This is a genomic window from Nocardia coffeae (genome assembly GCF_019890715.1).
Lineage (GTDB): Bacteria > Actinomycetota > Actinomycetes > Mycobacteriales > Mycobacteriaceae > Nocardia > Nocardia jiangxiensis.
On sequence record NZ_JAINZY010000001.1, the window covers coordinates 1955379 to 2011870 of the forward strand.

Annotated in this window: 58 protein-coding genes; 20 read left to right on the forward strand and 38 right to left on the reverse strand. The window is 67.1% G+C overall.

Annotated features, from left to right (window positions below):
- Positions 1 to 11: 11 nt before the first annotated feature.
- A complete protein-coding gene (locus K7711_RS08605) occupies positions 12 to 1244 on the forward strand; it encodes an alpha/beta hydrolase (RefSeq protein ID WP_222966322.1) in 1233 nt (410 codons plus the stop codon).
- A gap of 3 nt (positions 1245 to 1247) precedes the next feature.
- On the opposite strand, the gene K7711_RS08610 is transcribed toward K7711_RS08605, so the two are convergent.
- Positions 1248 to 1598, reverse strand: a complete 351-nt coding sequence (locus tag K7711_RS08610; RefSeq protein WP_222966323.1) for a hypothetical protein — start codon at positions 1596 to 1598, stop codon at positions 1248 to 1250.
- 136 nt (positions 1599 to 1734) lie between these two features.
- Here K7711_RS08610 and K7711_RS08615 point away from each other — a divergent pair, with 136 nt between their 5' ends.
- From K7711_RS08615 to crcB (K7711_RS08625), 3 genes are all read left to right on the forward strand, one after another.
- Positions 1735 to 1944 (forward strand): TOBE domain-containing protein, encoded by a 210-nt coding sequence (locus K7711_RS08615; protein ID WP_222966324.1) that lies wholly within the window; start codon positions 1735 to 1737, stop codon positions 1942 to 1944.
- A 201-nt stretch (positions 1945 to 2145) separates the two neighbouring features.
- Positions 2146 to 2643: a fluoride efflux transporter CrcB gene (gene crcB, locus K7711_RS08620; RefSeq protein WP_308014555.1), complete on the forward strand. Its 498-nt coding sequence runs from the start codon at positions 2146 to 2148 to the stop codon at positions 2641 to 2643.
- A gap of 4 nt (positions 2644 to 2647) precedes the next feature.
- The gene (gene crcB, locus K7711_RS08625) at positions 2648 to 3010 is read left to right on the forward strand and encodes a fluoride efflux transporter CrcB (RefSeq protein ID WP_222966325.1); all 363 of its coding nucleotides are present in this window, start codon (positions 2648 to 2650) and stop codon (positions 3008 to 3010) included.
- Here the strand turns inward: crcB (K7711_RS08625) and K7711_RS08630 are convergent.
- The 4 genes from K7711_RS08630 to K7711_RS08645 form a co-directional block, all read right to left on the reverse strand.
- Positions 2972 to 3154 (reverse strand): hypothetical protein, encoded by a 183-nt coding sequence (locus K7711_RS08630; protein WP_040826555.1) that lies wholly within the window; start codon positions 3152 to 3154, stop codon positions 2972 to 2974. The two genes, crcB (K7711_RS08625) and K7711_RS08630, sit on opposite strands and share 39 nt — an antisense overlap.
- Before the next feature lie 35 nt (positions 3155 to 3189).
- Positions 3190 to 3495, reverse strand: coding sequence for a WXG100 family type VII secretion target (locus K7711_RS08635; RefSeq protein WP_222966326.1), 306 nt, complete (start codon positions 3493 to 3495; stop codon positions 3190 to 3192).
- Positions 3496 to 3505: 10 nt separating this feature from the next.
- The gene (locus K7711_RS08640; RefSeq protein WP_222966327.1) at positions 3506 to 4006 is read right to left on the reverse strand and encodes a YbaB/EbfC family nucleoid-associated protein; all 501 of its coding nucleotides are present in this window, start codon (positions 4004 to 4006) and stop codon (positions 3506 to 3508) included.
- Positions 4007 to 4076: 70 nt separating this feature from the next.
- Positions 4077 to 8108 carry a WXG100-like domain-containing protein gene (locus tag K7711_RS08645; RefSeq protein ID WP_222966328.1) on the reverse strand — a complete coding sequence of 1344 codons (4032 nt, stop codon included), beginning with the start codon at positions 8106 to 8108 and terminating at the stop codon, positions 4077 to 4079.
- 195 nt (positions 8109 to 8303) lie between these two features.
- Here K7711_RS08645 and K7711_RS08650 point away from each other — a divergent pair, with 195 nt between their 5' ends.
- Positions 8304 to 9713 (forward strand): sensor histidine kinase, encoded by a 1410-nt coding sequence (locus K7711_RS08650; RefSeq protein ID WP_308014556.1) that lies wholly within the window; start codon positions 8304 to 8306, stop codon positions 9711 to 9713.
- Here K7711_RS08650 and K7711_RS08655 read toward each other — a convergent pair.
- The 3 genes from K7711_RS08655 to K7711_RS08665 all read right to left on the reverse strand — a co-directional run bounded on the left by K7711_RS08655 (position 9627) and on the right by K7711_RS08665 (position 11177).
- Positions 9627 to 10349: a response regulator transcription factor gene (locus tag K7711_RS08655; protein WP_222966877.1), complete on the reverse strand. Its 723-nt coding sequence runs from the start codon at positions 10347 to 10349 to the stop codon at positions 9627 to 9629. The genes K7711_RS08650 and K7711_RS08655 overlap by 87 nt on opposite strands.
- A 94-nt stretch (positions 10350 to 10443) precedes the next feature.
- Positions 10444 to 10644, reverse strand: coding sequence for a hypothetical protein (locus K7711_RS08660; protein WP_222966329.1), 201 nt, complete (start codon positions 10642 to 10644; stop codon positions 10444 to 10446).
- Between the two features lie 155 nt (positions 10645 to 10799).
- Positions 10800 to 11177, reverse strand: a complete 378-nt coding sequence (locus K7711_RS08665) for a winged helix-turn-helix transcriptional regulator (RefSeq protein WP_308014558.1) — start codon at positions 11175 to 11177, stop codon at positions 10800 to 10802.
- Between the two features lie 94 nt (positions 11178 to 11271).
- On the opposite strand from K7711_RS08665, the gene K7711_RS08670 reads away from it, so the two are divergent.
- Positions 11272 to 12117, forward strand: a complete 846-nt coding sequence (locus K7711_RS08670) for an alpha/beta fold hydrolase (protein WP_222966330.1) — start codon at positions 11272 to 11274, stop codon at positions 12115 to 12117.
- A 48-nt stretch (positions 12118 to 12165) separates the two neighbouring features.
- On the opposite strand, the gene K7711_RS08675 is transcribed toward K7711_RS08670, so the two are convergent.
- The 6 genes from K7711_RS08675 to K7711_RS08700 all read right to left on the reverse strand — a co-directional run bounded on the left by K7711_RS08675 (position 12166) and on the right by K7711_RS08700 (position 19813).
- The gene (locus K7711_RS08675) at positions 12166 to 15492 is read right to left on the reverse strand and encodes a tetratricopeptide repeat protein (protein WP_222966331.1); all 3327 of its coding nucleotides are present in this window, start codon (positions 15490 to 15492) and stop codon (positions 12166 to 12168) included.
- Between the two features lie 184 nt (positions 15493 to 15676).
- Complete coding sequence (locus K7711_RS08680) at positions 15677 to 16675, reverse strand: LLM class flavin-dependent oxidoreductase (RefSeq protein ID WP_222966333.1); 999 nt, start codon at positions 16673 to 16675, stop codon at positions 15677 to 15679.
- 110 nt (positions 16676 to 16785) lie between these two features.
- Complete coding sequence (locus K7711_RS08685; protein WP_222966335.1) at positions 16786 to 17664, reverse strand: SGNH/GDSL hydrolase family protein; 879 nt, start codon at positions 17662 to 17664, stop codon at positions 16786 to 16788.
- A gap of 92 nt (positions 17665 to 17756) precedes the next feature.
- A complete protein-coding gene (locus tag K7711_RS08690) occupies positions 17757 to 19040 on the reverse strand; it encodes a glycosyltransferase 87 family protein (RefSeq protein ID WP_308014559.1) in 1284 nt (427 codons plus the stop codon).
- Between the two features lie 71 nt (positions 19041 to 19111).
- On the reverse strand, positions 19112 to 19399 hold the full coding sequence (locus tag K7711_RS08695; RefSeq protein ID WP_222966337.1) for a hypothetical protein: 288 nt from the start codon (positions 19397 to 19399) through the stop codon (positions 19112 to 19114).
- Positions 19400 to 19435: 36 nt separating this feature from the next.
- Complete coding sequence (locus tag K7711_RS08700) at positions 19436 to 19813, reverse strand: DUF5313 family protein (protein WP_222966339.1); 378 nt, start codon at positions 19811 to 19813, stop codon at positions 19436 to 19438.
- 188 nt (positions 19814 to 20001) lie between these two features.
- On the opposite strand from K7711_RS08700, the gene K7711_RS08705 reads away from it, so the two are divergent.
- Complete coding sequence (locus K7711_RS08705) at positions 20002 to 20457, forward strand: MarR family winged helix-turn-helix transcriptional regulator (protein WP_222966341.1); 456 nt, start codon at positions 20002 to 20004, stop codon at positions 20455 to 20457.
- Positions 20458 to 20612: 155 nt separating this feature from the next.
- Positions 20613 to 20999, forward strand: a complete 387-nt coding sequence (rplL, locus tag K7711_RS08710) for a 50S ribosomal protein L7/L12 (RefSeq protein WP_222966343.1) — start codon at positions 20613 to 20615, stop codon at positions 20997 to 20999.
- Positions 21000 to 21017: 18 nt separating this feature from the next.
- Here rplL and K7711_RS08715 read toward each other — a convergent pair whose 3' ends face one another.
- From K7711_RS08715 to K7711_RS08725, 3 genes are all read right to left on the reverse strand, one after another.
- Complete coding sequence (locus K7711_RS08715; protein WP_222966345.1) at positions 21018 to 21344, reverse strand: hypothetical protein; 327 nt, start codon at positions 21342 to 21344, stop codon at positions 21018 to 21020.
- Positions 21345 to 21425: 81 nt separating this feature from the next.
- Positions 21426 to 21926, reverse strand: coding sequence for a pyridoxamine 5'-phosphate oxidase family protein (locus K7711_RS08720; protein WP_222966347.1), 501 nt, complete (start codon positions 21924 to 21926; stop codon positions 21426 to 21428).
- Between the two features lie 68 nt (positions 21927 to 21994).
- Entirely contained in the window at positions 21995 to 22735 is a 741-nt protein-coding gene (locus K7711_RS08725; RefSeq protein WP_222966349.1) for a TetR/AcrR family transcriptional regulator, read from the reverse strand.
- Between the two features lie 85 nt (positions 22736 to 22820).
- Between K7711_RS08725 and K7711_RS08730 the strand changes: the two genes are divergently transcribed.
- Positions 22821 to 23687, forward strand: coding sequence for an NmrA family NAD(P)-binding protein (locus K7711_RS08730; protein ID WP_222966352.1), 867 nt, complete (start codon positions 22821 to 22823; stop codon positions 23685 to 23687).
- A gap of 121 nt (positions 23688 to 23808) precedes the next feature.
- On the opposite strand, the gene K7711_RS08735 is transcribed toward K7711_RS08730, so the two are convergent.
- Positions 23809 to 24303 (reverse strand): peptidylprolyl isomerase, encoded by a 495-nt coding sequence (locus K7711_RS08735; protein WP_222966354.1) that lies wholly within the window; start codon positions 24301 to 24303, stop codon positions 23809 to 23811.
- A 93-nt stretch (positions 24304 to 24396) separates the two neighbouring features.
- On the opposite strand from K7711_RS08735, the gene dinB reads away from it, so the two are divergent.
- Entirely contained in the window at positions 24397 to 25641 is a 1245-nt protein-coding gene (dinB, locus tag K7711_RS08740) for a DNA polymerase IV (RefSeq protein ID WP_222966356.1), read from the forward strand.
- A gap of 35 nt (positions 25642 to 25676) precedes the next feature.
- Positions 25677 to 26399 carry an MgtC/SapB family protein gene (locus tag K7711_RS08745; RefSeq protein ID WP_222966358.1) on the forward strand — a complete coding sequence of 241 codons (723 nt, stop codon included), beginning with the start codon at positions 25677 to 25679 and terminating at the stop codon, positions 26397 to 26399.
- Between the two features lie 21 nt (positions 26400 to 26420).
- Here the strand turns inward: K7711_RS08745 and K7711_RS08750 are convergent, their stop codons facing one another.
- Together K7711_RS08750 and K7711_RS08755 are read right to left on the reverse strand one after the other, a co-directional pair.
- On the reverse strand, positions 26421 to 27482 hold the full coding sequence (locus K7711_RS08750) for an NAD(P)H-dependent amine dehydrogenase family protein (protein WP_222966360.1): 1062 nt from the start codon (positions 27480 to 27482) through the stop codon (positions 26421 to 26423).
- A gap of 65 nt (positions 27483 to 27547) precedes the next feature.
- The gene (locus tag K7711_RS08755) at positions 27548 to 28594 is read right to left on the reverse strand and encodes an LLM class flavin-dependent oxidoreductase (RefSeq protein WP_222966363.1); all 1047 of its coding nucleotides are present in this window, start codon (positions 28592 to 28594) and stop codon (positions 27548 to 27550) included.
- A gap of 90 nt (positions 28595 to 28684) precedes the next feature.
- Between K7711_RS08755 and K7711_RS08760 the strand changes: the two genes are divergently transcribed.
- The 3 genes from K7711_RS08760 to K7711_RS08770 all read left to right on the forward strand — a co-directional run bounded on the left by K7711_RS08760 (position 28685) and on the right by K7711_RS08770 (position 32027).
- Positions 28685 to 30358, forward strand: a complete 1674-nt coding sequence (locus K7711_RS08760) for a CocE/NonD family hydrolase (protein ID WP_222966365.1) — start codon at positions 28685 to 28687, stop codon at positions 30356 to 30358.
- Entirely contained in the window at positions 30355 to 30813 is a 459-nt protein-coding gene (locus tag K7711_RS08765; protein ID WP_222966367.1) for a DUF3237 domain-containing protein, read from the forward strand. Before K7711_RS08760 ends, K7711_RS08765 begins: the two co-directional genes overlap by 4 nt.
- Positions 30814 to 30941: 128 nt before the next feature.
- Positions 30942 to 32027, forward strand: coding sequence for a YdcF family protein (locus K7711_RS08770; protein ID WP_222966370.1), 1086 nt, complete (start codon positions 30942 to 30944; stop codon positions 32025 to 32027).
- A gap of 14 nt (positions 32028 to 32041) precedes the next feature.
- Here the strand turns inward: K7711_RS08770 and K7711_RS08775 are convergent, their stop codons facing one another.
- Positions 32042 to 32608: a sigma-70 family RNA polymerase sigma factor gene (locus K7711_RS08775; protein ID WP_222966885.1), complete on the reverse strand. Its 567-nt coding sequence runs from the start codon at positions 32606 to 32608 to the stop codon at positions 32042 to 32044.
- A gap of 538 nt (positions 32609 to 33146) precedes the next feature.
- Positions 33147 to 34421: a cytochrome P450 family protein gene (locus tag K7711_RS08780; protein WP_235746611.1), complete on the reverse strand. Its 1275-nt coding sequence runs from the start codon at positions 34419 to 34421 to the stop codon at positions 33147 to 33149.
- A 313-nt stretch (positions 34422 to 34734) separates the two neighbouring features.
- Here K7711_RS08780 and K7711_RS08785 point away from each other — a divergent pair, with 313 nt between their 5' ends.
- On the forward strand, positions 34735 to 35667 hold the full coding sequence (locus K7711_RS08785) for a hydroxyquinol 1,2-dioxygenase (RefSeq protein WP_222966372.1): 933 nt from the start codon (positions 34735 to 34737) through the stop codon (positions 35665 to 35667).
- Between the two features lie 11 nt (positions 35668 to 35678).
- Here K7711_RS08785 and K7711_RS08790 read toward each other — a convergent pair whose 3' ends face one another.
- On the reverse strand, positions 35679 to 36269 hold the full coding sequence (locus K7711_RS08790; RefSeq protein WP_222966374.1) for a hypothetical protein: 591 nt from the start codon (positions 36267 to 36269) through the stop codon (positions 35679 to 35681).
- Between the two features lie 77 nt (positions 36270 to 36346).
- Entirely contained in the window at positions 36347 to 36796 is a 450-nt protein-coding gene (locus tag K7711_RS08795) for a MarR family winged helix-turn-helix transcriptional regulator (protein WP_222966376.1), read from the reverse strand.
- 98 nt (positions 36797 to 36894) lie between these two features.
- On the opposite strand from K7711_RS08795, the gene K7711_RS08800 reads away from it, so the two are divergent.
- Complete coding sequence (locus K7711_RS08800; protein WP_222966378.1) at positions 36895 to 37314, forward strand: GlcG/HbpS family heme-binding protein; 420 nt, start codon at positions 36895 to 36897, stop codon at positions 37312 to 37314.
- A gap of 189 nt (positions 37315 to 37503) precedes the next feature.
- On the opposite strand, the gene K7711_RS08805 is transcribed toward K7711_RS08800, so the two are convergent.
- The 7 genes from K7711_RS08805 to K7711_RS08835 all read right to left on the reverse strand — a co-directional run bounded on the left by K7711_RS08805 (position 37504) and on the right by K7711_RS08835 (position 43655).
- Positions 37504 to 38169 carry a YdcF family protein gene (locus K7711_RS08805; protein WP_222966380.1) on the reverse strand — a complete coding sequence of 222 codons (666 nt, stop codon included), beginning with the start codon at positions 38167 to 38169 and terminating at the stop codon, positions 37504 to 37506.
- A 10-nt stretch (positions 38170 to 38179) separates the two neighbouring features.
- Positions 38180 to 38809, reverse strand: a complete 630-nt coding sequence (locus tag K7711_RS08810; protein WP_222966383.1) for a 2'-5' RNA ligase family protein — start codon at positions 38807 to 38809, stop codon at positions 38180 to 38182.
- 5 nt (positions 38810 to 38814) lie between these two features.
- The gene (locus K7711_RS08815; RefSeq protein ID WP_222966385.1) at positions 38815 to 40095 is read right to left on the reverse strand and encodes a helix-turn-helix domain-containing protein; all 1281 of its coding nucleotides are present in this window, start codon (positions 40093 to 40095) and stop codon (positions 38815 to 38817) included.
- A 1135-nt stretch (positions 40096 to 41230) separates the two neighbouring features.
- A complete protein-coding gene (locus K7711_RS08820; RefSeq protein ID WP_222966386.1) occupies positions 41231 to 41707 on the reverse strand; it encodes an MmyB family transcriptional regulator in 477 nt (158 codons plus the stop codon).
- Positions 41708 to 42321: 614 nt separating this feature from the next.
- Positions 42322 to 42555, reverse strand: coding sequence for a hypothetical protein (locus K7711_RS08825; protein ID WP_222966388.1), 234 nt, complete (start codon positions 42553 to 42555; stop codon positions 42322 to 42324).
- 332 nt (positions 42556 to 42887) lie between these two features.
- The gene (locus K7711_RS08830; protein ID WP_222966390.1) at positions 42888 to 43205 is read right to left on the reverse strand and encodes a hypothetical protein; all 318 of its coding nucleotides are present in this window, start codon (positions 43203 to 43205) and stop codon (positions 42888 to 42890) included.
- A 30-nt stretch (positions 43206 to 43235) separates the two neighbouring features.
- Complete coding sequence (locus K7711_RS08835) at positions 43236 to 43655, reverse strand: Hsp20/alpha crystallin family protein (RefSeq protein WP_222966392.1); 420 nt, start codon at positions 43653 to 43655, stop codon at positions 43236 to 43238.
- A gap of 146 nt (positions 43656 to 43801) precedes the next feature.
- Between K7711_RS08835 and K7711_RS08840 the strand changes: the two genes are divergently transcribed.
- The 3 genes from K7711_RS08840 to K7711_RS08850 all read left to right on the forward strand — a co-directional run bounded on the left by K7711_RS08840 (position 43802) and on the right by K7711_RS08850 (position 45526).
- Positions 43802 to 44191, forward strand: coding sequence for a MerR family transcriptional regulator (locus tag K7711_RS08840; protein ID WP_222966394.1), 390 nt, complete (start codon positions 43802 to 43804; stop codon positions 44189 to 44191).
- Entirely contained in the window at positions 44188 to 44469 is a 282-nt protein-coding gene (locus K7711_RS08845) for a hypothetical protein (protein WP_222966396.1), read from the forward strand. The genes K7711_RS08840 and K7711_RS08845 overlap by 4 nt, the downstream gene beginning before the upstream one ends.
- 499 nt (positions 44470 to 44968) lie before the next feature.
- Positions 44969 to 45526, forward strand: coding sequence for a TetR/AcrR family transcriptional regulator (locus tag K7711_RS08850; protein ID WP_222966398.1), 558 nt, complete (start codon positions 44969 to 44971; stop codon positions 45524 to 45526).
- A 69-nt stretch (positions 45527 to 45595) separates the two neighbouring features.
- Here K7711_RS08850 and K7711_RS08855 read toward each other — a convergent pair whose 3' ends face one another.
- Genes K7711_RS08855 through K7711_RS08880 form a run of 6 tightly spaced genes read right to left on the reverse strand, consistent with a single transcriptional unit; the run spans position 45596 to position 52580 of the window.
- Complete coding sequence (locus K7711_RS08855) at positions 45596 to 46885, reverse strand: MlaD family protein (RefSeq protein ID WP_222966400.1); 1290 nt, start codon at positions 46883 to 46885, stop codon at positions 45596 to 45598.
- A complete protein-coding gene (locus K7711_RS08860) occupies positions 46882 to 48006 on the reverse strand; it encodes an MlaD family protein (protein ID WP_222966402.1) in 1125 nt (374 codons plus the stop codon). The genes K7711_RS08855 and K7711_RS08860 overlap by 4 nt, the downstream gene beginning before the upstream one ends.
- Positions 48007 to 48031: 25 nt before the next feature.
- Positions 48032 to 49147 carry an MCE family protein gene (locus tag K7711_RS08865; RefSeq protein WP_222966404.1) on the reverse strand — a complete coding sequence of 372 codons (1116 nt, stop codon included), beginning with the start codon at positions 49145 to 49147 and terminating at the stop codon, positions 48032 to 48034.
- Positions 49144 to 50196 (reverse strand): MCE family protein, encoded by a 1053-nt coding sequence (locus tag K7711_RS08870; RefSeq protein WP_235746612.1) that lies wholly within the window; start codon positions 50194 to 50196, stop codon positions 49144 to 49146. Before K7711_RS08870 ends, K7711_RS08865 begins: the two co-directional genes overlap by 4 nt.
- A gap of 12 nt (positions 50197 to 50208) precedes the next feature.
- Complete coding sequence (locus K7711_RS08875; RefSeq protein ID WP_222966406.1) at positions 50209 to 51246, reverse strand: MCE family protein; 1038 nt, start codon at positions 51244 to 51246, stop codon at positions 50209 to 50211.
- Positions 51243 to 52580: an MCE family protein gene (locus K7711_RS08880; protein WP_222966408.1), complete on the reverse strand. Its 1338-nt coding sequence runs from the start codon at positions 52578 to 52580 to the stop codon at positions 51243 to 51245. The genes K7711_RS08875 and K7711_RS08880 overlap by 4 nt, the downstream gene beginning before the upstream one ends.
- Positions 52581 to 53572: 992 nt before the next feature.
- Between K7711_RS08880 and K7711_RS08885 the strand changes: the two genes are divergently transcribed.
- On the forward strand, positions 53573 to 54871 hold the full coding sequence (locus K7711_RS08885; RefSeq protein WP_222966410.1) for a cytochrome P450: 1299 nt from the start codon (positions 53573 to 53575) through the stop codon (positions 54869 to 54871).
- Between the two features lie 193 nt (positions 54872 to 55064).
- Here the strand turns inward: K7711_RS08885 and K7711_RS08890 are convergent, their stop codons facing one another.
- A complete protein-coding gene (locus K7711_RS08890; RefSeq protein ID WP_222966412.1) occupies positions 55065 to 56276 on the reverse strand; it encodes a cytochrome P450 in 1212 nt (403 codons plus the stop codon).
- Between the last annotated feature and the right edge of the window lie 216 nt (positions 56277 to 56492).

The following is a 56492-nucleotide window of genomic DNA, read 5'->3' on the forward strand; positions in this document are numbered from 1 at the left end:
TCAACACAGTCATGCCGAACAGCGGTCAGGCTCCTGCAGCCGAAGGACGAGCAGCGCATCGGGCGCGCAGACGCCCGCTCGTGCCGCGCCTCGCCTCGGTCGTGGCCTGGGCGCTGTGCGTCGTGGTGATCGTCTGCGGCGTGATCTTCTTCGCGCCCAGGATTCCGGTCCGGCCGATCCAGGAGGTGGTGGGCGCCGCTGGTTTGGCGCTGTCGATGGGGACGCTGTGGTTCGCGGTGGCCTGCTTCCTGTGCGTGGTGATCGCCATCGTGTCGTGGCACAGCCGCAAACACTGGCGGCTGGCGGCCGGGGTGATCGCGGCGGCGGTGGCGCTCACGGTCGTGCTGGTCCCCTGGCTCACCGCGTGGCGCACCGCGAGCGCGCACGGCTCCTCGGTGTCGTGGTTCTCCTTCTCCGATCAGGGACCACACCGGTCCCCCACGCAGACAACGACTTTCGCCACCATCGACGGACAGCCGCTCCAGCTCGACGCCTACCGCCCGACCCAGCCCGCAGCGGGCGGGCCCGCGATCGTGTTCGTGCACGGCGGCGGATTCATCAACGGAGATCGCGGCGAGAACAACAGCTGGTTCAGCTGGCTGGCGGCCCAGGGGGTCACCGTCTTCTCGGTCGACTACCGGCTCGCGCCACCGGCCCGCTGGCAGCAGGCCACCGGCGACGTCAAATGCGCGCTCGGCTGGGTCCGCCGACATGCCGCGGAATTCGGGGTCGCACGGTCGAACATCTCGGTCGCGGGCGATTCGGCGGGCGGGAATCTCGCGCTCATGGCCGCGTACACGATGGGCGATCCACAGTTCCCGCCGACCTGCGATGTGCCCGAAGTGCCGGTGCGTTCGGTGATCGCGCTCTATCCCCTGACGAATCTTCCTGCGGCACTGGATGATACGCGAATGCCGTACGCGATACGCACCATGCTCGACCGCTACACCGGCGGCAGCGTCGACGAACACCGCGACCGCTATCTCGCCGCCTCGCCGACCGAACACGTCACGCCGGGCCTGCCGCCCACTCTGCTGGTGCACGGCAGCAGCGATCATCTGGTTCCGGCGAACCAGTCCACACATCTGGCCACCGCGCTCGATGCCGCCGGGGATCCGGTGCAGACCCTCGAGCTGCCGTGGGTGGACCACGGGTTCATCAGCCAGTGGGGCGGTTGGGGAGCACAGCTGCTGCGACCGCAGCTGACCGAATTCATCCAGCGGCATCTGATCGCCGCCGGGTGAGAGTCAGGCCGCGGCGGCCCTGGTCAGCTGTCGGCACACCGTCTCGGGATCGGCGACGTCCAGAACCAGCCGGGTGAAATCGTTGCCGGCCAGCTCGATGCGCACCCCGCGCCCGTCGAACAGCGTGTCCCAGAATTCCTTGCGGTGCTTCCCGCGGAAGATCCCGGCCGCGATGACACCGGGGAAGAAGGTGCCCGGAGCACGCACCCACGGCGGCCGCAGATCGACCTCGGCGGGTGCGACCTCGGTGATATTCGACAGATCGAAGGTGACCTGCTCGCGCAGCGACAGGAACCGGTGCGCGCCGCGGACGTGGACCGTCACCGTCGTCCCCGTGACCTCGATTTCGACCATCGCGCACCTCGCCCTCGCCGATTCCCTCTACTCGATCCAGAATGCGTCGCGCGCCTGACCGGAGCCTGTGGCTTTCCTTTGTTTTCTCTCAGATTCGGCACGGCCAGCCGGGTTCGCCGTGCGTATGCTGTGACCCATGCGACTCAGCACACGCAATCAGCTCGACGGAACGGTCGCCTCGATCACGCTGGGCGAGGCGATGGCGGTCGTGAAGATCCGGCTCGGCGGCGGAGACGTCGTCACCTCCTCGATCACTCGTGATGCGGTGGAGGATCTCGGCTTGGCCGAGGGCTCCGTGGTCAAGGTGTTGATCAAATCGACCGAGGTCGCTCTGGGCGTCGACTAGGACAACCCGATAGCCGAAACATAGCCATCTGTTCGCCCGAGTGAAGATCACCACAACGTGTCGGATGGTCCGTCGAGCCCGGTTAGTCTGTACCGACGTGGCGGTGGGGCTCGCCACTTCCGCTAGCGGGAACAACCGCGGTCACGCACCGCCAACAGTCCCTACTTGACCAGAGTTTTCATGTTCGAGTAGGAGTCTGCCGTGAGCGAAGCGCGTCTTTCCGGCGGTGTCGCCGCCGAAACTGGTGCGACCGGCCCGCGACCCAGTTGGTTTCGAGAACACGGGTCGGTGCTGCTCGTCGTGGCCGTGGGTGGCGGGATCGGCGCGGAAGCCCGTTACGGGGTGTCCCGGCTGTTGCCGACCCGCCCCGGCCAATTCCCCTGGGGGACCTTCCTGACGAATGTGGTGGGCTGTTTCGCCATCGGTGTTCTGATGGTGCTGATCACCGAGGTCTGGACCGGGCATCGGCTGGTGCGGCCCTTTCTGGGCGTGGGCTTCCTGGGCGGATTCACCACCTTCTCCACCTATGCCGTGGAAACCCGCAATCTCCTGGAACCCGGGACCGTGTACCTGGCCTTCGGCTATCTGGCCGGAACCCTGATCGCGGCGATGCTCGCGGTTCTCGCGGCCGTCACGCTGACACGAACAATATTGTTGCGCAAGGAGATTCACCCGGACACCGACGAGGAACAGGTCTGAACCCGTGACACCGATCCTGATCTTCCTCGGCGCCCTGTTGGGCGCACCGGCGCGCTACCTCACCGATCGGGCGATCGGCGCACGCCACGACAGCCCGTTTCCGTGGGGCACCCTCACGGTCAATCTGACCGGCTGTCTGGTCCTGGGGGCGCTGACCGGCGCGGCCGCGGACGTTCCGGTGGTGGCCCTGCTCGGCACCGGTTTCTGCGGTGCGCTGACCACGTACAGCACGTTCAGCTTCGAGACGTTGCGGCTGCTCGAACAGCGCGCGTACTTCTACGCGACGGCGAACGTCCTGGTCAGTGTGATTTCCGGGTTGGGCGCGGCGCTACTCGGCTTCACCGTCGCGCACGCCCTGCTCGGTTGAGCGCGGCCGCGCGGGGGCGGACAAGCGCACGACACCGCCGTCCAGGTCCAGCTCGAGACGTGGCCGGTGCGGCTGGCCGTTGCTGTCCTCGCTGCCCTCGTCGGTCAGCTTCCTACCCGGGAACATTTCGCCGATGACACCCATATCCCCACGATAACCTCGCCGGCGGCGCTACACCGTCAGTGGTTCGCGTTCCCGGTATCGGCATTGCTCAGTTCGTCGGCGGCCTCGCGCTGACCGGAGGCGAAGGTGCCGAACGTGGTGGCCAGATCGTTGATGCCGTCGAGCAGGTTCTTGCTGACCGCGACGTACCCCTTCTCCCCGTCGGCGAACTTCTTGCCGAACGAGTCGCTGCCCCAGGGCGCCTGTTTGGCGTCGACGGCGGTCTGCAGAGATTTCATGGCGGTCAGGATGGCGCTGTGGATCCGATCGCAATCCGATGCGGCGGTACGCAGCTGTTCGGGATTGATCTCGACACTGGTCATCGTTCCGTCCTCACTGGTCCGTATCGGTGATCAACGGTCGTCGTTCGTCGCCCTCCTCGACCCTGCCCCGCAGATGTGGCGGCTCCGTCGAAGGGGGTGGCGCGGGCGGCAGGATGTCTTCCAGATCCGGTGCGCCCTCGATGATCTCGGATAATTTCGGCAATCGGGATTTGCGCTCGATCAGCGGTTGCATGAGTTCGCGGCTGCGATTCTGCACACCCTGCATCGCCGCCTGTGCGGCCGCGGTCACATACTCGGCGAGCTCCTCGTAGCTCAGATCCGAGACCTCGCTGCCGAACTTGGTTTCCACCACCATGCCGTCGGCATTGACCGTCACCTGGACGCGGTCCTCCCCGATCGACGCCGTGGCCGTCAGCTCGGAACGTCGCTGCTGCAGGTCGGCGATATCGCGCATCTGGTCCTGCAGTCCCTCGAGCATCGTGGCCACGTTGGCCGCCAACCGCTCGTTGACCATGTCACCTCCACCGTAGGCTCTGCCAACCAAGCTCATCGCACGACGGTGAATACGACATGTCCCGCAAGGAAATCCGATACGACGTCGACACGATCTTCGATCGTCACTAGAGGGTGAAGGACTTGTCCACATTCGACGGGCCGGAGGATCCGCTCCCGCCGGGGTCCGTTCCGAAAGGATTGTTCCCGAACGGGTTGTCACCAAAGGGGTTGTCGCCGAACGGATTGTCACCGAACGGGTTGTCGCCGGAGCCGGACGCACCGGATCCCGTCGCGCCCGAACCGGTGGCGCCCGAACCCGTCGCACCAGCTCCGGTCGCACCCGAACCCGTCGCACCTGGGCCCGACGCGCCGGGACCGGTAGCGCCTCCCGGGCCCGTCGCACCGGAGGGACCACTGGCCCCGTCCAGCCAGTCGTCGGCGCTCGGCGCGGTCGGAGCCTCGTAGGGCCCCGGCAGCTCCCGCCATTCGGGCTCCCGCTTCGGACGAGTCTTGGCCTTCATATCCGTGGCCTTGCCCAGGAAGGAGTCGTCCCGGGGCGGCGCGGCCGGAGGGGGTGGCGCCAGACGTGCCGGATTCTGCGGGGGAACCGGCGGCGGGGGCGGCGGAGCCAGACGCGCCGGATTCCGCGGCGGGACCGGGGGTGCCGGACGATTCGGATTCCGAGGCGGAACCACCGGAGCCGTGTCGTCCCCACCTCTCCTCGGCGGCGGGGCCAGCGAATCCTCGCCGTCACCTCTCCTCGGCGGCGGGTAGAGCGATTCGTCGTCACTCCCGAAGCGACCGCGCATACTTCCCGAGGAGAAGAGCGAGTCCTCCTCGCCCCGGCCGGTCCGGAAATTCGGCCCCCGGAAGAACCCGCCCTCATATCCATCACGCCCGAAGCCGCCGGTCCGGAAGAGGGAACCGCCGCCATCCTCATCGAACCCGAAGCGACCTGGCCGGTAGCCGAGGTCACTGCCGTCGTCGTCGAACCCGGAGCGACCCGGGTGGTAGCCGAGATCGTCCTCGCCTCCACCGAACCGGAAATTGCCGCCCGGACGGGGGTACACCAGGCTGTCGTCGTCACTACTTCCGAAGCTCGGCATCCTGAGCGGCCCGGGACGCGACGGCCTGGGCGGAAGCGCGCTGGTCATGTGGTTCCCGAACTCGTCATCCGAACCACCACCCCGGAACGGCCGCGGTACGCCCTGCTCGTTGCCGCCGCCCAGTCGGCCGGGAGACGACCGGATGCTCAGGTTGTCGCCACCGCCGCCGCGCACCGCACCGCCGGTGCCGAAGGGGTGCGGGATGTCCTCGACGTCGGAGCCGCCTGTGCGGGCCGGCGGCGGGCCGTAGTACATCCGACCGTCGTCCCCCCGGTACAGCCCGAAATCCTCGTAGCCTCGGCCGTTGGGCCGGAGCAATACCTCGTAGTCGGAGATCTGGTCGAAATCGCCGCGCTTGCCGGTGTATCCCGGGAACTCGTCGCCACCGCCACGGGAACCCCGGTAATCCGACAGGTAGTCGTAGAAGTCCGACTCGTCGTCCGAACCGCGGCGGGACAGCGGGCCGCCGCGCAGGTTCGAACCACCTTGCTGGGGACCGCCGCGCAGCGGCGACGAGGGCTTGAATCCGCCGTCCACCGAGGACTCCCACGAGGTCGGCGGCTTCTTCGGCGTCTGCTCCGACTCGTTGCTCGGGCCCGCCCGCGGCGGAACCGGAGTCTGCTGCTCGTTCGGCCGGAATATCTGATCGTCGCCACCACGCAGCGACCCGGGCGCGGACCCGCCGAGGAACCCGCGGCGGAACCCGGTGTCGACCGGGCCGATCACCTCATTGTCGCGGCCACCGCCCAACGAGGCGGGCGCGGATCCGCCGCCGGGGAACAGCGTCTCGTCGAAGTTCGGCCGGAAACCGTAACTCTCGTTGTCCGACCCGATCGACTCGTCGTCACGATTACCGCGGACCGACGGCGTGACCTCATGGCTTCCGCCGGTGCCGGGCTGAATCTGCGATTCGTCACCGGTGCGGAACAGATCACCTTCCGGACCCATCCGGAACATGCCGCCCTCGGAGCTACCCGAGTTGATCGACTCCGAGCGGGGCGGACGGATCAGGTCGTCGTCCGGCACCATGCGCAGGAACTCGTTGAGCGAGGACTGATTGGACCGGGTGTTGCCCGAGCCGTGCTCGCTCTCCTCGAGCGGCCGGATGGTCGGATTGGTCTGGCGGAGCTGCGGAGGTGCGGACAGCGACCGGCCGCCGTTGACCCCGGTTCCGGTCGACCTGCCGCGCATGCCGGTGTTGTTCGCGGACCCGTCCCCGAGCAGGCCCGCGCGCCCGGTCGTCCGGCCGCCGAGCGGATTGGACGACTCACCGAGTCCGGGCCCGGACCTCCCGCCACCGAGTTGCGAGTTCGGACCGGTCTTCCCGCCGACCGGACCGGGGGTCAGCTCGGACTTGCCGGTCCCCAGGCCGGAAGTCGGGTTCGACCTGCCGCCCATCAGCGACGACTCGCCCACCTGCGTCGACGCGGTCGGGCGGATCGTGCCCGAGGTGTAGCGCCCGTCGCCGAGCGGTCCCTGGCCACGGCCGTAGACCACGTTGCTGCGCTGCAGACCGGTGTTCCCGTGCCGGCCCGAACTCCCGCCCAGTTGTGAGCTGTTCGCATTCGGCCGGATCATCGTCGACGTGCCGTCCCGCGGGCCCCCGGTCCCCTGCATACCCGATGACGAAGCGAGTTGTGAATTGCCGGTGCGGCCCGACCTGACGGGCTGCATCCGAATATCCTGCGCACCGCTGCCGGTTCTCGAACTGCTCTGCGGTACAGGACGATTGGTCGTTCTCGTGGCGACGATCTGGTTGGTGTCGCCCGTCGTCGTGCTGGTCTGCGGTCCGGTGTTCCGAGTGGTGTTTGCCGTCGTGGTGTTGGTCTGCGGTCCGGTGTTCCGAGTGGTGTTTGCCGTCGTGGTGTTGGTCTGTGGACCGGTGTTCCGGGTGGTGTTGGTATTGCCGGTGGTGGTCGTATTGCCGGTCGTATCGGTATCGTCCGTCGGACGATCGAACCGCTTGACCTTGTTCGTCGCCTGATTCTTCGCCCACACCGAGTACCGCAGATCATCCGTGGTCGGCACGGTCCGCTTGACGAACGTGCCACGCGCCGCGCCGACGATCGCGCCGCGCGAGATGCCGCCGACCCAGCCCATCGGCGAACCGAACGCGCCCGGTCCGTACGCGGCCGCAGCGACCATATTTCCGAACAGCGTGCTGGTCGCACCCGCGACCGCACCGATGCTCGCCCCGCGCAACACCGAACCCGCCGGATAGGCGATGCCTTTGCCGAGCGGGATGTTCATCTTGCCGAGCGAACTGCCCAGATATTTGTCCATCCCGAAGCCCATGTAGCGCGCGACCTCACGACCGGGGATCGCACCGGCGGCCGAGGCCGCCATCGAGACTCCGAACTCCTTCCAGTCGAAGCTGTGCCGCTTACCCGCAGCCATCTGACCGGCCTGCACCGCGCCGTCCAGCAGCGCCGAGGTCGCCGCCCCCTCGATCAGCTTGACCGAATACACGCCGAATCCCTTGGCGCTCGGCATGATCAGCTTGCCGCCGCTGAGCAGTTCCTTGAAGAAGTACCGCTCCTTGTACGCCGAGGCGCCCAGCCGCTGAGCCAGCCGCTCGATGAAGTTCTGGATGTAGTCCTCGACGATCTTCAGAATCGAACGAGTGGTCGCGATGGCGCCGGCCTCCACGGCCGGGGCGGTCGGCGGGAACATCCACGCCCAGATGATCTCGGCCGCCAGCCAGGCCAGCGACAGGATGATGGTCAACTTGGTCGCCTGCAACTGGGTGCCCATGTCGAAGGTGGAGTCGGACACTTCCTGCAACATCTCGGCGAGCGTCTTGACCGAATGGTCGCCGTTGATCAGGTCGTCGAACTTCGCGCCCATGTTGTCCGCACCCTCACCGGCGGGATAGGCCCGCTCGGTATCGGATTTGGCCGTCTCCACGTCCGGTTCCAACGCGGACAGCGCCTGCGAGGCGGCCTTCCACGCGTCCGAGAGGGCCCACATGGCGTCCTCGTCGCCGTCGGGCCAGGCGGTACCGGCGATCCAGCCGAGCCAACGCAATTCGGGCGGCATCTCGAGCGTCATCGATCCACCTCCCCCACGCTCCCCTCCGCCGCCGAGTTCTACCTATCAGGACATCGGACTTCGGTGAATCCCCGGTGGCGCACAAGGAAACTCGACAAGTCGAACGGTCCTCGCCCGAACCGCCCACGCGACGCGTCCGCAAACCGCCGGTGAACCGTGCGTGCCGGAACCACCGCGATATCGCATGATGGGCAGGTGAATAGGATCCTGCTCTGGCTGCGCCCCTCGCGATGGGGTGTACGGATCCGTTCGGCCGTGACGGCCGCACTGGTGGTCGGCGTGGTGCTGCTGATCGCGGCCGGGGCGATGCTCGGACTGCTGCGCCGATCGCTGACCCACCAGCTGGATGCCGCCGCCGACACCCGGACCACGCAGATCGCCGACGAACTGCGGCACAGCGACGGTCACCGGGTCCCGGAGGGGCTGCTCGCCGTCGAGGGCCAGGTGGTGGCGGTCCAGGTGATCGCCCCCGACGGGCAGATCGCCTGGCGGTCCGCCGGGAAACTCGGTGCGCCCCTGACCGACCCGCGTTCGGTCGGCACCCAGGCCGTCGGCCTGCCCCCGACCGACGGTTACGACGACGACCTGCGCGTCGCGGCACGCACCGCGAACACCTCGCGCGGGGACTACACGATCCTGGTGGCGGCGAACACCGAATCGGTCGAACATGCGATGACCGAGGTCGCGGTACTCCTGGCGATGGGCGGACCGCTGGTCGTCCTCGCCGCAGCGGCGGCGACGTACCTGCTGGTCGGACGCTCACTGCGCTCGGTCGAGGCGATCCGCTCGCAGGTCGCGCGGATCGGGGCCACGGCCCTGTCGCAGCGGGTGCCGGTGCCCGTGGCCCGCGACGAGATCGCCCGTCTGGCCGACACGATGAACGAGATGCTCGCCCGGGTCGAGGCCGGGCATCGAGCCCAGCAGCGCTTCGTCGGCGACGCCTCGCACGAGCTGCGCAGCCCGCTGGCCACCATCACCGCGGCCCTGGAACTGGCCCGGGATCGCCCGCAGGCACTGGACCGCGACCTGATCGAGGGCGCGCTGCTGCCGGAGACCGAGCGGATGCGCCAGCTGGTGGAGAATCTGCTGACCCTGGCCGCCGCCGACGAGCACGGCCTCGAACTACGCACCGGCGAGGTGGATCTGGACGATCTGGCCGCCGCCGAAGCGGCCACGTTGCGGCTGCGCGGCGATGTGTGGGTGCATACCGCGATCGTGCCGGTCCGGGTGATCGGCGACCGGCCGAGGCTGGCTCGGGTGCTGCGCAATATCGCCGACAACGCCGCCGCGCACGCCAGAGCCCGAGTCTCGATCGAGCTGGAGGGGGACGACAGGTGCGCCCGCATCGTCGTCGACGACGACGGCCCCGGCATCGCGCCCGCCGACCGCGAGCGGGTGTTCGGGCGTTTCGTGCGCCTGGACGACGACCGGGCCCGCAGCAGCGGCGGATCCGGCCTCGGACTGGCCATCGTCTCGGAAATCGTGGCGGCACACGGCGGTTCGGTCACCGTCGGCGAATCACCCTGGGGTGGTGCCCGCTTCGTGCTCGAGCTGCCCGCCGCCGGTCCCGTCGGGGTCGAGCATCCGGTAGCCGACACCGCGTAGGGTCTCGATACTGCTGCGGCCGAAGGGCGTATCGATCTTCTTGCGCAGATATCCCACGTAGACCTCGACCACGTTCTCCGGGCCGTCGTAGTGCACATCCCAGACGTTTTGCAGGATTTCAGCCTTGGTCAGCACATTTCCCTTGTGCCGCAACAGGAATTCCAGCAGCCCGAACTCTCGTGGGGTGAGGGTCAGCACGGCGTCGCCGCGGTGCACCGAGCGCCGGGACGGATCGAGCACAAGATCACCCGCCCGCAACTGCGTGGGCTGCTGGGGAGCGCGCCGCCGCAGCAGCGCGCGCAACCGGGCGATCAGCACGACGAACGAGAACGGTTTGGTCAGGTAGTCGTCCGCGCCCAGATCCAGGGCGTCGACCTGGTCGTAGTCGCCGTCCTTGGCGGTGAGCATCAGCACCGGAGTCCGCACGTCCTGCGCGCGGACTCGCCGCAGCACCTCGTACCCGCTCATCCCGGGCAGCATGATGTCCAGCACGACGACGTCGAAATCGTGTTCGGTGGCCCACCAGAGCCCGTCGGTGCCGGTCGCGGCCAGTTGGACCAGAAAACCCTCCAGCTCGAGACCGCGACGCAACGTCTGCGCCAAACGTGGTTCGTCCTCGACGACCAGCACCCGCATCGCCCCAGCATGCAACACCCGCGAATGCGACCCGGCGGCACACCCCCGATTCGGCGTGTCCCGAGCCGATCGGCGCGCGCTACCGGACCCGTTGTCAGGCGCTGCCGGGGTGCCGCGCCTGGTCGTACCACCGGTGCGGGATCGACCAGTCCCACTCCGCCTCGGGTTGCGCGGGCCGATGTTGTTCGCGCAGGTACTCGCCGTAGACCTCGGCCGCGCCGAGGGTGCCCCCCAGCATGATCAGTCCGGACATGATGTGGTGCCACACATCGGCTTTCGAGATGCGTCGTCGCATCGGTACCTCCTGTACGCCCGGCTCGCAACGGTGCGAAGGCGCCGCCGTGCCCGCGGGTCGGTTCACCCGGGACGGCCCGTCACGCCGTGTCGATCCTGACGTACGGACGCCTCCGGGCGGGGCGCTTCGATGGAAATTACCCCCGCGCGCGGCGCTCACACCTCCGATGCGCGACGGGCCACGTCGATCTCGGCCATGTGGTCCTGCGCCCAGGCGCGCAGCGCGGACAGCGGTACCTCGAGCGATGTGCCGAGTTCGGTCAGCCGGTAGTGCACCCGGGGTGGCACGGTGGGTTCGACCCGCCGCGCGACCAGCCCGTCGCGGGTCAGATCGCGCAGGGTCACCGACAGCATCTTCTGGGAGACGCCGGGCATGCGCCGCCGGAGTTCGGCGAATCGGATCTCTTCGGGCGCGGCCTCGGCGAGCAGTTTGACCACCATCGACACCCATTTGGTGCCCAGTCGGTCCAGTAACCGCCGGGTCGGGCAGCCGGGGTCGAACAGATCGCCGCGCGGACCGGTCGGGGCAGTCACCTGGAGCTCACCACCTGTGTCGAAAGTGCCTTCTTGGCCGGACCTGCGATCCTACCTATGGTCACTTGGTAACCATTAGTGACCTGGAGGCCAGATGTCCGCAGCGCAGTCCGATATCGCCGTACGACAGATCGCGGCCAATGGCATCGAGATCTCCGTCGCCCTCGCTGGAGACGGGCCCGCGGTGCTGCTGCTGCACGGATTTCCGCACACCTGGCAGCTGTGGCGCGCGGTGATCGGCCCACTGGCACAACGACATCGGGTGATCGCGCCGGACCTGCGCGGTCTCGGCGGCAGCACTCGCGCCACCGACGGCTACGACGCGCGGACCCTGGCCGACGACGCGGCCGCACTCCTGACCGCGCTCGGCGAGCCGCGCGCCACGGTGGTCGCGATCGACGCCGCCGTCCCCGCGGCCTTCCTGCTGGCTCTGCGGCGCCCCGGCCCGGTCGACCGGCTGGTACTCATGGAATCGCTGGTCGGCACGCTGCCGGGCGCCGAACCCTTTCTGGCCGGCGGCCCGCCCTGGTGGTTCGGCTTCCACGCGGTCCCCGGCCTGGCCGAACGAGTGCTGGGCGGGCACGAACCCGCGTACCTCGACTGGTTTCTGCACACCGGAACCCTGGGCCGCGGTGTCCCCGAAGCGATCCGGGACGCGTTCGTCGAGGCGTACACCGGGGTCGAATCGCTACGGTGCGCGTTCTCCTACTATCGCGCGATGCCCGAGACCGCCGAGCAGATCCGCGCGGCCGTCACCGCGACCCGGCTGACCGTGCCGACCCTGGCGATCGGCGCGCATCCGGTCGGCGATGCGCTGGCGAGCCAACTCCGGCCCGTCGCCGACGATCTGAGATCCCACCTGATCCCGGACTGCGGCCACATCATCCCGCTGGACCGACCCGACGCACTGCTCCCGTTGCTGGTCGAATTCATCGACTAGGACGCACCGCTCTGGCCACCGACCGGATTCATCGATCGCTCACCGGATTCAGCGACCCCAGTGGCGAGTGAGGTTGTCGTCCAGATACTTTCGGGTGGACACCGTGAGCGCATGGTCGGGGCCCAGCACGTGGGTCCGGGCCGCGAGAGTCTGCTCTAGGATCTGCACGGCCTGCTCGCGGTCACCGTACAGGTGGTAGGCGACGCCGAGGTTGTGCTGGGTGTTGAGCGTGTTCGGATGTTCCGCGCCCAGCACGCGTTGCCTGGAGGCCAGGGTTTTCCCGATCACATCGATGCCCTCGGTGAAACGCCGGGCATTGGTGTAGGCGGCGCCCAGGTAGTGGCGGCTGGTGAGCGTATCGGGATGCTCCGGGCCCAGCAGCCGTTCGCGGATCTCGGTATTGCGTGTGTGCAGCTCGAGCGCCTCCGCGTAGCGGCGCACACCGCTGTAGGCGACGGCGAGATTGCCCCGGCAGCTGACGGTGTCGGGGTGGTCGGGGCCCAGCACGCGTTCGCGGGCGGACAGCGTCTGCTCGAACAGCATGATGGCCAGATCCTTCTGGCCCGTCGACTGATAGGCGTCGGCCAGATTGTTCCGGGAGATGAGCGTATCGGGATGGTCGGGTCCGAGGGTGCGCTCCCGGGCGGCCAGGATGCTCTCGTGCATCGTCACCGCCTCGCGCAGGCGCCCGGCCTGCCCGAGGGCGAAGGCCAGATTGTTGCGGACGGTGAGGGTCAGTTGATGATCGGGGCCCCAGGCCCGTTCCCGCCGGACCACGAGGGTTTCGTTCAGCGCCAGAGCATCGGTGTTGCGGCCCGACTCGGCATAGGCGTGAGCGAGCATCTGCCCGGCCGTGAGGGTGTTGGCGTGGTCGGTGCCGTACCGACGTTCGCGCAAGGAGAAGAAGCGTTGCAGCAAGGGGATGGACTCCTCGTGCCGGTCGGCCTTGCGATAGGCGGCGCCCAGGAACAGCCGGACGGTGTCGACATCGTCGTGGTTCGAGCCCAGGCGAGCCTCCCGATCGGTCAGCACGCGCACCAGGACCGGAATCGCCTCCTGGTACCGATCCACCCCGGACAGGCTCGCCCCCAACAGCATTCGGATTTCATCGGTTTCGGTGTGACTCCCGCCGAGCCGGTCCGCCCGTTCGGCGAGTGCACGTTCGAGCAACGGAATCGAGTCGCCGTACCGGCCGACTGCTCGATGGCTGCGCGCCAGGGCCAGGCACACGTTGGCGATCTGCTCCTCCCGATCGGGCAGGCAGCGCTGGTACGTGGCGAGGAGTTGTTCGAGCAGCGGGATCGCCGCGGGGTGCCGTTCGGCCTTCACATGCGCGTGGACCAGCTCCCAGCGCAGCTTGGCCGCCTCGAGATCGTCCGGGCCGCTGCGGCTTTCCCGTTCCGCGAGCATGTCCGTCAACAGCGCGACACCCTCCGCCGCACGATCGCCGACGCCGATGTACGACTGCGCGAGACGTTTTCGGCATTCGCGGGTCTGCTCGCCGTCGGTGCCGCGCGCACGCTCGTTCAGCAGCAGGGCACGTTCGCCCAGCGGTATCGCCGCCGCGTACTGCCCGAGGTTGACCAGCGAGAAAGCGAGCAGGCTACAGGCGTCCGCGATTTCGCCGTGGTCGAGGTCGTGCGTGCGTTCGGCCGCGGCCAGGGCCTGTTCGAGCAGCGGCAGCGATTCCTCGTACCGTCGCGCCTCCTGGTACATCCGCCCGAGGTCCGCACGGTGCAGATACAGGTCCCGGCCGTCGGGGTCGAGCAACTTCTCCCACTCGGCCAGCAGGCCCTCCAGAAGCAGCAGGGCGGTGTCGTGGTCGCCGATGTGATGATGTGCCCGAGCCAGTTGCTCGCAGGCATTCAGCGCCAGCGGATCCGTGGCGCCGAGGAGTCGCAGCCGATCATCGGCGATGCGTTCGAACAGTGTCAGCGCCGGTTCACGCCGACCCGCCTGCAAGTAGGTCGTGGCGAGAAACTCACGGGCCGTGAGCGTTTCGGAGTCATCAGGGCCCGCGAGACGCTCCTGATCGGCTACCACGCGCTCGAGCTGAGCGACGGCCTCCGCGTGCCGGCCCGCGCCCCGGTAGGCACGGGCCAGACCGCGACGAGCGCCGATCGTATCGGAATGTTCTTCGCCCAGTTCACCTTCCGTGACGCTCAGTGCGCTCTCGTAGAGCCGGACCGCCGAATCATGGTTCCCGGCAAGGTGATACGCCGCGGCGAGGTTGTTCCGCGCCGCGGCGGTCTCGGGATGCAGTTCGCCCAGCATGGCCGAACGCTCGGTAAGGGTGCGCAGCAGCGCGGCGACATCGGTCGCCGCGGGATCGGCCCAATCGTCCGGACCGGCGAGCGCGCGAACGGTCTCGATCGCCGAATCCAGCGCACCGCTCTCCCCCAGGCGTCCCCGGATCACCCGGGCCGCGCGGGGATGCATGAGTACCGTGCGGCGATCGATCGAATAGACCAGCAGCGCACCGCGCAGACAGTCATCGATCGCCATCTCGACCACATCACGACCGGCGTCGTCGCCGCCGACCAGGCCGTACAGCGCGGACAACGGGGCCCGCCGGCCGGGCAGCACGGCCACCGCCTCGAGCAGGCGTCGCAGCAGCCCGGACTCGTCGTCCAGCAGGACGCTCTCGACCGCGATCGCCAGCGCGGCGTCGACGCCGCCGGACCCGAGCAGGTCGAGATATCCGGAGTAGTCCAGGCGTTGCGACGGATGGCGGCGACGCAGGCGAATCGCGCTGGCCGCCACCGCCAGACCCAACGGCAGATCGCCCAGTGCCTGAGCCACCGCATCGGCTCCGGCGTCGTCGTCCACTTGGGCCCGACGGCGCAGATACGCCACCGACTCCGCGCGAGCGAACGGTTCGACGAGCACCTGCTCACCCAATTCTGCTGCGGCGCTGGATGTTCCGCTGATCAGCACGCGCACCGACGGTCCGGCCGGGAGATAGGGCCGCACCATCTCCGGATCGCTCACGGTATGGAAGATCAGGAGATTCGCGCCCGGCCGTTCCGACAGGGCCGCGGCCAAGCGGCGCGCGGACCCCACCGCATCGCCCGGTTCGGCGACCCCGAGCCCCTCGGCGACGGCGAGCAGATCGGTGAGCAGTTCGGATTCGGTTGCGGCACAGACCCACCCGACCACACCCTCGGCAGCGGCGATCGCCGCCCGCGCACAGGCGGCGGCGACCTGCGTGCGCCCCACCCCGGCACCCTCGTCCGGCGCGACCAGCACCACTACCTGACTGCGCCCGAGCGCCTCGCGCACCCGCCCGACGACCTCGCGATCGACGAAACCCATCGGCTCGTCCGGTATCTCACCGATCGCCGGTACATGAACGATCGACTCCCCGATCGACATCGGCGGCCCCCGAAACTTCTACTCCGAGCAGAACAATGAAAACTCAGCGCCGGACCCGTCCCGACACCCCGGCCAAGTTAACACTGCTCCGCCTCCGAGTGAACACCACTGCGCACCCCATTTCCGGGAGGCAAGAATCCGAATAGTGCTGGATTCACAACAAATCCGACAATTCCGATCAGGATCAGCCGGCAGGCGCGGCGATCGTGGCGCCGGTGAGTTCGACCGAGCGAATGCGGTCCGCGATATCGGTGGCGTGGTGGGCGAGGATGAGTTCGTCCGCACCGATGGAGTCGGCGAATTCGGTCAGGTAGGCGCGGACGTCCTCGGGCAGGCCGACGGCGGTGTACTTGGTCATCTCCGAGAGGTGGCGGCCGTTGGGGGTGGCGAGGAAGGCGTCGATCTCCTCGTCGGTGAACGGGAGATCACCCGCGCCGCGCCGGATCATCATCCGCGCGCGGGCCCGGTAGGCGACGGCGCGCTGTTGCGCCGCGTCCTCGTAGGTGTCGGCGGCGAAGACGTTCGCTCCGGCCATGACATACGGTTCGGCGAGCTGTTCCGAGGGCCGGAAGTGTTCGCGATAGACCTCGACGGCGCGGTGCAGCGCGTCGGGGGCGAAGTGGGAGGCGAAGGCGTACGGCAGCCCCAGTTGTGCGGCCAACTGCGCGCCGAACAGCGAGGAGCCCAGAATGTACAGCGGCACAACGCCTTCCGCACGAGGCACCGCCTGCACGCCGGGAATGCGGGAATCCCCGGTCAGATATCCCTGCAATTCGAGCACGTCCTGCGGAAAGGTATCGGCCGAGGAGTGGTCCCGGCGCAGCGCGAACATGGTCTTCTGATCACTGCCCGGCGCGCGGCCCAGTCCGAGGTCGATCCGACCCGGATACAGCGTCTCGAGGGTGCCGAACTGTTCGGCGATCACCAGCGGCGAGTGATTGGGCAGCATGATCCCGCCCGCGCCGAGCCGGATGCTCTCGGTCTGCCCCGCGACGTGCCCGATCAGCACACTCGTCGCACTCGACGCGATCGACCCCATGTTGTGATGCTCGGCATACCAGACCCGGCGATATCCGCTGCGCTCGGCAGCCTGGGCAAGGGCCACGCTGTTGTCGAAGCTGTCCCGCGCGGTCCCACCGGGTGCGATGGACGCGAGATCGAGGATGGACAGGGCGAGGGGCATACGTCGCCGCCTTTCGAAGATCGGTAACCCGGTGGGATTCCTGAAGTGCAACGCTGCGGAGCCCACCGCGCATTCCGTGTCCCGACTCACCCGATGATCGCGGGTGCGCGCTATCGCCCCAACGCCGCGAGCACGGCACGAGCCTGGTGGTCGGCTCCGAGCTGGTCGGGGTGGAACGGAACCACCAGGCCGGCCGGGTCGGTGGAGAACGGGATCAGGCCCTCGACCCAGCGGGTGCCGGGCGGCTGGCAGGCATCGTGGCCGGCACTGCCCCGGTAGGTGTCGACGAACCGCGCGCCGGACTCGGTGGCGGCGCGGGCCAGCATGGCATCGAGTTCGATCAGCTTGCGGCCGACCCAGACCGCATCGGTGTCGGAGATCGGGATCCGCGGGAAGCAGCCGCTGGAGATGCCGATGCCCTCCAGATAGTCCACCAGTAGGATCCGCGCATGCGGCGACCGTTCGCGGATATCGCGCACGGCCGCAACGATTGTCGGCTCGTAGGCGCTGATCTGCGCCGAGATCCGGTCCACGCCGCCGGGCACCCATTTCGCCTGGCAGGGCGACACCGCCGGATCCAGGGTCAGGCAATCCTGTACCGCGGGGGCCAATCCCGTGTCGTTGCCGCCGATTTCGAGCGTCACCAGATCGGTCGAGGACGTGAGGCGATCGAATTGCGGTGCGTTGACGCCGCCGGTGACCTCCTGTGGCCGCGTCAGGTCGTGCACGGTCGCACCACCGCAGGTCGCGTCGCGGAAATTCGGAATCGCCAGCGCGGCCGCCACCTGCTTGGCGTAATCGTGCGCACTCTGCGCGCAACCCAGCGGGACGAATTCGGTGCTCGGGGTGGTCACGGTGGCATCGGCCGCCCACGAATCCCCCAGTGCGACATACTCACCGAACCCGGGTGCGGCCGAAGCGGGCCCGGCGCCCGGCCATCCGGCCACCACCGCCGCACCGGCGATCAGCAGTGCTGAGATCTTACGCATCGCGTCTCCCTCACCCGACCCCGAGCAGAATTAATGGACGAACGTCCAGTAACCCGAAGATAGCACCGCGCAACCGCTTTCGGATGGAAAGGTCACAAGGTGTCGGCGGACGCGATCTCCCGGGCCGCCCGGTCACCGGACCGCAGATACCCCACCGCGGCCACGAGCAGCGCGAGCGTGAGCCAGATGTAGGCGTTGTGGTACAGCGTCGAATGCTGGTGATAATCGAAGACGCTGCTCGCTCGCACATCCAGCAGCGGTAACACCCCACCCGAAGCGATCACCGCCGTCACCACCGCGATCGGCGCCGTCACCACACCCGGCCGCCGGATCACCATGTCGGCCAGGACGATCAGCGCCGGGAACAGAAATACCCAGTGATGCACCCAGCTGTACGGGGAGACCGTCGTCATGGTCAGCCCGCACAGCGCGACGGCGGCCAGTTCGTCCCCGGCCCGCGACAACCGCCGGGCCAGCATCAGGCAGAGCCCCGCGACCGCCAGCGCCGCGATCAGCCACAGCACCTGATGAATTCCCGCGACGCCGATGGTGCGAGCGAGCAATCCGCGCAACGACTCGTTGGAGTTGTTCTGCGGCACGCCGACTCGCGCGGGATCGGCGAACGCGCCACTCCAGAACGTCAGCGAATCGCGCGGCATGATCAGCGCACCGACCAGCACCGTCGCGACGAATCCGCCGACGGCCATTCCCGCCGCCCGATACCGCTTGGTGGCCAGCAGATACAGCACGAAGAACGCGGGCGTCAGCTTGATGCCCGCCGCGACGCCGGTCAGCACACCTTTGCACCGCACCGAATCCGGTAGCGCCATATCCACCACCACGAGCATCAGCAGCAGAATGTTGACCTGCCCGAACGCCATGGTCTGCCGAATCGGCTCACACCACAGGGCCAGACCGGCGATCGGCACGCCCAGCAGCCCCATCCGCAGATCCCGCCGATACCCCAGCGTGGACAACCCCGCCCACGCCGAGACGACGACCATCGCGACATTGCCCAGCCCCGCGACGCAGTATCGCGCCACACCGGCCAGTCCGGCCAACGGCACGAACAGCAGGGCCGCGAACGGTGTGTAGACGAACTCCATCACCCCGCGGGTATGCCCCAGCAGCGGTGTGTCGTACAGCGAGACGCCTTGGGACACACGATGTCCCGCGATCTGGTACACCCCTAGATCGGTGAGGTGCAGCATGAACCCCGGTTCGCGCAGCACCAGATCGAGGTAGTACCCGCCCGCGATCACACCCACCACAGCGACGGCGCAGCAGACCGGAAGGGGAATCGCGCGACGCGGCGGCGCAGCGCCGACCGCGGACGGAACTGTCGGTTTCTCGATCGTCGGCAACGACACATCCACTCCAGCATTCGACGCCCGTGCGCCCAACACCGTAGCCCCCGCCCGACGACCTCACCCGGCCGCCGCGCGCCTCACTCGAGACGCGGCTCCCATTCGCAGGGCTGACCGTCCACCGACGGGTCGTAGAGCACGACGAACCGGAACTGCCGCGGGGCCGAGAGCGGGAACGGCCCGACGCTCAACTCCTCGCAGGTGTACCGGTCGCTGCTCATCGTGCGTACCCAGGTCGGCGGCCCGCCCTGCTGATCGAGCCACTTCTGAAAGACAGACCGTGCCGGTTTGGCGGCCATGATGACCGACATCAACGGTAATGCGTCGAGTTCACCGGCAGTGGAGACGAACCGAAGACTCTCACTCATGCAGGGAATCTTCTCACCTACCGGCCGGAACGAGGCTCAACCGCGACCGTGGCTGCGTTCGTAGGCGTCACGTTCGAGCGCTGCCCGGCTGCGCGCGGCCGCATCGGCGAGCGCCGGATCCAGACCGTGCTTGGCCAGCCGGTAGCGGCGGTAGACGTAGGTCAGCGCGATCGCGAAGAACATCAGCGGCAGGAAGATCAGCGCCATCATCGCCCCGCCCATCCACAGCGGGCCCGGTACCAGCAGGAACGGACTCAACACCACCAGCAGCGGAATCATCAGCCGCAACAGGTAGCGGCGGGACGCGCCCGGACCGGTGAGATCGTTCAGCACCCACCCGGACATCGACTCGGGCAGGGTGCCGCCGCAGATGTAGCGCAACCGCTGTAGCGGGTTCGGCGTCCGGTCGCTCATCGCCCTCTCCTTCGCATACCAAAAGGTCGTGCACTAACTATTAACACAAAAATACTACCGACACATCCTCGCAGATAGGATCATCAGCGCAGTTGAACTGTGATTATGGTTGCACCACCAGTTCCGCACACCTACGATTCGTGTACTAATGGTTGGTGTAGTTTCCCCACTCGACGAGAGGCGGAGTCGTGACATCCCGCATCGATGATCCGCTGCGCCTGGACCGCCAGGTCTGCTTCGCGCTGGCACTGGCGAACCGCGCGGTGCTGAGTATCTACCGCCCCTTGCTCGAGCCGATGGGCCTGACCCACCCGCAGTATCTGGTCATGCTCGCCCTGTGGGGTGAGGCGCCGCTCTCGGTCAAGGAGATCGGCGAACTGGTCCAACTCGATTCGCCGACGCTGTCCCCGCTGCTCAAACGTCTCGAATCCGCCGGATACATCAGCCGCCGCCGCGATGCCCACAACGAACGCGCCCTGGTCATCGATCTGACCGCGGCAGGCCGTGCGCTGCGCGCCCGCGCGGAGCAGATTCCGCCCGCCGTCGTGGCACGCCTGGGCGTGACGCTCGAAGACCTCGAGGAGTTGCACTCGGTCCTCGGGCGGGTCAACGCCGCAGCCCGGCGTGCCGCGGCAGCCGAATAGCTCACTCGCAGCGACCAGTCCCCCACCCGGACAGGGGAATTGATCATCACGGATGCGGCACGACTCGGTGCCGAACGTCCCGAAACCCCTGGCCCGGCGGGCACGCGCGCCTACCATGGAGATGCCGCCATGGTCAGCGTCGCAAGGGGAACATCATGGCCGAGATGAGCATCGCCGAATTACTCGCAGTCTTCAGAAGTATGACGCTGCTGGAACTTTCGGAATTCACCCGTGCGTTCGAGGAGGAGTTCGGCGTCTCCGCCGCCGCGCAGATATTCGCCCCGGCAGGGGCCGACGCGCCCGCGGCCACGGAGGTCGCAGAGGAACCCGACGAGTTCGACGTGATCTTGGAATCCTTCGGGGACAAGAAGATTCAGGTGATCAAGGCCGTCCGGGAGATCATCACCGGGCTGGGTCTGAAGGAGGCCAAGGATCTCGTGGAGTCCGCGCCGACGCCGATCGCCGAACGGCTGGACCGGGGTTCGGCCGAGACCGCCAAGGGCAAGCTGGAAGCCGCGGGCGCTCGGGTCGCGCTGCGCTGAATCCTCCTGCGCCGCACGTCATCGCGGGATCGTGAACGTCGCACTACGTCCGCGCGCGTCCAGACGGCCGTCTCCCCAACTCGCCCCGGCATAGGCATCGATCTCGATCGCGTACTCCCCCGCGATCAACTCCGCGGGCAGTCGCACCGACGCGGATGCGTGCCGGTCGACGATGTCCAGATACCGGCGCGTATCCCCCGGCCCCACCAGGAAGACCCGTGCGTACTCGAATGTCTTGCGCGAGGGCGATTCCGAGGCGGGCGCCCACCGCACGTCCAGCACGTCCGGATCGGCGGCGTCGACGACGACCCGCAGCGTCTCCCGCCTTCCGACCCGATCCCTCACGACTTTCCTCCTCGCGCGCCTGCGCACCGCCGCATCCTCGCGGTCCAGGCTGGCACGCACCGACCGGCAGGGCAACGCGGATCAGGGAACTCCCTGCCACAGATGCGACATCATCACCGGATAGCGGACCGGCCGGAAATCGGTGAACGTCAGATCCCGCACGTGGGTGAAATCGCCCCACAGCATCCGGCCGCCCCGCGAGAGCAGCGCCGGGCGCACGCTGCGGCGGACCTGGTCGAGTTCCGCGGCTTCGGCCGGACGTCGCGGCCCGGCGGTCCCGTACAGCCGCACCCCGGGCCCGGCCGGAAAACGTCCCGTGACCAGCGCGCGCAACCAGAACAGCCGGCCGCTGTCGACCGCCATCAGGCAGACTCGCGGATCGGCGTCGAGGTTGTCCGCGAGTACCCGGGTGTACTGGTCGAAGTAGAAACCGGTGCAATCGTCCCGCAGGTACACCGTCCCCACCGGCGTCACATGCGGCGCTCCGGTCGGATCGACCGAGGCGATCGCGAAATGCCCCGTCGAGCGCTTGCCGCGGGACACCACGTCACGGATCCGATCCCACTGTTCCTCGAGGCTCATGCCATCCCTTCGAATCGGTCGATCCTCAGACCGCGACGGTAGTCGCTCGACCTCACTCACGGCGATCGTCACTGGTCGGAACCCAGTCGGTCCAGCCATTCGGTCAGCAGATGCTGCTCGGCGGCGCTCAGCGAGGTGCGTTCGGGCAGGATCGCGCGCAGCGCGCGAGCGGTCCCGGACACTGTCGAATCCTGAACTGCCGGTTGCTCATTCGTCACGGCGGTGACCATGGACTCGCGCAGGACGCGCAGCAGCGCCGGATCGCGTCGATCCGGTGACAGCGACAGCCAGGTGAGCACCGCCCCGAGGGCCGAGGAATGGATGACCATGACCGCGAGTTCCTCGTTCACCCGCAGCCACCCACCCGCGGCCAGACGACCGACGCGACCCCGCAGAATGTCCATTCCGGCCCGCAGCGCAGGCGAGTCGCTGCGCTGTGGCTCGCTGTACATCAGCGTGTAGAGGGCCGGATTGGCCAGGCCGAATTCGACCGCCAGATCCCAGCCGTCCCGCAGATCCGCGATCGGGTCGGCGGGTTCGGGGTCCACGTGTTTGGCCGCGAGGAAGGTGGCGAAGCCGTGTTCGGCCACCGCGTCGAGCAGTCCGTCCTTGTCGCCGAAGAGGCGGTAGATGGCCGGGGGCTGCATGCCCGCGGCCACCGCGACCGCCCGGGTGGTCACCGCATCGCGGCCCTCGCGTTCCAGCAGATCGATCGCGGCCTCGATGACCCGCTGCCGGGACTGCTCCTGACCTGCGGTTCCGGTACGAGATTCGGCCGAGGCGTGCTCGGCGGGCGGATGTGCGGGCATGTATCAACGATAGCGGCTTGCCGGTTCCATCGTTAATATCGGTGATACTCTGATTCTGATATCAACGGAAACACAGGAGTGTGTGATGATCATCGTGACCGGAGCCACCGGACAACTCGGCCGTCGCATCGTCGAGCGGCTGCTCACGCGGGTGCCCGCCGAGCAGATCGGGGCCACCGCTCGCGATCCGGGCCGGGCGCGGGCACTCGCGGAACGCGGAATCCGGGTCCGCCCAGCCGATTTCGCCGATCCCGCAAGCCTCGCGCATGCCTTCGAGGGCGCGACTCAGGTGCTCGTCGTCTCGGTCGACAAATTGGGCGAAGAGGTGGTGCGCCGGCATCGCACCGCGATCGAGGGCGCGGTCGCCGCGGGCGCGCGGCGCATCCTGTACACCAGCCACGCGGGCGCGAATCCGCACTCGCATTTCGAGCCCTGCCGCAACCACGCGGCCACCGAGGAGATCCTGCGCACCTGCGGCGTGCCGTACACCGCTCTGCGCAACGGCTTCTACATATCCAGCGCGATGCGATTCTTCGAGCACGCAGCGGAATCCGGCCGAATCACCGTCCCCGCGGACGGCCCGGTCGCCTGGACCGCACACGACGACCTGGCCGAGGCCGCCGCCGCCATTCTCGCCGGGGAAGGCTCCTTCGACGGCCCCACCCCGCCCCTGACCGCCGCCCACACCCTGACCTTCGAGGATCTGGCCGCCCGGACCGGCACTCTCCTGGGCCGCGAGATCGAACGGATCACCGTGTCCGACAACGAATTCCGCGACCAGCTGACGAACGTAGGAGTCCCGGCCGAACTGGCGGACCTGTTCCTCGGCATGTTCACCGCTGCCCGCGCGGGCGAATTCGCGACCGTCGATCCGACCTTGCAGAACCTGATCGGCCGCGATCCCCTCGGCATCGACGCGATGCTGCGCGACCAGCTACCCACCCACGCCTGAGCAGCCGCATCGACATCGACTGCGGCGCACGGTGAATCGGTGGGATCGACGACTCCGGCCGAACGGCCGGTTGCGGCTCGACGTGAACCTCACGCCGAGCCGCTCGCCGAATGCGGGTCGGTCAGGCGACGACGCCGCTGTCGTCGATGACGATCTTCTTGGCCGTGCTGCCCGAGCGGCTGCCCAGGGCCTCGACCGCCTTGACGACGTCCGAGCCCTCGACGACCTCGCCGAAGACGACGTGCTTGCCGTCCAGCCACGGGGTGACGACCGTGGTGATGAAGAACTGCGAGCCGTTGCTGCCCGGTCCGGCGTTCGCCATGCTCAGCAGGAACGGCTTGTCGTGCTTGATCTGGAAGTTCTCGTCGGCGAACTTCTCGCCGTAGATGCTCTTGCCGCCGGTGCCGTTGCCGTTGGTGAAGTCACCGCCCTGCAGCATGAACTCGGGGATCACGCGGTGGAAGGGCGCACCCTTGTAGCCGAATCCGTTCTGGCCCGTGGCCAGCTCACGGAAGTTGCGGGCGGTCTTGGGCACGACATCGTCGAACAGCCGGAACACGACCCGGCCGAGCTTCTCGCCATCGGCCGAAATATCGAAATACACGTTTTCGCTCATGGCCAATATTCTTAACATCGGCCCCTTCCGCCGCGAACCACTGCGGTACCCGCCGAGCAGTCCGGCATCGTTGTCACACCCCTATGCGAACATATGTTCGTGTCACGGTCAGGTGGTTCGGACGGTTCGGCGGCCTCGTCGCGGGGTGCTGCCGCGCGGGCGTCGATCCTGCATGCGGACCTGGATTCGTTCTATGCCTCGGTCGAGCAGCGGGATGATCCGCGGCTGCGCGGCAAGCCCGTGATCGTGGGTGGCGGGGTGGTGCTGGCGGCCAGTTACGAGGCGAAGGCGCACGGGATTCGCACGCCGATGAACGGGCGGCAGGCGTTGCGGCTGTGTCCGCATGCGATCGTGGTGCCGCCGCGGATGTCCGCGTATGCGCGGGCGAGCCGGGCGGTGTTCGAGATCTTCCGGGACACCACGCCCGAGGTGGAGGGCATCTCGATCGATGAGGCGTTCCTGGACGTCGGCGGGTTGCTGCGGATCGCCGGGAGTCCGGTCGAGATCGCTCGCACCCTGCGCGAGCGGGTGCGCGCGGAGGTCGGCCTGCCGATCTCGGTGGGCGTGGCGGGCACCAAATTCCTCGCCAAGGTCGCCAGCGCGGTCTCCAAACCGGATGGGCTGCTGGAGGTGCCGCCCGGCGGCGAGCTGGACTTCCTGCATCCGCTGCCGGTCGAAAGACTCTGGGGCGTAGGCGAAGTCACCGCCCGCACGCTGCACGAGCACGGGATCACCCGGATCGGCCAGCTCGCCGAACTCGGCGAGAAGGGCCTGTCCGGTCTGCTCGGTCCCGCGGCCGGCCGCCACCTGTACGCGCTGTCCTGGGCCCGCGATCCCCGTCGCGTCGACACCGGCCGCCGGCGCCGCTCCATCGGCGCACAACGAGCCCTGGGCCGACGCACCCGCACTCCCGAGGAGATCCAGGCCTACCTGTCCGGCCTGGCCGACCATCTCGGCCACCGCCTGCGCGCCGCCGATCGGGTGTGCCGAACAGTGGTGCTGCGCTTACGATTCGACGATTTCACGCGAGCCACCCGGTCCCATTCCCTGCCCGCGGCCACCGACCACGGCCGCGTCATCGATCAGGCCGCGCACACCCTGCTCACCGCGGCCATGCCGATGATCCGCGAACGCGGCCTCACCCTGATCGGCCTGTCGCTGACCAACCTCGACGACGCCCACACCATGCAACTCACCCTCCCCTTCGAACCTCGCCCCGACTCCACCCTGGACACCACCCTCGACCAGCTCCGCGACCGCTTCGGCGCGGGCACGGTCACCCGCGCCGCCCTATTGCACCGCGGCGAAGGACTCTCGGTCCCGCTGCTGCCCGATTGATCATCCGGGCCCCGGGGGAGGTTAGCGTGGGTCGGATGGCGTGGACGTTGAGCGAACCGACCGGGCAGGGTTGGCAGCAGGTGGGCGAACTGGTCGCGGCGTTCGGGTTGTCGGCGCTGATCGGGCTGGAACGGGAGTTGAAGCAGAAGGCCGCCGGACTGCGGACCTATACGGTGGTCGGGCTGGGGTCGGCGCTGTTCATGCTGATCAGCAAGTACGGATTCGGCGATGTGCTGGCCAGCGGCAAGGTGGTGCTGGATCCGTCCCGGATGGCCGCGCAGATCGTCTCGGGTCTGGGATTCATCGGCGGAGGCATCATCTTCGTCAAGCGGGATTCGGTGCGCGGGCTGACCACCGCGGCCAGTATCTGGCTCACCGCGGCGGTCGGCGCGGCGGCCGGCGCCGGACTGCCGGTCCTGGCCGTGGTCGGAGTCGTCGGGTATTTCCTGGCGATTCTGACGTTGCCGCGGGTTGCGGCGGTGCTGCGGCGCCTGGTACCCAATCCGTGGCCGGTACTGGCCGTGCACTACGTCGACGGACGCGGGTTGCTGCGCGAGATCCTCGAGTTGGTGACGCGATCGGGATTTCACGTCACCGATCTGGCCACCACGCACACTCGCTCGGACGACCACACCGAGACCACATCGGTCGAGGTCACCGTCCACCTCGGCGGACGCGGCGACATTCAGGAACTCATCGCCTCGGTCAGTGAGCTGACCGGGGTGCTCGACGTGGCCAGTGGCGACGAGACATATTGAATTCCCCTGCCGCGGAACCGATCACGCGGGCACGACGCCGTGTGCCCGGATCAGCGGCAGATCGTTGTAGGTCGCGATGCCCGAATCGGCGGCCACGACCGCGGGCACCGCGTTGATCACCGGCATGGCGGTCATGATGTGCCCCAACTCCATGAAATCGGCCAGCGTCTCACCCTGGAAATCGGGCGGCGGCAGGAAGGTGACGACGTTCTTCACCGTCGGGCGTCCGTCCACCTGGAGTACCCAGCCCATGTCGTCGATGGTCCAATTCGGTTCCAGCGTCTGGCCTTTGCGCCACCGGACGTTCACGTCGATCAGCGTCCGACCGCCGACGATGCCCTTCCAGCTGGCGAACACACCGGCGACGCACCCGGCCGGGATGGTCCAGGAGTCCATCACGAGATCGGTTGTGGTTCGGGCATATTCGGGGTCGCAGCGCACCTCGTCGAGTTCCACGCCGAGCGCGTCGGCGATCATCCGCACCGCCTCGCCGAAGACGCCGGTGCCCTGCGCGGTCATGGCGGGCAGATCCGGATTGTCGATCGGCTGGCCGAATCCGACCGGGCGCTCGGTAGCGGGCGAATCGTAGAAGGTGGTGTCGGCGGCCTCGCTGACGGTCACCTTGTCCACGCGATCGCAGATGCCCGCCGACACGATCGCCAGCAGATTCACGAAGCCGGGGCTGATGCCGGAACCGAACATCGTCGCACCGCCGGTGCGGCACGCCTCGATGATCCGGTCCCGGCCCCCGCCCTGATTGTGGCCGGTGATGAACGACGCGGTCGCGACGACGTTCACCCCGGCGGACAGGATGCGGACGAGTTCGTCCACGTCGATCCACATCGGGTTGTAGATCACGCAGTCCGGTTTCAGTGCCAGCAGTGCGTCGACGTCGTTGGTCGCGGTGACGCCGAGCGGGTCGATCCCGCACAGCTCGCCGACGTCGCGTCCGGCCTTGTCCGGCGACCACGCGTAGCAGCCGACCAGTTCCAGCGTCGGATTCGCGGCGATCGCCCGGACCGAGGCCTTACCGACATTGCCGGTCGTCCACTGGACGACCCGATACCGCGCATTCTCAGCCACGAGCCCAGTCTAGAGACCCGTTACCGAATTCAGCATCGATATTCTCAAATAAGAGAACTGCAATCTCATACCGCGGGGATCTCCGACGGACGGCAGGCGTCCATGACGGCGGTGATGGATTCCTCGCCCGGCCGAGCGGCCACCACACGGACGATCGCGGTGTCCAAACCCCTTGCCAGACGGCCGAATCCGGCCGCGGCTCCCGAGGCCGGCCCGAAATATCCGACCTGCCGGGCGAGTTCCACCGGGAACGCCTCGATCAGCTCGTCCAACGAGGCTCCGCGATCCCGACGTTCCTCCAACTCGGTCAGCACCTCGTCGAAGCCCATCCGGCCGAAGTGACCGCGATAGCCGAGAGATTTGTTCGCCCCGGGCGCGGCCAGCGCGTATCCGATCAGGGCCCGCACCAGACCCCGGCGGGCCAGATCCTCGTCCTCGTCCACGCAGATGCGGATGTACTCGATCATCGACACCTCGCCGGGATCGCGACCGGCCGCCCGTGCACCTTGCGCGACGATCTCCCGATTGGCGGCGACCTGGTCTGCGGTGCACCAGTTCAACGACGCGGCGTCGGCGGCCTCCCCCGCGAGGGCGAGCATCTTGGGCCCCAGAGCGCCCAGCGCCACAGGCACTTTCGGCGGCGTCGAGCCGAGCGCGACACCGTGCAACTGCACCGCCCGGCCCTCGTGCTCGACCGTCTCACCGGCCAGCAGCGCGCGCAACGTCACGAGCCATTCACGCATCGTGCCCAGTGGCCGCAGATCGTCGGCCAGCCCCAGCGACCGCCGGAATTCCGGCGAGTGCAGCGCGCCGGAGCCGATCCCGAGCACGAATCTGCCGCCGCTGATCTCGCCGACCGTCGCCGCGCAGGACGCCAGCGCGGGCACCGACCAGTAACCGATCGGCACGACCGAGATGCCGGTGCCGATGCCGCCGGGCACCAGATCCGCGGTCGCCGCGGACCACTGCGCGCAGATATGCGTCGCCTCGCGACCGATCGAGGCGTTGGTCCAGACACTCCGATACCCCTGTCGGGCAGCATGTCTGCCCAGCTCCCGGTACTGATCCCAGGACAATCCGAGGCCCCGGTCCAGGCCGACCGCGATTTCCATGGCACACCTTCCGTCGTTTCTCACATCGCCCACATACCGACTCGGACGATAGCCTCATGGCTGTTCGAGGTGCGACGACGGAGGCACACCATGACCACGCTGCGACAACGGCTCATCCGCGCGGTGGACGCGCTTGCGCGAGGAGGCGTCGAACTCGGCGCACACGAAATCGACACCATCCAGGATCTGCGGGTGCCGATGCCCGACGGCGTCGAACTGCTCGGCGATCTGTATCGCCCCACCGATGCGGACACCTCACTGCCCACGATCGTGATCCGCGGGCCGTACGGGCGGCGCGGTGTCATGGGCGGTGCGGCCCGCGCACTGGCCTACGAGGGATTCACCGTCTTCTTCCAGAGTTGCCGTGGCACTTGGGGTTCCCAGGGCCGGTTCACCCCGCAGCACGACGAGCAGCGCGACGGTACGGCCACCCACCGCTGGGTGCGCAAACAGCCGTGGTTCACCGGACATCTGGCGACGTTCGGCGAGAGCTACATGGGTTATACGCAGTGGGCCGTCGCGGGCCGGATGCAGCGCGAGGATCCGGACAACGCCCCCGAAGCCCTGGTCCTGCAGATCACCATGCCCGATTTCGGCGAAATCACCTGGGACAATGGCGCTTTTTCCCTGCGCAACGCCCTGGGCTGGAGCCGAATGATGGATCTGATGGACCGCGGCGGGCTGGCGCTGCTGGGCATCGTCCTGCCGGATCGCAAGCTGGACAAGGCATTCGACGCGCTGCCGCTGAGCCGGGGCGACAGCGCCGCGACGGGACATCCGATCCACTGGTATCAGGACTGGGTCCGGCACGAGCGGCTCACCGACGAGTACTGGACCTCGCAGTCGCACACCGCCTCGGTGCCCGATGTCACCGCGCCGGTGCTGATGGTGACCGGGTGGTACGACATCTTCCTGCCGTGGCAGCTGCGCAACTACCGGCAGTTGGTCGAGGCGGGTAATCCGCCGCGCCTGACGGTCGGTCCGTGGGGACACATGTCGCGCGGCAAAGCCGGTCCGGCACACCGGGATACGATCGAATTCCTGCGCGAGGTGTTCACCGGCGGGGACGCCGGGCGGGCTCCGGTGCGGATGTTCGAGACCGGCGCGCAGACCTGGCACGAGTTCGAGGTGTGGCCGCCCGAGGGCGTCGCCGCGCAGAACTGGCTGCTGCACGCGGGCGGCGGGCTGTCCACCGAGGCCGCATCGGGCGGCGCGACCCGCTACACCTACGACCCGCAACACCCGACTCCTGCGGTGGGCGGCCCGAGCCTCGCACCGGACAACCGGCCCGCGGACAACGCCGAACACGAGCGTCGCGCGGATGTCGTGACCTTCCGCTCCGAACCGCTCACGACCCCGCTGGAACTCGCCGGGGAGCCGGTCGCGAACATCAGGATCCGTTCCAGTGCAACAAGTTACGACGTTTTCGTGCGCATCACCGATGTGCACCCCGACGGGCGGGCGATCACCGTCTGCGACGGCATCCGCCGGATCGGCTCGGTCGGGACCGCCGCCACCGATCCCGCACCGGACGCCGACGGATTCCGCGATGTTCCGGTGCATCTGTGGCATACGTTCCACAGTTTCGCGGCCGGACATCGCGTCGGGATCCAGGTGAGCTCCGGCGCCCATCCGCGCTACGCCCGCAACCCCGGGACCGGGGAGCCCGCCTTCGACGCCACCACGACAGTCGTCGCGCACCAGGAGATCTCCCATTCCGGCCCGACCGCGTCGGGGATCTCGCTGCCGGTGTGGACGCGATGACGGTCCCACCGGTTCCCACCCTCGAGTGGGCGTTCGAGGTCGAGGCCGAGCTGGGGCTGCTCGAGGATCACGGGCAGACGCGGGCCGGGCATCGGCGCGTCGTTCCGGTCGTCGGCGGGACGATCCACGGCGCGTTCGAGGGCACGATCCTGCCCGGCGGCGCGGACTGGCAGCTCGTGCGCCCCGACGGCGCGATCGAGATCGATGGCCGCTACTCCGCGCGGGCCACCGACGGCGACCTGCTGTACCTGCACGCCGTCGGCGTCCGCAGTGGCCCGCCGGAGGTCCTGGACGCACTGTTGCGCGGCGAGCCGGTCGATCCCGCGGACTACTATTTCCGCGCCGCGATCACGCTCGAATCCGCCACCCGCCCCGAGTTCGAACGATCACTGTTCGTCGCCTCCTACGTGCGCGAGGCACACCGCGTGCGCTACATCGCCTACCGCGTGACCTGATCACCTCCTCGGCGAGTTCGCAGCGGGCTCCCAGCCCGCACATGTCCCACGTCCAGGTCGGCCGATGAGAGTGGACTCATCGGCACCCGGACCGACCGGGTGCACCGCTCGGTGTGGGAGGTGTCCGGATGAGTCGAGTGCTCACGGCCGCCCAGAGGGAGCTGCCCCGGAACACCCTGCTATCGGCCGCGCACGAAACCAACGGCAGCGTACGAGGGGCAGGCCTACCCGGCCGAACGTCGACGGCCTCCGCTGAAATCCCGGTCTCCACACGGGGATTCGTCTTTCTCGTCGGTGTAGCGGCGCTGGTTCCCTGTGTCCTGTCCTCGCTCGGCGAGGTGGACCGCGGCGTGGCCGATCTGCTGGGGTTCGGGCTGTTCCTGGTGTTGTCTCGGGTGTTCCTGCTGGTCGCGGGGATCGGGCTGCTGGCGAACGGGGTCGTGGTGGTGCGCCGGGAAGGGATGCGGGTGGCGACCGCGCTGGCCGGGGTGGTCGGACTGGGCCTGCTGGTGCTGTCGATGGCGGTGCGGGACATGGTCGATCCCGATGCGGGGTGGTTGTCCACCGTGGCCGGGGTGATCGTGGTGCTGGGCGCATTTCTCGTCGTGCAGTTGGTCGGGTACACCGGTTACGCGGTGCTGTATGCGCGGCGGTCGCGGGCGGTCGGCGGAGAGGTTCTCGTCGTCCTCGGCTGCGGGCTGGACGGCGCCCGCGTGACGCCCCTGCTGGCCTCGCGGTTGGACCGTGCAGTTCGGGCCTACCGGGCAGCGGTCGCCGCGGGGGCGGATCCGATCGTGATCACCTCCGGTGGGCGCGGCCCCGACGAGAGCGCCTGCGAGGCCGACGCGATGGCCGATTACCTTGTGGAGCAAGGCATTCCGGAGAGCCGGATCGTCCGCGAGCGCGAATCACGGACAACCGAGGAGAATCTGCGCTACTCGGCAGCGGCGGCGCGCGAACGCGGCCTGCTGCGCGAGGGGCGCCGAATGGTCGTCGTCACCAGCGATTTCCACGTGTTGCGGGCCGCGATGCTGAGTCGTCGTCTCGGTCTGCGCGCCCGGGTGATCGGCGGCCGGACCGCACGCTACTTCGTCCTCACGGCCTTCCTGCGGGAATTCGCCGCCTTCCTGGCCCTGCATCTGCGCACCAATATCGCCCTCGGCGTGCTGCTGATCCTGCCCGCGGTACTCGGCTCGATCGCCGTGCTGCCCTAGCGAACCCGGCCGACTCAGCCGGCCATATCCTCGGCCCGCACGATCGCCCTGAGCTTGGTCAGCGCGCGATGCTGCGCCACCCGCACCGCCCCCGAGGTGCTGCCCACCGTCGTCGCGGTCTCCTCCGCGGACAGACCGACCACCAGACGCAGCACCAGAATCTCGCGAGTGTGCTCCGGAAGCGCCGCGAGCAGAGCGTGCACCCGCCGCCTGTCCTCGGATTCGATGGCACGCTGTTCCGGTCCGTAATCGGTGCAGACGACCTCGGGGACCTCATCGGTCGCATACGACTTGTCCCGGGCGATATTTCGGCGCGCATCGGCCACCTTGTGCGCGGCGATCCCGTAGACGAAGGCCATGAACGGCCGCCCCAGATCCCGATAACGCGGCAGAGCCGTCATCACCGCCAGGCAGACCTCCTGCGCGACGTCGTCGGCGGACACCTGCCGCTGCTCCGCGTACCCGATCCGCGCCCGGCAATAACGCACCACCGGCGGCCGGACGATCTCCAGCACCCGGACGAGAGCCGACCGATCCCCCTGCGTCGCGGCGCCGACGAGGGCATCCAACTCGTCGGTGATCGGGAACGGTTGTTGCTGCGCCGCGCTGTCGAACCGTCGAACCTGTTCGTGCGCAACGCCGAATACCTCCGATACCTCCCCGGCCGACCCCGGCACCAACCGCACCTCGCCCTCGACTCGCCGAACCTGTTCCGGCACAACGCCGGCTACCTCCGACGCCTCCGCGGCCCCCGACTCGACAGACACCGGCAGCGTCGACGAACCCGCCGCGGAGACAGTCACCGAATCGATGACGTCGCGCAGTTCACACAATGCGTAAGCCACAACCAGAACCCCACTGTTCGAGCGCCTCGAACCGGGAGGCGCGCCCCGGCCCGAAGCCGGAAACCAGCCCTGGCGAAGCTGAAAGATCTAACGGTGGAACGTGTTTCACACTGTGCTGGCACGACCGCCGCAGTCGAGTATGCCCATCGTTTACTGGTGCGAGAGGGTGCGACGCGCACCTGATGGTCTTGGTCCCTCGGATAGAGGACTTTCGGCCTCTCCGGCCTGAGGTGCGGCAAACCTCAACTGGGACTTGGCGACATGGTCGGCGTCCTCACACCGGATTCAGTCGGGGTGACGGCGGGAAGGTGACCGGGAGTGCCGCCATCGCGCGGTGGAAAGGTCCCGGGCGCCAGCTGATCTCGCTCGGATCAACCGCCAAGGTGATCTCGGGCAGGGTGTCGAGCAGTTGATCGATGGCGTCCTGCACCACAAGATAGGCGACCGTGCGGGCCGGGCAGGCATGCGGGCCCGCGCCCCAGGCCAGATGCGACCGGTTACCGGTGCGGTCGCCGCCGGCGATCAGCGGATCGTTGTTGCAGGCAGCCAGGCTGACCACCACCGGCTGATGGGCGGGCAGCCAGGTGTTCTCGATCAGAATCGGCTGGCGCGGATAGGTTATGGAGAAGTTGGCCATCGGCGGATCCTTGAACAACACCTCGTCCAGCGCGTCGCGGGTGGACAGGCTGCCGCCGAGCATGTCGCCACCGAAACGACCGTCGGTGATCATCAGCAGCAGGGTGTTGGAGATCAGATTCTGCTGCGGTTCGATACCCCCGCCGTAGAAGACGATCAGGTTGTAGAGCATCTCCTCGTCGGTGAGCCGGGCCGGATGGTGCGCGATCCGGGAGGTGAAATCGTCGCCGGGTACCGCGCGCCGCAGCTGGACCAACTCCATCAGCGCCCGGCTCAGATGTTCCAGACCCCAGGCGGCGTTCACGGTGTCGAACAGTGCCGCCATCCCGCTGGCCACGCGCGCGCCCAGCTCCGCCGAACACCCGACCATCTGATTGAGCACCTCGAAGACGAGCGGAAACGCGTACTGGGACACCAGATCCGCCGATCCGGATTCACAGAATTCGTTGATCAGCGGGATGGCGATCCGCTCTACCGTCGCATGCAATCTGTGCAGGTCGACCCCATTGAAGCCGGTCGTGAACGCCTGCCGGTAACGCTGGTGCAGATCACCGGTGTTGCGTATGACATTCGGATACCACTGCATGATCGGGCGCACCGGGCAATCTTCGGGAACGCTCACCTGCCATGCCCGTGGGTCGGCCGGGAAATGGTCGGGATCGTTGAGGATTCGCAGCGCGGTGTGATAGCCGATGACCAGCGTCGCAGGTACACCCGGTGACAGCTCGATCGGCACCAGCGACCCGTGGCGATCGCGCATCTCCTGATAGGCGCGGTGCGGGTCGGCGACGAATTCCGGTGTGTCCAGCAAGATTCGGGGGCCTTCGGGGTCGACCGGGGAGCCGGTGTGCGCGACCGGGCAACCGGTCGCGGTGGCGGGGACTCCGAACAGATCCGAATGTGATGTGGTCAAAGGGGTTACTCCAGAGAATGAACCGTGAAACGCGGCAGAGGTTCCGCTGTCGGCCGATGGCTAACAGTGTTGCCTCATGTCCGTACTGGGCGACAGGGCTTCAGCAGCCTACCGGCTAGCTTCTTCGCTGAACGGACTTTTCGGCACGGATGCGAAGAAACGGGCGGCTCGTACGAAGGACGTGGCCGTTCATCGGTGAATGTCCGGCAATCGGCTGGTGTTCGAGCGTTACCATCAGCTCCGAGCGCGATGTGCGACGCGCCGCCGGATGGGTGCCGACGTCCCGAATCATCAGCGCAGAAAGGTGATCCTCATGGTGTCCTGGGAGGGGTCGCAGGGGGATGGCGCGGCGCAGGAGCCGACCATCTCCGCGGAGCAGGCGCGGCGGGAGCGGGAGTTGATCGAGCGGGTGGTGGACTCGTTCGAAGGGACGCCGGATCCGCGGTTGCGAGTGGTGATGCAGGCGTTGACGCGGCATCTGCACGCGTTCATCCGGGAGGTGCGGTTGAGCGAGCAGGAGTGGCAGGCCGGTATCGAATTCCTCACTCGCGCCGGGCATATCACCGATGATCGGCGGCAGGAGTTCATTCTGCTGTCCGATGTGCTGGGTGCGTCCATGCAGACCATCGCGGTGGCCAATCCGGCGCAGGGGGCGGCGACCGAGGCTACCGTGTTCGGACCGTTCTTCGTCGAGGATTCACCGCACATCGCGCTGGGCGGCGACATCGCGCATGCGGCGGCGGGCGAGCCGTGCTGGGTGAGCGGAACGGTCAACGGAACCGACGGCACACCCGTCGCCGGGGCGCGGATCGAGGTGTGGCAGGCCGACGCCGAGGGCTTCTACGACGTCCAGTACCCGGGTGAGCATCTGGACGGCCGCGGCCACATGTTCACCGATTCCGAAGGCGCGTACCGCTTCTGGGGCCTGACTCCCACCCCTTACCCCATCCCGCACGACGGTCCGGTCGGGGACCTGCTCGAGGCGACCGGACGCTCGCCCGTGCGCGCGGCCCATCTGCACTTCATGGTCACCGCGCCCGGCTACCGCACCCTCGTGACCCACATCTTCGATGCCGACGACCCGCAACTCGCGTTGGGCGACTGCGTATTCGGCGTCAAGGATTCACTGATCGAGCGATTCGACCGCCAGCCCGCCGGAACTCCCACCCCCGATGGCCGCGATCTCGGCGACAGCACCTGGAGCCGAGTACATTTCGACATCGTCCTGGCCCCGGAGTATCCCTGAATCGCAGGGTTCTACCGAACCTTTACTCCCACAGTGGATTCCAGGAATGCCAAAGCCCCCGGAGGAAAGAGTTCGCGCGGCAGCACCCGTAACCTGAACTGCCCGTACAGCGCAACGGTCCGCTCCCGGACACGAACCCACTCGATATGGTCGTACCAGTAATCGACGATCCCGTCGGCGGTAGCGACCTCGAGTGCGTCCGAGAGGTAGCGGATCTCCAGCACCGCACCGGGATTCGCATGACGTCGCACCCAGGACGCACCGCGACGCACATCCCGCACCGAGAACCCCGCGAACAACAGCACCACGAGCACCAGGATCACGACGAACGTCGCGAGCACCGACCAGATGCTGTTCCACGCGGGATACTGCTCAGGCGCCCCGAACCACCCGAGCACGAGCCACAGAAGGCGATAGACCAGCACGACAACCACGGTGACCGCGGCGGCGACTCCGACCGCGATCATCCACAAGTCGAGTAGCCGCCACCGCAACGCGATATCGTGCCGACTGATCCACACCGCGGTCCGCGGCGCAGCCACGTCCCGAACGATCATCGCGCCGACCTCGTCACGATGCATCGTCGTTCGATTCGAATGCACAGCACCTCCCCGGGAAATGGGGGAATTGTACGCGTGAACCAACTCGGTGCGGCTGAAATCGCTGCGCCCACACCCGATCACGAAGCCGGGTCGGCGTGTTCGAGAACGCGAGTGAGTAGTACGGCGAGACTGTCTCGTTCGGTGGCCGACAAGGGTTTCAGCAGGTCGTCCTGGACGGCCGAGAGTGCCGAGTCCAGTTCTTTCAGGCGTCGTCGGCCCGATCGGGTCACGGTGATCAGGTTACGTCGCCGGTCCTGAGGGTCCGCGGTACGCGAGACGTGGCCCTGCTCGGTCAACTCCCGCAGCATGGCGTGCATGTCGCTCTGGTCGATTCCGCACCGCCGGCCGATCCGCACCTGACTGTCCGGCCCGAACTCGTCGAGCGCGGCGAGGATCGCGAAGTGGTAGGCGCGACCGTCGAGTGCGGCCATCGCTTCGCCGATGAGCCGCTGCGACCGTCGAGCAGCCTTGCTGATGAGCCAGCTCGGCTTGTTGCGCAGACGCGTGGGCGTTTCCTCCGGCTCCATGCACGGAAGTCTAGCCAAACTCTTGGTTCACCCCACGAATACGATTATCCTGGGGTCAACCAAGCTTGGTTTACCCAAGGATTATGAAAGGCGAAGCGATGTCACTCACTTCGGAACAAGCACGGACCGTCAGCGCCCGCGTACGCGAGCACGCCACCGAACTCGGCGCACGAGTCACGGTCGCGATCGTCGACGGCGGCGGACACGCGCTACTCGTCGATCGCATGGACGGCGCACCACCCCTGTCGGCCCGAATCGCCCCCGCGAAAGCCTCCAGCGTGGCATTGTTCCACCGCGACGGCAGCGAGCTGACGCGCCTACAGCAAGCGTGGCCCGCACTGTTCGCCCAGATGGACCAGCTAGCAGGAACACCCGTCATCGCAGGCGCAGGCTCTCGCCTGATTCGCCACGGCGACACCGTGGTCGGCGCGATCGCAGTCAGCGGAGGCATGCCCGAACACGACGACGCCTGCGCCGAAATCGGCCTCACTTCCCTCTCGTCCCCTGCGTCGACCTAGCCCGACTGCTCGTCCGCCGACAGAAAGGCCTTGCAGAGCAAACACTTCGCCGCATTCAGCAGAAAGCAACCCGGCAAGAATCACGCCCAAACCGGCACGAGTACGCAGCCTCGGAGAAGTCGACTTCCGAAACATGTTGTCCTGCAACACTGAATTGGCAGTCGACTCCGCGAGGACATATGAGTGTCACTACGGCAGGAGGCGGTTGACGAACCCTGCCTCCACTAGCCTGGAGTACGCGGCCTCGACATCGCCCGGCACATCCTGCGTGACCGCCCACCCTTTGGCCGGATATACCCGGATTCGCTGGGTGTCTCCAACGAGCATATTGATGACACGATCGACATCGCCGATGCTTTCGATATACTCATCGAGTGGCAGCGGCAACGAGCCGCACACGATTTCCACACCAGGCCAACGCTTTCGAGCGATCGCATAGCTGCGACGCTGCTGATAGGGACGGCAGATGAGCATGATCGAGCGGACCGCTTCGAGCATCCGGTGCCGTTCGAGGAGAGCCCGTGTGAAGTCGATGTTCTCACCGGTATTGGTGGCGTTGGGTTCGACGAGGATCGCACTCTCGGGCACCCCGAGACCGATCGCATGCTCGCGATAGTGGACTGCTTCGCCCCGTGGAAACCGCTCGACAGTGGTGGGCGCGTTGGCGCCGGTGAAGACGATCGAAGGGAAGACACCTCGCTTGTGCAGCTCAGCCGTGTAGGTCGCAACACCCAGATCGTGACTGCCCAGGCCGATTCCGATGTCGACGGGCCGAATGTCGTGGTCGAGTTGGTTGTAATTCCAGAGCGTCTCGACGTCGGCTCGGAGATGGTCGGGCAGTGTCGTCTTCGACATCGGACCGGTCCTACCGACCCGACCCCAGCTGCACACTGGCGACCTCAACCCATTCGTACCGGTGGTGATCACGGTTGAGCTCGATCAGCGAAACCGCGGAAATTAGTTCCGTCACTTTCAGCTGTTCGAGGTGTGCTTCGTCGATCAACTGCTGCAATTCGGATATCGAGCCCTCCCCCGTGGAGTAGGCGAGCGACAGATGCGGTCCGAAACGAGCATCCCGTTCCGGCACACACTGTGCGCCCCAGACATCCCCTATGGCCTGTTGAAGATCTGTCCGGACCCGCACCAACTCCGATCCCGCGACCGGAAGCCCGATCGTCTCCCGATCGGCGGCAGGCGGTCCGAATATCGCATCGAACGGCTCACGCCGACCGAGGTACTCCGCTGTCGCCGTAACGATCTGCTCAACATCCGCGCGGGCAACTTCATCGGTGAACCCGATGCCCTGCACAGTGATATGCAGTCCCTCCCCAGCCACAGGCTGCATCGTCGGAATCCTTTCCAGCAGTGGAGCGAACCGGTCCACGAGCGCTCGGACCGAGGAGTTCTCCCCGAACGTCACATGCCAGGTATAGAACGACCTACCCGCACGCCAGCCCGGACGCCACCACCAGTGATCACGGGTCGAATCAGACACGCACCTCATTCTTCACCGGCCTGTGTCGCCAGGGCGGGCAACCCATCGAGATCTGCTCGGAACTCGGCGGCTATCTCGCCGATCTCTCGCGCCGCCGAAGAAGTTCGCGACGTCGCCCTCGCCAATTCGGCGATCTCATCTACGCGCTGCACCAGCGGCCCCATTCGATGCTCCGATGGTGTCATCGCAACCACCTCCCCGAGATGCGCCGCAGCCATATCGACATCCCCCAGCGTGAGGTACGCCTTGATCTGCTGACACCGGACCATTCGCTCCGACCCCAGATTCCGGAGCGCGGGAGCAGTCTGCTGGAAGCCCTGCACAGCAGTTGCTGCGTACTCGATGGACTGGCCGGCATCGCCGTTCAGCAGAGCGGCGTCAGCCCAATACCCTCCGGCTCGCTCGAACGAGCACGTGAATGGCCCGGCGAGCGTGTCCGGCTGAGGGGTTTCCGCCAGCCGAGCCGCGGTTTCCAGCGCCAATTCCAACGCTGCACTCGAACCCGCCGCGTTACCCACTCGCGCCTGATCTATCGCCAAAGCACTCGCCGAAATCAGTGACGCGGTGCCGGCTCCGACATATCCCAACCCATCGGTCGCCGCTTCGACGGCCGAATGATAGTCGCCGCGCCACGACGCCGATGTATTCCGAGCTGCGCAGATCCATCCCCTGAGTTCGTCGTCATCGGCGTTGTCCGCCAATGCCCACGCGGCCCGCAGATGCCGATCCGCAATATCTGCCCGTCCGAGATCCGTGGTCATCCAGCCCAGGATCGTCATCGACCATCCTGCGATCCCATACAACTCCGCTGCCTGACTCGGCCGCTGCCGACCCTGCAACAGTTCGATCGCACGGTTGCGGGTCTCTACAACCCGTCGAAACAGCGGCAACGTGGGGGAATTGAGGTATTCCTTGGTAGCCCAGCGCAAGTTGCCACGGAGGTCTTGAATCGTCAGCGAGCCCACGTTACTCGCCTCCGCCCACGACAGGACGGCAGCAGAAACGTCAGCAGTGGCGACAAGCATGTCGGCCGGTTCGTTGATCTGCGCCGTGTTCGTCCGAGCGATGGCGGACCTGAATCGTGTCCGGACATCCTCAGGCGCGTTCTCCAACAACTCGTACAGCAGGCGTTTGCTCGCCTCACGCACAGTGTTGACCTGACCGGACTCCCAGAGCCGAAGCGTCCGTTTCGTTACCCCCACGGCGCGAGCGAATTCTAGTGGGCTCCGGCGGGTTGCCTCGCGCAGCGCGCGAATCTGCTCGGGTGTCCACTCGATGCTAACCATAGAGTTGCTCCCTGCCTACGAGTGAGTCCGAACTCAAATTACCTGCTTCTAGCCACTTTCACCCCATTTCCGCACTGTTATTACCCGATTCGGACCGTGCAGGCTGAGGTCAGCTCCCGATGCCGGGATGTCCAGTCTCACAATGAAACTCCTCGGCATCGGGAGAGTCCACCCGACCCCGCACACCCCGAAGGTTCCGATGCTGACGACATCGCTCCTGATCGGTATCACCGCCGCCGTCGCGGCTCTGGCCCTCGCTGCGTACTCGCTAGCGGACGATCGGCCGCGATTCGCGAAATCCCAGGCAGCCCAGGCTCATCCGATGAGCTCGAACCTGGGCACCGGATGGCCTCATGAAGCACCGAAGATCCCGTTCACGCCGACCGAGGCTCACCACATCATGCAATCGCACCGGGCCTGCCGACGCGGCAACTGCGCACGTAAGGACGCTGCCTGGATGACCTTGGTCGACGCAGGCCACATACGCCCTCGGCAACCCTGGATCGGAGAGATGCGATGAGCACGCATGTGATACCTCGCCGTGCTGTCCCGCAATTCGGAGATGTCGACATGACTTCTCACGCCGACCTGACCACGAACTCCGACGTGACTGCGACCGAGCGCGCGATCTGGGCGGCGGCCCGATGAGCCGCCGAAACGGGTCGGAGGACGACCGATGGTGCGACTGGTGCGGCAAGGAAATTCGAATACTACGTCGATGTGACGGTCGCGTATTCTGTTGCGCCACATGCATAGCCGCATACTGCGGCGGTTCCGAATTGCCGTCGGTGATCGAACTGCCTGTCCACCCCGAGCAGACTCGGGACGGCGTCCCCGATCACGAGTTGCCAACGTGACGGACAGACTCCCCCACCGGACGCCCGGCGAATCCGGATTTCCCCGCTACCCAACCACATTGCCGTCCGCGGCTCTCCTGATCCGTATCGCGGAAGGGCTCGACGAGTGGGCAGACCGTGACGCTCACCGGAATTCGCACGAGGACAACAGGATTCGATGACCATAGCAACCCCGAAAGGATAGCCGTTTGTCTACGCGCGCTCAGCAGAGCAGTACGGATGAGCCATCGGCAGCTGTTGGGCGATCATGTTGCAAACGGCCGGACAAGCGCGTCCGGTCAGGACTCTTCGCGGACTGTGGCGGCGAGGGTGCCGAGCAGGGTGAGGGCTTGGCTGCTGGGGGTGCCGGGGGCGGCATGGTAGACGACGAGGGCTTGGCCGGGGGTGGATCGGACGTCGAAGGTTTGCATGGTCAGGGTGATCGGGCCGACGTCGTGGTGGTGGAAACGCTTGCTTTCCAGGGCTTTTCCCCGTGCGTCGTGGGTGGTCCACAGGCGCGCGAATTCGGGGCTCCGGTCGAGTAGTTCGTCGAGTACCTGCTGGATTCGCGGATCGTCGGGAGCTTCGCCGTGTCCGAAGCGGAACCCGGCCACCGAATTACGGGCGACGTCGTGCCAGTCGGCGTAGAACCGTTGGGCCTCCGGGTCGGTGGAGAGTTGGTCACCGAAGTGCCGGTGTCCGGGTGCGGGTTGCGGGTTGGTGGGGTGGTGGTTGCCGGTAGTGGTAGCGGATTTCGTGCCAGCAGGTGGCAGCAACGCACGTCCAGCCGGCCAGTGCGGCGAGCGAGGGAACGGTCACCAGCAGTGCGAGCAGGGTGAGCATGGATCTCATCACCTCGCCGGGGATGCGGCGGCCGGGATGAGGGCGCCGTCCATGATCTCTGTCCACCAGTGGGCCAGCGGGCTGGGGTCGGGCCAGTGCACCACTGGTGAGTTTTCGGGAACATCGAAATCGGTTGCGCGCGTGGGCGTGTGGTTCATGCCGGTGGTGTGCCTAGCTGAACCGGCCTGTGTTGGTGATGTCATGGTGGCCTTCGGGCTGGTGTTCTGGTGCTCGCGGCAAGCGGTGCTCGAGTCGGCAACCGGGCGTCGGGTCGCGTGCCGATATGTGCGTGCCTGGTCAGCAGCGGGTGGCGCTGCTGACCGGTCGGAGGTGGTGTGGGTAGGGATTGCGGGCGCGGGGGTGACGGGGGTCGGGGGATCTCGGTGTGGCCGGGTCGGTGGGCATGGCCGGTGCCATGATCGTGGCCCACCAGGGGCGCGGGCGGCGGGGGCGGTGTCGCTGTACGCCCCGGATGCCGCCGGGATCGGTTGCGGCGGCGATCATCCGGCGGGTGGCCGCGTCGGGGACTGTCCGACGGGCGGCGGGGTCAGTCGGCGGTGTCGTGGTCGTAGTCGTCATCGCAGTCCAGTGGGGTGATCCAGGCTTGGTCGATACGGTCGGCGAGGTCGGCGGGATCGAGTGCGGCGCGCACGGTGTCGGGCGGCGGCGTCAGCGTGCTGATGTCCAGTCCGGCGTCGCGCTCGCGCTCGCGCAGGAGAATGTCCTGCTCGGCACGGTCGAGGTCGCTGCCTGCCGGGGCGAAGATCCACGGGTGGGGCATGGCGGTCCCTCCTGGGGGTTTCTCACGAGGGGTCGACGGGGTGGAAGGGGCCGGGTGGGCCCGGAAGACTCAGCTGACCGGGCCCACCCGTGGACGGAACGAATTCGAACGTCATGGTCGGGGCTGTTCTCGCGGGCGGGCGACGATCCGTGCCCGGGTTGATGCCACCGATAGTGGCCGTGCACGCGCCGGGCCCCACAGGCCCGGGCGGACCGTGCCGGGATAGGCGATCGGGCCGGACGCCGCCCCGTGGTCGCGAGAACAGTTGTGTAGGAGAACGTTTCGTTTCATCTGCGTTGTTGTCGATGTCTGCGACTGGCATCACCTCGCTCTCACTGGTCATCGGATACCGCATCGAGCCGACCTCTTGCCCGGGGCGGGCCACGTCCCCTGGCGTATGCCGGGCCGGGCCGGCGTCCATGGAGGCGGGCAGGCGGGCACCGCGGCCCGGCCCGCGGCCAGGGCGTCCCGCGTTCGCGCAGCGGCGGGGACTCCCACCGGTCCTCGGCCCGGCGCAGGACCTCGTCGATCTCGGCGAACAACTCCTCGAGATCGGGATCCAACCCCAGCAGCCGGGCATCGAGCTCCGACAGCTTCTCGGTGGCCTCGCTCGTCGCGGGACCGCACGCGCACATCGTCTCGGGCACCATCACAAGACCTTCTCGTGAGGTGAGCCGGGGTCAGGCGTTGATCGCCTGATGTTCGTCGTGACGGCTGATCTCGATCTTGCGGGGCTTGGCCTTCTCCGCGACCGGGATCACCAGGCGCAGCACCCCGTCGCGGTAGTCCGCGCGGATCGCGTCGGTGTCCAGGTTCTCCCCCAGGAACAACTGGCGGGAGAACACTCCGCGGGTGCGTTCCGCGGCGATCATCGACCGGCCCTGGTCCAGTTCCGGCCGCTGTGCCTTCACGGTCACCACGTTGCGTTCGATGTCCAAGTCCAGCGAGTCGGGGTCGATGCCGGGCAGGTCGAGCTCGACGAAGAACTCATCACCCTCGCGCCAGGCGTCCATCGGCATCACCACCGGCCGGGCCGGCGTGCCGAACACCTGCTGGGTCAAACGATCCAGATCCCGGAACGGATCGGTACGCATCAACATGGTTGCCACCTCCTGATCACTCCATTCTCGATCGAAGGAAACTCAGATAACCTGTGTCATCTGACTTAGATTTGTTTTAGCACTCTACTGAGACGAGCGCAAGACTCGCGGTGAGGTAACCTGAAGAAAGCAAGAGAGGATGCGTCATGCTGCCGGATCGACACGACCACCACGCCCCGCCCGGCGGTGCTCACCCCCACCGGCCCAGGCCCGCCCAAGCGGTGTACGGGATCTCGGTGGCCGCCGAGCTGGCCGGGATGGGCACGCATTCGCTGCGCCTGTACGAACAGCACGGGCTGCTCACCCCCGCGCGCAGCGCGGGCGGCACCCGCCGCTACAGCGACCAGGACCTGACCCGACTCGCCCGCATCGCCACCCTGGCCGGGCAAGGAGTCAACCTCGCCGCGATCGCGCGGATCCTGGACCTCGAAGACGCCAACACCGCACTACAAAACAGCAACACCCAGTTGCGGGACAGCAACGCCGCGCTCACCGCCGAACGTGACCGCCTGCGCGACCACCCCGAAACCCCATGACCGGCACACAGTCCCGCACACTGCCCCCGGATCCAGGCACCGCAGCGCTGCGGCAGCTCCGCACGATCCTGGACCAGATCGCCCGCGACCTGGACACCCTGCACCAGATCGAACAGATCCAGCAACAGCACCAAATCGCGCTCACCTCCGCCCTTACCGTGCAAGCCCGGCTGCACACCAAAGTCGAGACATTGCAACAAGCACTCGAACGACTCGACGACCACATCACGACACGAGCACGCCCCCGCGCACCGGGAACAGTCGACGAAACACACTGAGCGCGAACCTACTTCGCGGCTCGCGCCACACGGTGAACGATCGCCGCAGACTCGTTCCTGACCGATGACCGTATCGCTGAAATCCTGACGAGCAAACCGACGAATCACAGTTGCATCTGACTGAGGGGCTCGTCGCCGAAGTCTGGAATCAACCGTTGCGACACGAGGTGATGCTGCCGGTCCGCGGAGAACCTACGGCGCGACAACGGCTGATCATCCAGTCCAGGTGCCGTGCACAGGTATTCGACCGATTCGGTCCAGGTGCAAACACCGAGATCGACCGGCTCGCCCAGAGCGGTGGACCCGTGGTCGTTGGTGGTAATGATGGTTCGCGTCCGTCCAGCGAAGGGCGGCGGGGCACCGTCGGTGGCCGGGAAGTATCCATCCGCAGCCCGCAGAACTCTCGGCAACTCGCGAAGCACCCCCGTGCGCGAGAATTGTCCGATATATTTCTCATTGCGAGGAGAGTTGGAGACTTTTTATCAGAGGGTGTGGTGCTGTGCCGTCGAGGGATTGGCTGATCGGGCGTAACCGCCAGGCTGAGGCGTCCGACCGGATCTACGCTGCGGCAGCGGAATTGATTGCCCGCGATGGGGTGGACGCGTTCACGATCGAGGCGCTGGCCAGTAAGATCCACTGCTCACCGGCGACCATTTATCGGCACGCGGGCGGTAAGGGTGCGATTCGCGAGGCGGTGATCGGCATCATCTCGGCTCGCATCGTCGATCTCGTGCGGGAGAATATCCGGACGCTCGAGGGGCCGGATCGGGTGGTCACTGCCGTTGTGGTGGCATTGCGGCGGATTCGGTCTCATCCGTTGGGGCCGATGGTGATCGGTTCGATCCGCAACGGGCGTGACGGTGAATGGGTGACCGAGTCGCCGGTCGTGGAACAATTGGCCGAGGAGATGATCGGTGGCACGCAGGCCGATTCGGTTGCGGCGCAATGGTTGTTGCGGGTGGTCCTGGCGTTGTGGTGCTGGCCGGTGAAGGATCCCGAGGTGGAGTATCAGATGCTGAAGAACTTCCTCGGACCGGCCTTCGCCGGCGGAGAATGATCTGCTGGCATGAACTGGGTGTGCCCTGCGTGCTTCGGTGTGGTGCGGGGTGCCGATCGCGGTTGTTGATCACCGTTGGGGCACACCGATTTTCGGAACATATGGTCCGCCGTAGGGGGTGGGGATGGTGAGTGGGCCGGTCGGGGTGGGGTCGGCTTTTTGCCGAGGGTCGGCGCCGGGAGGTGTGGTGGCGGTGTGGTCGTCGGGCGGGCGGGGGGCGTTGTCCGCGCCGCGGACCAGTACGGAAGGTTTGTGGTTGTCGCAGCGGGCGTTTAGGTAGGGCTCGGGGGAATCGGGGGTGCTTCCTGCGGCTCGTGGCAGGTTGTAGTCGCAGGCATAGCGTGGGTAGATGCTGACCAGTGCCCAGATGCCGCCGTCGTGGAATCCGGATCTGATGGCGTCCAGGACCGAGCCGGTGCGTTGCTGGGGGAAGAAGAATTCCTGGAGTGCGGGCGCGTGCCCGTGCGCCATCCGGGCGGTGACGGTGAGGTTGGCCAGGATCTTCACCATGCTCGCCGAGTTGTCGGCTATGACGTTATCGATCCCGGTGAGGGTGGACGGTGCGGTGCCGACCAGGGTGCGGTAGCCGCCGGTCATCGAGGCGGTTCCGGCTGTCGCGCGGTTCAGGTTGGCCGCGGTCGATTCCAGTGTGGGTGCGGCATTGCCGAGTGTGGTCAGCACGGTCTTGCTGTTGTTCAGCAGGGTGGTGGTCTGCGGTAGTACCGATCCCAGGGTGGTGAGCAGGAACGTGCCGCCGTTGAGGATGTCGGCGAGTTTGTCCGGTCCGGCGGGGCCGGCGCCGATCTGGTGGACGATGGTGGCGATTTTGGCCGGGTCGATCTGATCGAGGGTGCCGCTGGCGTCGCCGAGCACGGTGGCCATCGGGATCGGGGTCGCGGTGTGCTCGGAAGTGATCACCGAGCCGCTGGACAGGTAAGGGCCGTGGTCTGCGGTGGGCAGGAAGTCCAGGAATTGTTCCCCGGCCGCGGACAGTGAGGTGACTCGGACATCGCCGTTGGCGGGGATGTGGATATCGGAGTCGATGGTGACGATCGCGACGATCTTGTCGGGCTCGAGGTGTACCGATTGCACGCGGCCCACCGGCATTCCGCGCAGGGCGACGTCCTGGCCGGCCAGCAGGCCACCGGACTCGGCCAGTTCGACCCGGACCTGATACTGCGATCGGAGCGGGTTGATCTGCAGCGAGCCCACGACCAGGTATCCGGTGCCGAGGGCCAGGACCAGTGCCAGCCCGAGTATCGCGGTGAGCAGCCGGTGGCGGGCCAGGACGTGGACGGTGGCCACTATCGCTCGTGCGGGTGGCTCGAGCAGGGTGTGCACGAGGCCGCGGGTGGTCATCGGTGGGTCCTGATGTGGTCGTTGACGCGGTCGAGGGTGTATTCGAGGGATCCGACGAAGTTCACCCAGTCGGTGAGGTCGGGGGGCTTGGCGCCGGGGTCGGCGGGGGTGTTCGGGTCGGGTGCCGCGCCGAGGGCGAGTTCGGCGACGTCGACATCGACATGGGCCGAGGAGGCGTCGGTGACTTTCACGATGATCGGCAGGATGCTGTTGAGGCCGTTGAGGTCGACGTTCGGGTTGGTCGCGGCGGTGTTGAGGCCGGCGGCGAGTTTGTTCACCGAACTGATCAGGCTGCCGTCGTTGGTGCCGTTGACCGAGGGGAAATGTGACAGCTGCTGGGAGATCCGGTTGACCTGTCCGATGAGGTCGACGATGTTCTGGGTGTTCTCGCCGATGACCAGCAGCGCGGGTCCGGCCGCGGCGACCGCGTCGCCGAGGCCGGGGCGTTGCGCGGCCAGGGTGGCGCTGAGGTTCGCGGTGGTGGCCAGCACATCGCGGATGTTGTTGCTGCGGGCGGCGAGGTTGTTCACCAGTTGTGTTGTCTGCGCGATCATGTCGGCGAGGCGGTCGCCGCGCCCGCCGACGGCTCGGCCGAGGTTGTTGGCCAAGCGGGTCAGGTTCTCGATCGCGCCGCCGCTGACGAGCAGCGACGCCCGGGTGAGCAATTCCTCGATGGTGGCCGCGGCCGAGGTCGACGGCAACGAGATGTTCGCCCCGTCGCCGAGGTCGGGGGCGGCCGGGTTCGGGTGCGGGGGCGGGGCCAGCTGGACGAATACGTCGCCCAGCGGGGTGGCCGAGCGGAGTTCGGCGGTGCTGCCCGCCGGTATCCGCACACCGGATTCGATGCGCATCGATACCACCGCGGTGTAGTTGTCGGCCTGCATCGAGGCGACCTCACCGACATCGGCGCCGTCGAGCCGGACCTTCGCTTTGACCGGCAGATTCAGCGCGTTGTCGAAGGTGGCCGTGAGCGAGTAGCTGCCGCTGCCCACCGACGGCGCCGGTAGCGGCAGGGTGTCCAGGCTGGCCGAGCAGCCGGTGGCGGTCCATGCCGTGGTCGAGACGGTCACCGCGGCGGCTACAGCGCACAAGCGCCGACGTGGTGGCACTCGTCGTCGCATCCTCGTCCTCTCCTCGGTGTCGCTGTTATTTCGGGGGTACTCCGGCGATTGCCGAGAGCATGTGGCCGATACCGAAGTCCGGTCCCATGTCGCGGGGGGTACCGGTGGCGCAGCCGAGGTCTTTCAGGGCCAGCAGATTGCAGGCTTCCTTGAGCATCTGACCGTCCAGGAAGAATCTGTCGAGGCTGATGGTGGCGCGTAGTGCGCCGATCTTCTGGTCGATGGCGTTGTAGGCGTTGTCGGCGACCAGGGGGAAGGTGTCGAGGAACTCGGCGATGTTGTCGTTGTAGTCCGCGAGCGAGGTCGTGAGTGTTGTCGCGTTGGTCGTGAGATGTTGCAGGTTGCCGCGGTTGCGTTGCAGCAGATCGGTCACCGCGATGATGATCTGGTTGAGCTGGGCGCCGGTACTGCCCGCGCCCAGGTTCTGATCGGCCAGGATGTCGCTGAGTGTGGCTATGCCGGAACCGAATTCGCGCAGCGCTTGGTCGTTGTGGCCCGCGGCGGCGGTGAGGGTGTCGAGATTGCCGGTGACGGTGGTGATGGCCTGGCGGGTCGCGGCGCCGTTGTCGGGGCCCAGTTGCAGCGCGCGGGACAACTCGCTCATCGCCTGGCGCAGGTTGTTGCCGTTGCCGGCGGCGATCTGGGATCCGGTATCCAGAAGCCCGGCCACCGGGCCGGTGCCCTGGCCTGGGGTGCCCAGCGCTTTGGACAGCTTGTCGGCCATTGCCATCAGGCCGTCGAATTCCACCGGGGTGCGGGTGTGGTCGAGGCTGATGACGGACTGGTCGGGCAGGGTCGGGCCGTCGCGGTAGGCGGGGGTCAGTTCGATGTGCCGGTCGGTCAGAACCGACGTCGACACGGTGACCGCCTGCGCGTTGCGCGGGATCTTGACCCACTTGTCGACATTCAAGGTCACGTCGGAATACGTCGCGTGGGGGTGGATGGCCACGACCTTGCCGATCCGCATGCCCAGCACCGAGACCGGGTTGCCGACGTACAGGCCGTTGGTGTTCTGGAACTGGGCGGTGATCGTGTTCGATGTGCTGGTGAGTGCGCCCACTGGTGCGCTGGAACATCCGGCGGCCAGCACGACCGCGGCGGTGACCAGGGCCAGCTTCAGTGCACGGACAACCGCTCTCATTTGCAGTCCTGGAAGTAGGGAGCCCGGTTGAGTTGTTTCGCGTATGCGCTCAGCGCGCACATGAACGAGTCGATGAAGGCACCGTCGGGGCCGTTGCCGACCAGTTCCTGGCCATTGCCCAGGGCATTGGCGAACAGCCGCCACGGCACAGGCAGGATCTGCAGGATATTGCGCAGCAGGTCGTCGCGTCCGGCGAGCATCGAGGTCATCGTGGTCAGGTTGTCCAGCAACTGCTGGATCTCGGGTTGATCGCCCGCGGCGATCGGTTCGAGCTGATGCACCAGGGTGGTGGTGGCACTCAGGAGCCTCTCTATCGCGTGTTGCCGGGAGATGATCTGATGCAGGACATTTCGCCCCTGACCGATCATGGCCGCCAATTCGCCCTGCTGGTTGCGCAGCGTCGTGGTCACCTGATCGGTGCTGGTCAGCAACGCGCCGATCTGGTTGCGGCGATCGGCGATGATCGTGGCCAGAGACCGCATGTTCGTCAGCACCTGGGGAATCGCGGCAGGGGTTCCCTGTAACTGGTCACTGAGCGTGGTCATCGTCTGCGCGATCCGGTCCGCGTCGATCGAGCCGAAGGTGGTAGTGGCGTCCTGCAAGGCGCTTTGCAGGTCATAGGGCACCTGGGTGCCGGCCAGCGGGATCCGATTGCCGGCCAGATGGCCGGCGCCCGCGGGTTGCAGCTCGACATAACGGGAGCCCAGCAGCGTGGTGAGTTTGATCGCCGCACGGGTTCCGGTGCCCAGCGGCAGCCCGTGGCGCAGTTTCATCGTCACCACCACGTGATCGGTGGCCAGGCGCATTCCGGTGACCGTGCCGACCTCGATACCGGCGAGGGTGACCGCGTTGCCCGCTTCGACCCCGGCAGCCTGCGCGAAGTCCGCCTGGTATTCGTCCTGTCCGGCGTGCAGCGAATGAACGAAGACGGTGACACCGATCATCACGGCCAGCGCCGTCACCGCGGCCATACCGATACCGGCCGTGCTGTGCTCGGCAAGCGGACGCGCGCGCATCCGCCGCCGGCCCCGTGTCCATCGTGTGATCATCGTCTGGTTCCTCTACCTGCAGATCGGGGAGTATTCGGGCCGATGACTCGGTGTGGTGGCGCCGAGAATGGTGGCGATCAGCGGATCCATGCCGGGAATGATGCTCGCGGTCACGTTGCACACGTACGCATTGAGATACGCGCCGCTGTCGGTGATGCGGGCCAGGGATTTCATCAGCAGCGGAAGGTTGTATCCGAGGTAGGCGAACTTGCGTTGGTTGTCGATGAAGTGCTGGGCGAATCCGGGCCGGCGGTCGAGGAACTGGTTCATCGCCGGCGCCGCGCCCGCCACGGTCTGCGAGGCCCGCCCCAGCACCCCGGACAGCGACTCGACCTGCCCGAACAACGCGTCACGGTCCTGGGCCAGGCTGTCGAAGATTCTGCGGGTCTGCTGCATGACCGTGGTCAGGTTGCCGCTCTGGTGCGCCAGCTCGGCCAGTACCGCGCTGAGGTTGGTGATGACCTGGCCGAGTATCTGATCGGGGCCGGCGAATGCCTGTGCCAGCGAAGCGGTTTCGGTGATCAGAGTGGTGATCGCGCCGTTGTCGCCCTGCAACGCACGCACCAGTGCGTTGCTGATGTTGTCGACCTGCCGGGGATCCAGGGTGCTGAACAGTGGTTCGAAACCGTTGAGCAGCTTGGAGATATCAAACGAGGGTTCGGTATGAGCCAGGGGGATCTGCCCGCCGGGCCGCACTACGCGCGGGTCGCCGAACGCACGCAGTGACAGGCCGACATACCGCTGCCCGATGAGGTTCTGGTAGGTGATCGAGGCCGCGGTATTCCCGTACACCTTTTGCCGGTGCTGGATCGCGAAAGTCACCTTGGCGTGGATTCCGTCGAGGTCGACCGTGGTGACCCGGCCCACTCGCACGCCCGCCATGCGCACGTCGTCACCGGCGTGCAGACCCGACACGTCGGTGAAGATCGCCGAATACGTGTCGGTCTGTCCGCTGACACTGCGCGCGAGCGTGACATATATCGTCCACGTCGCCGCCACGCAGGCCGCCAGGAACACGATCAGCCATGCCAAGGGTTTGCGATCACTCACCGCGGCCCCTCCTTCGCTGTAGGGCCGGCCGGGGCCGCGGGGACGGGTGCGCCCGGCGCGGGGACGACAGTCGCGTCCGAACCACGCAGCAACGGGCCGAACAGCAGATCCGCGGCCGGATTGGGGACACCGCCGAGCAATGCGGCGATCTTCTGCTGTTCCTGGCTGCTGCCGACCTGGCCGACGTTCCCGCCGATCAGGCTCAGATCTTCCAACGGGGCCCCCGCCTGCGGCCCGATGATCTTGACCGCACCGGCGGGTGCGGTCGCGCAACTGGGCCCGGCCAGCGCCCCGTACCGCGGGCAATCCGCGCGCGTGTACTGCCGGTGTGGCGTCAATTCGATGATGGCCTTGGCCGTGAGGTTCTGCGTCTTGGGATCCCAGGCACCGGCGAACGGCGGGACCAGTCGCTGCAACGACAGCTCCATCTGGGTGAAATGGCTACTGCCATCGGCGATCACCGCCAATGCCGGGGAAATATTCGCGGTGATACCGGTGATCTTCGCCGTGTTGTTGTCCAACGCCGTGGCCACCGTGGACGACGTGGTCAACCCGCCGGTCAGCAGAGCCCTGAGCTGGTCCTTGCGCTCGGCCAGCACCTGCATCGGGCCGATCGCGTTGTGCACCGCGCCGAGCAGATCCGGCGATGAGGCCCGCAAGCCCGTGAGCGCCCGCGACAACGCATCGAGCGTGGAACCGGTTCCGCCGGGAGCCATCTGGGAGTTGAGCACTCCAGCGATGCGAGACAGATTCGCCCCGGCCTGTAGGGCCGCCGCTCCCTCCCCCGATGTCGCGCGCTCGACAACCGCGAGGATTCCCAGCGCCGGATCCGAGCCGGACCGCCCGGCCGCGCCCGCGATCCGGGCCAGCGCCGTCAACGAGGTCTGCAACTGCACCGTCGCCGAGCTGCGATCCTGACCGATATGCGCCCCCGCACTCAACGGGGCGCCGGGACCGTTGTAGACCAACTGCACCGACGGCACCGCGAACGCGTTGCTGGGCACCACTCGTGCGGTCACCGTATCCGGAATCGCGGACACATACCCGGGATCCAGGTCGATCCGCACGATGTTCGAGCCGCCGCCAACCGGGGCGCTCACCGATCCAACGCGGCCGACCAGCACACCGCGGTACTTCACATCCGCCATCGGCGGCAGACCATCCCCGACATCGACCAGCTCGGCGGTCACCCGCACACTGTGCTCGAACGCACCCTCGAACTTGGCCACCACCGCCGCCAAGGCGATCGCGATCACCGCCAGCACACCGACGCCCCGCACAAACAAGCGCGTATTCGACAACATCTTGCCGTCGGATTCGAATGCGATCGACATCGATCTACCCGCTTGCACCCGCGCCGACGACCGAGCCGCCGAGCATGAACGCACTCACCGGATCCACGACGATCACTACCTCGCGACTCGCCCGCACACCACTTCCGGCAGCCGCTCCGACACCCGTGCGCAGTCGCTGTCGTGGACAGCCGGTCGCGAACCGGGCACGTCGGCCGACAGCCGGGACGGGGCCGGTCGAAGGTCGGCATCCCGCGGCGGTACGCAATCCGGACCGGGTCGACGGTGACATGGGAGCCAGCGTGACCGGCCCTGATCAGACTGGTCAATCGCATGAGGGGAAGTTGAAATCTCCGCGGTGACCGAACCGGCTACCCGTCTCTCACACGGGCCCCCCGACCTGGGGATCAATGGGTAACAGAACCTCGCGCTTCTCTCGAGACAAGGAAAACAGACGCATTGATCGCGGCGGATTCCCCGCAGCGCGCCATGTTCGATACGAGCTGCTTGCCCATCGGCTGCGGTGCGAGGTGCAAGCCGAATACGACCTCGGCAGCAGGGCCCCGGACCGCCGGTCGTCAGGCCCGGCTCGAACTCGATGTTTGTCACCGTGCGAGTCCCCGTCGACTGACTGCTCGCATACGGGCCGGTCAGTGAGGGTGTGTGCGAATCGGTTGCGCGGGGTCCGCGCCGGGCGCATTGCGAGTTGGCGCCAGATCGTTGACGGAGCAGGACCGTGTCATCTGAAGTGAGTGTGCGCGGCGGGCTGTGATCGGCCCAGCTGGGCCACGTCGGTACCAAGGCGTGCCAGCGGGCACCCGCCCGGCGGTGGCCGTCTCGACGCCGACTGCACACATCGCCGCCTCGGCCCAGTTCACGCTAAGGAGTCCCAGTGTCCTACAAGGACTTTCACCCACAGGGCCAGGCACTGCCGACCCCGCGCGGCGACCACTGAACACGCACGCGCGATCACATCGATCCGGACCGAATCCGCCCGGCACGCTCGGTCACCCTCACGGAAAAGGTACTCGGCCATGACAATTGTTCACCACGCGCGAGGCGCGGCCTCGGCGATGAAACCACTGGTCTCGGCCGTGCAACTGAATCTCGCCGGTGCCGTGCGGACCCGGCGGCGTGGCGTGCGCGGGTGGACCGGCGCGATCAACACCGACTACGACCCCCTCGACCCGAACACCGCCGCCGATCCCTTCGCCGCCTACAGAGAACTCCACCGAGGCGGGCGGGTCCACTACAACCCCGCACGCGCCACATGGATCCTGACCCGCAACGCCGATGTCCGCGCCGCGCTCCGCGACACCGAGAAGATCACCAGCACCCAAGGCGTGACGCGGATACGGATGGCCGGCGACGTGGTCGTACTCACCGACGGCGATCAGCACCTACGCCTGCGCAAACAAGCCCAGCCCGGATTCACCAAAGGCGCACTGGACAACTGGAGCACGATCGTCGACCAACTCGCCACCGAATGCGTGAGCGACCTGCTGGCCGCCCCCGGCTCCGATGTCGTCCAACGACTCGCGATCCCGCTGCCCCTGCGATTGATCGCCGGCATCCTCGGTGTCCCCGACACCGACATCGCCGACTTTCGACGCTGGTCCGAAGGCTGCGTCCAAATCATCAACTTCTCCCTCACCCCAGCGGGAATCGCCAACACCGCCCGATCGATCCGCGCGGTCATGGATCTACGCCGATACTTCCTGCACCAGTTGGCAACCGGCCACCTCAAAGGCTCGAACACCGTGCTCGGACGACTACTGGAATACAACACCGAAGGCGCCCTCACCGACGACGACCTGTTCCACGTCGCGATGCTCCTGCTCATCGCGGGCAACGAGACAACCACGAACCTGCTCGGCGGGATGTTCCACACACTCGCACAGAACCCCGAACAATACGACCGCATCCGCGCCGACCCGGACCTGATCCCCCTCGCCGTCGAGGAACACCTGCGGTACACCAGCCCACTACAGAACCTCTACCGCTACACCCGCACCGACTACCAGATCGGCGACGTCACCATCCCCTCCGGATCCCGGGTACTGCTGTCCTTCGGCGCCGCCAACCGCGACCCACACGCATTCGAAGCCCCCGACGAATACCGAGCCGACCGAAACCCCCGCTCCCACATCGCTTTCGGATACGGACCCCACATGTGCCTCGGAGCCCCCCTCGCCCGCATGGAAGCCCAAGCAGTCCTGCGCGAACTCGTCCAACGCGTCACACGAATCTCTCTCGCCGGACCCACCACATGGTCCACAAACAGCTCCCTGCGCGGCCCCACCACCCTGCCGATCCGGCTCACCCCCGCATAGCCCGCGCCGCGCCCAACGCCGCGTGCATGGACACTCACCGACATTGCCCGACAGCCCTACAGCCCAACTTCTGCACCCTCTTGATTTCGACCCTCCCGAGGCCGAGGAACGGACTTGCGGTCGCCTTACAGATACACATTGCTGCCGTGGGCGACGAGACCGGCACGGAATACACGCCGACCGCGATCGACCGCTATCCGATGGTGACCCGTAGGTATTCCAGACGGCGGACCAGGATGCTCGGCAGCCAAGGACCGACCTCGGCCGCGTCGAGCCAGGTCGTACCCTCGAGCAGCATTCCCAGCACGATCCGCGCCTCGAGACGTGCCAGAGCCGCGCCGACGCAGAAGTGGGTGCCGCGACCGAAAGCCAGGTGCCCTCTGGTCGATCCGCGGTCGAGGCTGAATTCGTGAGGCGAGTCGAAACGCTCCGGGTCTCGGTTGGCGGCTCCCCACAGCAGCAGCAAGTGCGAACCAGCGGCCAGTTCGGTGCCGGCCAAAGTGGTGTCGTGACGCACATGCCGGTAATGACCGCGGAAAGGCGGCTCATACCGCAGCACCTCCTCGATGAAACGTCCGAGCAGGGCCGGATCGCCGCGGAGCCGGCGCTGAATCTCCGGAAAGGCGGTGAGAATCCACATCGCACTGCCGAGAAGGGAGGCGGTGGATTCTCCTCCGGCGCTGAACAAGGTCAGCATCATCGCCAATCCGGTCAGCTGGTCCATATCGCCGGAGTTGCAGCGGGTTGCGATGTCGCCCATGAGGTTCGGTTCCGGCACGGCGGCGGCGCGGTTGAAATGCTCTGTGACATAACCGCTCAGTTCCAGGGCCGCGACCCCCGCGGCTTCGAGCCGATCTTGCGTGGTGATCCCGTCCAGGATGCTGGCGCTGGCGCATCCCCACCGGATCAGCTGGTCGACGTCATCGGCGGGTACACCGATGAGCTCGGCGACCACCATCATGGGAAGCCGATTGGCCAGTGCGCCCATCCATTCGATCGGCCCGTCACCTTTCGCCTGTTCCCACAACCGGTGAGCGGTGTCGGCGGCAAACGATTCCAGCTCGTTGATCCGGCGTGCGGACAGATGCGGTATCAGCACCTTGCGGTGCACGAGGTGTGTCGGGTCGTCGGCGGTGGCCAGCACCTGCGCGGGCGCGTCGAGCGGCACCATATCCAGGGCGGTCACCGCGCCGTCGCGATACACCATCGCAGCCGTGAGATTGGAGGAGAATTCCTCGGTGCGCCCGACCGCTTCGATCACCGCGTCCCAGCCGCAGACGGCATAGAACGCCGAATCACCGATACGACGAACTGGCCCACGGCTGCGTAACCGGTCATACAGCGGATAAGGATCCTGCACACCCTCGACGCTGAACAAGTCGATCGCCTCGTTGAGAACTACCACGCATCAAGAGTCTCCGGGCATTCCCGCAAACGTCAACGGTGTCAGCGGAAAGTGAAAACCCACATTCTCGCGGACATTCGAACGCCTCCCATTCCAATGCGTCGACCAGGCGTTATCGTCGCACGGATAACCGCCCGGTACCTCATCGTGAGAAAATTTCGTCCGCGCGGAACTTCCGGAGATTCGTGACGAAGTGACCGGAGCCCCGAGCAGTGA

Bases quoted from the DNA above. Each gene is read 5' to 3' on its own strand.
- K7711_RS08660 (WP_222966329.1), bottom strand. From the start codon at position 10,644: ATGCGACGACGCATCTCGAAAGCCGATGTGTGGCACCACATCATGTCC.
- K7711_RS08725 (WP_222966349.1), bottom strand. From the start codon at position 22,735: ATGCCCGCACATCCGCCCGCCGAGCACGCCTCGGCCGAATCTCGTACC.
- K7711_RS08735 (WP_222966354.1), bottom strand. From the start codon at position 24,303: ATGAGCGAAAACGTGTATTTCGATATTTCGGCCGATGGCGAGAAGCTC.
- K7711_RS08640 (WP_222966327.1), bottom strand. From the start codon at position 4,006: ATGAGCTTGGTTGGCAGAGCCTACGGTGGAGGTGACATGGTCAACGAG.
- K7711_RS08605 (WP_222966322.1), top strand. From the start codon at position 12: ATGCCGAACAGCGGTCAGGCTCCTGCAGCCGAAGGACGAGCAGCGCAT.
- K7711_RS08685 (WP_222966335.1), bottom strand. From the start codon at position 17,664: ATGCGTAAGATCTCAGCACTGCTGATCGCCGGTGCGGCGGTGGTGGCC.
- K7711_RS08615 (WP_222966324.1), top strand. From the start codon at position 1,735: ATGCGACTCAGCACACGCAATCAGCTCGACGGAACGGTCGCCTCGATC.
- K7711_RS08760 (WP_222966365.1), top strand. From the start codon at position 28,685: ATGACCACGCTGCGACAACGGCTCATCCGCGCGGTGGACGCGCTTGCG.
- K7711_RS08635 (WP_222966326.1), bottom strand. From the start codon at position 3,495: ATGACCAGTGTCGAGATCAATCCCGAACAGCTGCGTACCGCCGCATCG.
- K7711_RS08835 (WP_222966392.1), bottom strand. From the start codon at position 43,655: ATGTTGATGCGTACCGATCCGTTCCGGGATCTGGATCGTTTGACCCAG.
- K7711_RS08645 (WP_222966328.1), bottom strand. From the start codon at position 8,108: ATGACGCTCGAGATGCCGCCCGAATTGCGTTGGCTCGGCTGGATCGCC.
- dinB (WP_222966356.1), top strand. From the start codon at position 24,397: ATGTTCGTGTCACGGTCAGGTGGTTCGGACGGTTCGGCGGCCTCGTCG.
- K7711_RS08805 (WP_222966380.1), bottom strand. From the start codon at position 38,169: ATGTCGAAGACGACACTGCCCGACCATCTCCGAGCCGACGTCGAGACG.
- K7711_RS08655 (WP_222966877.1), bottom strand. From the start codon at position 10,349: ATGCGGGTGCTGGTCGTCGAGGACGAACCACGTTTGGCGCAGACGTTG.
- K7711_RS08610 (WP_222966323.1), bottom strand. From the start codon at position 1,598: ATGGTCGAAATCGAGGTCACGGGGACGACGGTGACGGTCCACGTCCGC.
- K7711_RS08680 (WP_222966333.1), bottom strand. From the start codon at position 16,675: ATGCCCCTCGCCCTGTCCATCCTCGATCTCGCGTCCATCGCACCCGGT.
- K7711_RS08830 (WP_222966390.1), bottom strand. From the start codon at position 43,205: ATGGTGCCCGAGACGATGTGCGCGTGCGGTCCCGCGACGAGCGAGGCC.
- rplL (WP_222966343.1), top strand. From the start codon at position 20,613: ATGGCCGAGATGAGCATCGCCGAATTACTCGCAGTCTTCAGAAGTATG.
- K7711_RS08730 (WP_222966352.1), top strand. From the start codon at position 22,821: ATGATCATCGTGACCGGAGCCACCGGACAACTCGGCCGTCGCATCGTC.
- K7711_RS08670 (WP_222966330.1), top strand. From the start codon at position 11,272: ATGTCCGCAGCGCAGTCCGATATCGCCGTACGACAGATCGCGGCCAAT.
- K7711_RS08630 (WP_040826555.1), bottom strand. From the start codon at position 3,154: ATGGGTGTCATCGGCGAAATGTTCCCGGGTAGGAAGCTGACCGACGAG.
- K7711_RS08745 (WP_222966358.1), top strand. From the start codon at position 25,677: ATGGCGTGGACGTTGAGCGAACCGACCGGGCAGGGTTGGCAGCAGGTG.
- K7711_RS08765 (WP_222966367.1), top strand. From the start codon at position 30,355: ATGACGGTCCCACCGGTTCCCACCCTCGAGTGGGCGTTCGAGGTCGAG.
- K7711_RS08695 (WP_222966337.1), bottom strand. From the start codon at position 19,399: ATGAGTGAGAGTCTTCGGTTCGTCTCCACTGCCGGTGAACTCGACGCA.
- K7711_RS08795 (WP_222966376.1), bottom strand. From the start codon at position 36,796: ATGGAGCCGGAGGAAACGCCCACGCGTCTGCGCAACAAGCCGAGCTGG.
- K7711_RS08755 (WP_222966363.1), bottom strand. From the start codon at position 28,594: ATGGAAATCGCGGTCGGCCTGGACCGGGGCCTCGGATTGTCCTGGGAT.
- K7711_RS08675 (WP_222966331.1), bottom strand. From the start codon at position 15,492: ATGTCGATCGGGGAGTCGATCGTTCATGTACCGGCGATCGGTGAGATA.
- K7711_RS08770 (WP_222966370.1), top strand. From the start codon at position 30,942: ATGAGTCGAGTGCTCACGGCCGCCCAGAGGGAGCTGCCCCGGAACACC.
- K7711_RS08845 (WP_222966396.1), top strand. From the start codon at position 44,188: ATGACCGGCACACAGTCCCGCACACTGCCCCCGGATCCAGGCACCGCA.
- K7711_RS08870 (WP_235746612.1), bottom strand. From the start codon at position 50,196: ATGATCACACGATGGACACGGGGCCGGCGGCGGATGCGCGCGCGTCCG.
- K7711_RS08785 (WP_222966372.1), top strand. From the start codon at position 34,735: ATGGTGTCCTGGGAGGGGTCGCAGGGGGATGGCGCGGCGCAGGAGCCG.
- K7711_RS08865 (WP_222966404.1), bottom strand. From the start codon at position 49,147: ATGAGAGCGGTTGTCCGTGCACTGAAGCTGGCCCTGGTCACCGCCGCG.
- K7711_RS08720 (WP_222966347.1), bottom strand. From the start codon at position 21,926: ATGAGCCTCGAGGAACAGTGGGATCGGATCCGTGACGTGGTGTCCCGC.
- K7711_RS08700 (WP_222966339.1), bottom strand. From the start codon at position 19,813: ATGAGCGACCGGACGCCGAACCCGCTACAGCGGTTGCGCTACATCTGC.
- K7711_RS08840 (WP_222966394.1), top strand. From the start codon at position 43,802: ATGCTGCCGGATCGACACGACCACCACGCCCCGCCCGGCGGTGCTCAC.
- K7711_RS08825 (WP_222966388.1), bottom strand. From the start codon at position 42,555: ATGCCCCACCCGTGGATCTTCGCCCCGGCAGGCAGCGACCTCGACCGT.
- K7711_RS08800 (WP_222966378.1), top strand. From the start codon at position 36,895: ATGTCACTCACTTCGGAACAAGCACGGACCGTCAGCGCCCGCGTACGC.
- K7711_RS08880 (WP_222966408.1), bottom strand. From the start codon at position 52,580: ATGTCGATCGCATTCGAATCCGACGGCAAGATGTTGTCGAATACGCGC.
- K7711_RS08855 (WP_222966400.1), bottom strand. From the start codon at position 46,885: ATGACCACCCGCGGCCTCGTGCACACCCTGCTCGAGCCACCCGCACGA.
- K7711_RS08885 (WP_222966410.1), top strand. From the start codon at position 53,573: ATGACAATTGTTCACCACGCGCGAGGCGCGGCCTCGGCGATGAAACCA.
- K7711_RS08860 (WP_222966402.1), bottom strand. From the start codon at position 48,006: ATGCGACGACGAGTGCCACCACGTCGGCGCTTGTGCGCTGTAGCCGCC.
- K7711_RS08815 (WP_222966385.1), bottom strand. From the start codon at position 40,095: ATGGTTAGCATCGAGTGGACACCCGAGCAGATTCGCGCGCTGCGCGAG.